This window comes from Serratia sp. HNCC26DJ206, assembly GCF_057180605.1.
This window is the reverse complement of the sequence record NZ_JBXUGP010000019.1, coordinates 1-57,671: the sequence shown is the minus strand read 5'-3', so window position 1 is coordinate 57,671 and position 57,671 is coordinate 1. Positions and strand designations below refer to the sequence as shown.

General features: G+C 53.3%; 45 protein-coding genes (1 of these 45 running past the window's edge). 13 read left to right on the top strand and 32 right to left on the bottom strand.

Annotated features, from left to right (window positions below; translation table 11 throughout):
• Positions 1-456 carry the 5' end (the start) of a secretion protein HlyD gene (gene hlyD / locus AC2A1E_RS14090; protein WP_484384285.1) on the bottom strand. Its footprint begins 525 nt before the window's first position, so the window shows 456 of its 981 coding nt (coding positions 1-456); the start codon lies at positions 454-456; the stop codon falls past the left edge of the window.
• A gap of 99 nt (positions 457-555) precedes the next feature.
• Positions 556-1,317 carry a transcriptional regulator gene (locus AC2A1E_RS14085; RefSeq protein WP_484384284.1) on the bottom strand — a complete coding sequence of 254 codons (762 nt, stop codon included), beginning with the start codon at positions 1,315-1,317 and terminating at the stop codon, positions 556-558.
• Positions 1,318-1,621: 304 nt separating this feature from the next.
• On the opposite strand from AC2A1E_RS14085, the gene rhlE reads away from it, so the two are divergent.
• The 3 genes from rhlE to dusC all read left to right on the top strand — a co-directional run bounded on the left by rhlE (position 1,622) and on the right by dusC (position 5,123).
• Positions 1,622-2,980, top strand: a complete 1,359-nt coding sequence (rhlE, locus tag AC2A1E_RS14080; protein ID WP_484384283.1) for an ATP-dependent RNA helicase RhlE — start codon at positions 1,622-1,624, stop codon at positions 2,978-2,980.
• A 351-nt stretch (positions 2,981-3,331) separates the two neighbouring features.
• On the top strand, positions 3,332-4,105 hold the full coding sequence (locus AC2A1E_RS14075) for a CDP-diacylglycerol diphosphatase (protein ID WP_484384282.1): 774 nt from the start codon (positions 3,332-3,334) through the stop codon (positions 4,103-4,105).
• Positions 4,106-4,187: 82 nt separating this feature from the next.
• Positions 4,188-5,123 carry a tRNA dihydrouridine(16) synthase DusC gene (dusC, locus tag AC2A1E_RS14070; protein WP_484384281.1) on the top strand — a complete coding sequence of 312 codons (936 nt, stop codon included), beginning with the start codon at positions 4,188-4,190 and terminating at the stop codon, positions 5,121-5,123.
• A gap of 11 nt (positions 5,124-5,134) precedes the next feature.
• Here dusC and AC2A1E_RS14065 read toward each other — a convergent pair whose 3' ends face one another.
• The 3 genes from AC2A1E_RS14065 to AC2A1E_RS14055 form a co-directional block, all read right to left on the bottom strand.
• Entirely contained in the window at positions 5,135-6,193 is a 1,059-nt protein-coding gene (locus AC2A1E_RS14065) for an AraC family transcriptional regulator (RefSeq protein WP_484384280.1), read from the bottom strand.
• Between the two features lie 84 nt (positions 6,194-6,277).
• Positions 6,278-8,953 (bottom strand): beta-glucosidase, encoded by a 2,676-nt coding sequence (locus tag AC2A1E_RS14060; protein ID WP_484384279.1) that lies wholly within the window; start codon positions 8,951-8,953, stop codon positions 6,278-6,280.
• A gap of 266 nt (positions 8,954-9,219) precedes the next feature.
• The gene (locus tag AC2A1E_RS14055) at positions 9,220-9,981 is read right to left on the bottom strand and encodes an arylamine N-acetyltransferase family protein (protein WP_484384278.1); all 762 of its coding nucleotides are present in this window, start codon (positions 9,979-9,981) and stop codon (positions 9,220-9,222) included.
• Positions 9,982-10,236: 255 nt separating this feature from the next.
• Here AC2A1E_RS14055 and AC2A1E_RS14050 point away from each other — a divergent pair, with 255 nt between their 5' ends.
• The 3 genes from AC2A1E_RS14050 to AC2A1E_RS14040 all read left to right on the top strand — a co-directional run bounded on the left by AC2A1E_RS14050 (position 10,237) and on the right by AC2A1E_RS14040 (position 15,135).
• Positions 10,237-11,325 (top strand): efflux RND transporter periplasmic adaptor subunit, encoded by a 1,089-nt coding sequence (locus AC2A1E_RS14050; protein ID WP_484384328.1) that lies wholly within the window; start codon positions 10,237-10,239, stop codon positions 11,323-11,325.
• A 10-nt stretch (positions 11,326-11,335) separates the two neighbouring features.
• Positions 11,336-14,440, top strand: a complete 3,105-nt coding sequence (locus AC2A1E_RS14045; protein WP_484384277.1) for an efflux RND transporter permease subunit — start codon at positions 11,336-11,338, stop codon at positions 14,438-14,440.
• A 71-nt stretch (positions 14,441-14,511) separates the two neighbouring features.
• Positions 14,512-15,135 carry a LysE family translocator gene (locus AC2A1E_RS14040; protein WP_484384327.1) on the top strand — a complete coding sequence of 208 codons (624 nt, stop codon included), beginning with the start codon at positions 14,512-14,514 and terminating at the stop codon, positions 15,133-15,135.
• A 1-nt stretch (position 15,136) separates the two neighbouring features.
• Here AC2A1E_RS14040 and AC2A1E_RS14035 read toward each other — a convergent pair whose 3' ends face one another.
• Complete coding sequence (locus tag AC2A1E_RS14035; RefSeq protein WP_484384276.1) at positions 15,137-15,700, bottom strand: DedA family protein; 564 nt, start codon at positions 15,698-15,700, stop codon at positions 15,137-15,139.
• 127 nt (positions 15,701-15,827) lie between these two features.
• Here AC2A1E_RS14035 and AC2A1E_RS14030 point away from each other — a divergent pair, with 127 nt between their 5' ends.
• The 3 genes from AC2A1E_RS14030 (at position 15,828) to AC2A1E_RS14020 (ending at position 18,598) form a co-directional block, all read left to right on the top strand.
• Complete coding sequence (locus tag AC2A1E_RS14030) at positions 15,828-17,147, top strand: sensor histidine kinase (RefSeq protein ID WP_484384275.1); 1,320 nt, start codon at positions 15,828-15,830, stop codon at positions 17,145-17,147.
• Entirely contained in the window at positions 17,147-17,767 is a 621-nt protein-coding gene (locus AC2A1E_RS14025) for a response regulator transcription factor (protein ID WP_484384274.1), read from the top strand. The genes AC2A1E_RS14030 and AC2A1E_RS14025 overlap by 1 nt, the downstream gene beginning before the upstream one ends.
• A 147-nt stretch (positions 17,768-17,914) precedes the next feature.
• The gene (locus AC2A1E_RS14020; RefSeq protein ID WP_484384273.1) at positions 17,915-18,598 is read left to right on the top strand and encodes an outer membrane protein; all 684 of its coding nucleotides are present in this window, start codon (positions 17,915-17,917) and stop codon (positions 18,596-18,598) included.
• Positions 18,599-18,720: 122 nt separating this feature from the next.
• Here the strand turns inward: AC2A1E_RS14020 and AC2A1E_RS14015 are convergent, their stop codons facing one another.
• Positions 18,721-19,410 carry a DJ-1/PfpI family protein gene (locus AC2A1E_RS14015; protein ID WP_484384272.1) on the bottom strand — a complete coding sequence of 230 codons (690 nt, stop codon included), beginning with the start codon at positions 19,408-19,410 and terminating at the stop codon, positions 18,721-18,723.
• Positions 19,411-19,488: 78 nt separating this feature from the next.
• On the opposite strand from AC2A1E_RS14015, the gene AC2A1E_RS14010 reads away from it, so the two are divergent.
• Together AC2A1E_RS14010 and pbpG are read left to right on the top strand one after the other, a co-directional pair.
• Positions 19,489-20,592: an adenosylhomocysteinase gene (locus tag AC2A1E_RS14010; protein ID WP_484384271.1), complete on the top strand. Its 1,104-nt coding sequence runs from the start codon at positions 19,489-19,491 to the stop codon at positions 20,590-20,592.
• 356 nt (positions 20,593-20,948) lie between these two features.
• Positions 20,949-21,878, top strand: a complete 930-nt coding sequence (pbpG, locus tag AC2A1E_RS14005) for a D-alanyl-D-alanine endopeptidase (protein WP_484384270.1) — start codon at positions 20,949-20,951, stop codon at positions 21,876-21,878.
• A 193-nt stretch (positions 21,879-22,071) separates the two neighbouring features.
• Here the strand turns inward: pbpG and AC2A1E_RS14000 are convergent, their stop codons facing one another.
• The 14 genes from AC2A1E_RS14000 to AC2A1E_RS13935 all read right to left on the bottom strand — a co-directional run bounded on the left by AC2A1E_RS14000 (position 22,072) and on the right by AC2A1E_RS13935 (position 39,775).
• Complete coding sequence (locus tag AC2A1E_RS14000; RefSeq protein WP_484384269.1) at positions 22,072-22,635, bottom strand: N-acetyltransferase family protein; 564 nt, start codon at positions 22,633-22,635, stop codon at positions 22,072-22,074.
• Between the two features lie 167 nt (positions 22,636-22,802).
• Complete coding sequence (locus AC2A1E_RS13995) at positions 22,803-24,512, bottom strand: ShlB/FhaC/HecB family hemolysin secretion/activation protein (RefSeq protein ID WP_484384268.1); 1,710 nt, start codon at positions 24,510-24,512, stop codon at positions 22,803-22,805.
• 81 nt (positions 24,513-24,593) lie between these two features.
• On the bottom strand, positions 24,594-27,365 hold the full coding sequence (locus AC2A1E_RS13990; protein ID WP_484384267.1) for a two-partner secretion domain-containing protein: 2,772 nt from the start codon (positions 27,363-27,365) through the stop codon (positions 24,594-24,596).
• A gap of 585 nt (positions 27,366-27,950) precedes the next feature.
• A complete protein-coding gene (locus tag AC2A1E_RS13985; protein ID WP_484384266.1) occupies positions 27,951-28,661 on the bottom strand; it encodes a LuxR C-terminal-related transcriptional regulator in 711 nt (236 codons plus the stop codon).
• 30 nt (positions 28,662-28,691) lie between these two features.
• A complete protein-coding gene (locus tag AC2A1E_RS13980; protein WP_484384265.1) occupies positions 28,692-29,777 on the bottom strand; it encodes a hypothetical protein in 1,086 nt (361 codons plus the stop codon).
• 159 nt (positions 29,778-29,936) lie between these two features.
• On the bottom strand, positions 29,937-30,458 hold the full coding sequence (locus tag AC2A1E_RS13975; protein ID WP_484384264.1) for a fimbrial protein: 522 nt from the start codon (positions 30,456-30,458) through the stop codon (positions 29,937-29,939).
• A 15-nt stretch (positions 30,459-30,473) separates the two neighbouring features.
• Complete coding sequence (locus AC2A1E_RS13970) at positions 30,474-31,148, bottom strand: fimbrial biogenesis chaperone (RefSeq protein WP_484384263.1); 675 nt, start codon at positions 31,146-31,148, stop codon at positions 30,474-30,476.
• Complete coding sequence (locus tag AC2A1E_RS13965) at positions 31,117-31,797, bottom strand: pilus assembly protein (protein WP_484384326.1); 681 nt, start codon at positions 31,795-31,797, stop codon at positions 31,117-31,119. Before AC2A1E_RS13965 ends, AC2A1E_RS13970 begins: the two co-directional genes overlap by 32 nt.
• 42 nt (positions 31,798-31,839) lie before the next feature.
• Positions 31,840-34,092, bottom strand: a complete 2,253-nt coding sequence (locus tag AC2A1E_RS13960) for a TcfC E-set like domain-containing protein (protein WP_484384262.1) — start codon at positions 34,090-34,092, stop codon at positions 31,840-31,842.
• 280 nt (positions 34,093-34,372) lie between these two features.
• Positions 34,373-34,870 carry a CS1 type fimbrial major subunit gene (locus tag AC2A1E_RS13955; RefSeq protein ID WP_484384261.1) on the bottom strand — a complete coding sequence of 166 codons (498 nt, stop codon included), beginning with the start codon at positions 34,868-34,870 and terminating at the stop codon, positions 34,373-34,375.
• Positions 34,871-35,393: 523 nt separating this feature from the next.
• On the bottom strand, positions 35,394-36,440 hold the full coding sequence (locus AC2A1E_RS13950) for a MerR family transcriptional regulator (protein ID WP_484384260.1): 1,047 nt from the start codon (positions 36,438-36,440) through the stop codon (positions 35,394-35,396).
• Between the two features lie 115 nt (positions 36,441-36,555).
• The gene (locus AC2A1E_RS13945; protein WP_484384259.1) at positions 36,556-37,368 is read right to left on the bottom strand and encodes a MetQ/NlpA family lipoprotein; all 813 of its coding nucleotides are present in this window, start codon (positions 37,366-37,368) and stop codon (positions 36,556-36,558) included.
• Positions 37,369-38,363: 995 nt separating this feature from the next.
• Positions 38,364-39,197 (bottom strand): DUF1460 domain-containing protein, encoded by an 834-nt coding sequence (locus tag AC2A1E_RS13940; protein ID WP_484384258.1) that lies wholly within the window; start codon positions 39,195-39,197, stop codon positions 38,364-38,366.
• A gap of 110 nt (positions 39,198-39,307) precedes the next feature.
• Complete coding sequence (locus tag AC2A1E_RS13935; RefSeq protein WP_484384257.1) at positions 39,308-39,775, bottom strand: acyltransferase; 468 nt, start codon at positions 39,773-39,775, stop codon at positions 39,308-39,310.
• Between the two features lie 240 nt (positions 39,776-40,015).
• Here AC2A1E_RS13935 and AC2A1E_RS13930 point away from each other — a divergent pair, with 240 nt between their 5' ends.
• Entirely contained in the window at positions 40,016-40,606 is a 591-nt protein-coding gene (locus tag AC2A1E_RS13930) for a Yip1 family protein (protein ID WP_484384256.1), read from the top strand.
• 77 nt (positions 40,607-40,683) lie between these two features.
• On the opposite strand, the gene dld is transcribed toward AC2A1E_RS13930, so the two are convergent.
• Entirely contained in the window at positions 40,684-42,390 is a 1,707-nt protein-coding gene (gene dld, locus AC2A1E_RS13925; RefSeq protein ID WP_484384255.1) for a D-lactate dehydrogenase, read from the bottom strand.
• 2 nt (positions 42,391-42,392) lie between these two features.
• On the bottom strand, positions 42,393-43,205 hold the full coding sequence (gene map / locus AC2A1E_RS13920; RefSeq protein WP_484384254.1) for a type I methionyl aminopeptidase: 813 nt from the start codon (positions 43,203-43,205) through the stop codon (positions 42,393-42,395).
• Between the two features lie 184 nt (positions 43,206-43,389).
• On the opposite strand from map, the gene ddlA reads away from it, so the two are divergent.
• The gene (gene ddlA, locus AC2A1E_RS13915) at positions 43,390-44,496 is read left to right on the top strand and encodes a D-alanine--D-alanine ligase (protein ID WP_484384253.1); all 1,107 of its coding nucleotides are present in this window, start codon (positions 43,390-43,392) and stop codon (positions 44,494-44,496) included.
• A 206-nt stretch (positions 44,497-44,702) separates the two neighbouring features.
• Here ddlA and AC2A1E_RS13910 read toward each other — a convergent pair whose 3' ends face one another.
• The 9 genes from AC2A1E_RS13910 to vgrG form a co-directional block, all read right to left on the bottom strand.
• A complete protein-coding gene (locus AC2A1E_RS13910; RefSeq protein WP_484384252.1) occupies positions 44,703-45,056 on the bottom strand; it encodes a DUF6277 family protein in 354 nt (117 codons plus the stop codon).
• A 21-nt stretch (positions 45,057-45,077) separates the two neighbouring features.
• Positions 45,078-48,539, bottom strand: coding sequence for a type VI secretion system membrane subunit TssM (gene tssM / locus AC2A1E_RS13905; protein WP_484384251.1), 3,462 nt, complete (start codon positions 48,537-48,539; stop codon positions 45,078-45,080).
• 8 nt (positions 48,540-48,547) lie between these two features.
• A complete protein-coding gene (gene icmH, locus AC2A1E_RS13900) occupies positions 48,548-50,065 on the bottom strand; it encodes a type IVB secretion system protein IcmH/DotU (RefSeq protein WP_484384250.1) in 1,518 nt (505 codons plus the stop codon).
• Positions 50,062-51,417 (bottom strand): type VI secretion system baseplate subunit TssK, encoded by a 1,356-nt coding sequence (gene tssK / locus AC2A1E_RS13895; RefSeq protein WP_484384249.1) that lies wholly within the window; start codon positions 51,415-51,417, stop codon positions 50,062-50,064. Before tssK ends, icmH begins: the two co-directional genes overlap by 4 nt.
• A 1-nt stretch (position 51,418) precedes the next feature.
• Positions 51,419-52,021: a type VI secretion lipoprotein TssJ gene (locus AC2A1E_RS13890; protein ID WP_484384248.1), complete on the bottom strand. Its 603-nt coding sequence runs from the start codon at positions 52,019-52,021 to the stop codon at positions 51,419-51,421.
• Positions 52,022-52,294: 273 nt separating this feature from the next.
• Entirely contained in the window at positions 52,295-52,912 is a 618-nt protein-coding gene (locus AC2A1E_RS13885) for a DUF3540 domain-containing protein (RefSeq protein ID WP_484384247.1), read from the bottom strand.
• Positions 52,905-54,005, bottom strand: coding sequence for a pentapeptide repeat-containing protein (locus tag AC2A1E_RS13880; RefSeq protein WP_484384246.1), 1,101 nt, complete (start codon positions 54,003-54,005; stop codon positions 52,905-52,907). The genes AC2A1E_RS13885 and AC2A1E_RS13880 overlap by 8 nt, the downstream gene beginning before the upstream one ends.
• Positions 54,006-54,030: 25 nt before the next feature.
• A complete protein-coding gene (locus tag AC2A1E_RS13875) occupies positions 54,031-56,244 on the bottom strand; it encodes a DUF2169 family type VI secretion system accessory protein (RefSeq protein ID WP_484384245.1) in 2,214 nt (737 codons plus the stop codon).
• Positions 56,245-56,257: 13 nt separating this feature from the next.
• Positions 56,258-57,671: type VI secretion system tip protein VgrG (gene vgrG, locus AC2A1E_RS13870; protein ID WP_484384244.1), on the bottom strand; the 1,414-nt coding region annotated here is incomplete at its 5' end.

The following is a 57,671-nucleotide window of genomic DNA, read 5'->3' as shown; positions in this document are numbered from 1 at the left end:
TAGGGTACGGGCGTCTTCCAACGCATCGGCGGAAGTGGCCTTTTTCGCCCATAAACCCTGCTGCCGTTGCAGGAAGCTATCGGCATAGTTGAAGGCCGAGAGGCGCTGCGCTACTTCCGAGCGCACCTGGGCGATCTCTTCATCACGATAACCGGCCTGCAACAGCGCCAGCTTGGCGGTAGCGCTGGCGACGTTGGCCTGTGCCTGCTGCAACGCATTAAGGTTAGGGGCATCATCCAGTTTGCCGAGCAACTGCCCCGGTTGCACGCTGTCCCCTTCGTCAACCGCCAGCGTGGCGAGCCGCCCGTCGACGCGGAAGCCCAGATTCACCGTGCGAATATCCACGTTACCGTACAGCGTCAGCGGTTTTTCCTGCTGTTGTTGGTAATGCCAGATGCCGTAGGCGGCAATTAACACGATAACGATGCCAATAATGCCAATTTTTTTCTTGTTCATAATGCTTCCTGTCGGTTGCAGTGTGAAAGAAGGGGGGCCATACCCTAAATAATTCGAGTTGCAAGAAGGCGGCAACGCAGCGAGTCCCCAGGAGCTTACTCAAGTAAGTGACTGGGGTGAGCGAGGAAAGCCAACGCACATGCAACTTGAAGTATGACGGGTATATGCGCCGTAACGCTGGCGCAGCCCATTAACCAGAATCTCGATATGTTCAGCCAGCACGGCGCTGATCTGCGCGGCCTCATCGCTGCCGATCTGCTGCCAACCCGCCTGACGGCGCACGGTTTCACGCGCGACGCGGAATGACAGCACCTCGCCAATCAGCGCGTGGGTATGCAGCACAATCTTGGTCGATTGCGCATCGAGGCCGGTATAGCCCGCCAGCAAGCGGCACAGCATCTGGTGCAAGGGCGCAATCACCTGCTGGTGGATTAGCGGATAAGCGTCGGTAGGGGAGAGCTGTTCGCGCGACATGATTTTGCTCAGGTTGAGCGTTTGCGGCTGGGTCATTAATTCACTGAAGTCCAGCAAGCCACGTTTGAGGTGGTACAGATACCGCTCCGGCGGGCGCTGTGGCGCTGGCAGCAGCCAGAAATCTTCGACTTCCTGGCTTTGCGTACGGAAAGTTTGCTGAATAAAATCGGCGATCCACTGTGCCACTGCCAGATACAAGCCCTCTTTCGAGTTGAAATAATAGGTGATGGCAGCGATGTTCTGCCCGGCGCGCTGGGCGATCTCCCGCGTTGTGGCTCCCTGAAGTCCGTATTCGCCGAACACTTCAATGGCGGCCGCGAGCAGTTGTTGGCGCGCCTGTTCACCGCGTGCCCGGCTGGGAGTATGTTGATTGTCCGTTGATGGCATGACTGACTCACAAAAGTTAATCATATGATTGATTAACTTTAGGCCCGGTAGTACGGAATGTAAACAGCAGTTTGGCTTTATTGCTGGATAGCTGACTCTTATTACGCAAAATTGCTTCTTTTTGTTCGATTTCTGTTACAATCAGCCGCTTGGTGCACTGCAGTTTGTGCCAATCCCTCGTGGTATGCCGAGGTTGTGCCGCAAACAAAAACGCGAGCACCGCCTTATGCCCCGTCTGATCATCCTCCCAGGAAACTGCACCGAACATTGTTAGGTTAGGGGGGATCTGGAGTTTTTCTCTACTATGTCATTTGAAAACCTCGGCTTAAGTGCCGAAATTCTGCGCGCTGTTGAAGAACAGGGCTATCGCGAACCTACGCCAATTCAACGTCAGGCAATCCCTGTCGTCTTGGAAGGTCGTGACCTGATGGCCAGCGCCCAGACCGGTACCGGTAAAACCGCTGGTTTTACCCTGCCGCTGTTGCAGTTGCTGAGCAAGCATGATCATCCGATCAAAGGCCGCCGCCCGGTGCGTGCGCTGATCCTGACGCCAACCCGCGAGTTGGCTGCACAGATCGGCGAAAACGTCGAGTCTTACAGTAAACACCTGCGCTTGCGTTCGCTGGTGGTGTTTGGTGGCGTGAGCATCAACCCGCAGATGATGAAGCTGCGCGGCGGCGTCGATATTCTGGTGGCAACACCGGGCCGCCTGCTGGATCTGGAACATCAGAACGCGGTCGATCTGTCCAAGATTGAAATTCTGGTGCTGGATGAAGCAGACCGCATGCTGGATATGGGCTTTATCCATGATATCCGCCGCGTGCTGTCCAAGCTGCCAGCGAAGCGCCAGAACCTGCTGTTTTCTGCCACCTTCTCCGATGAGATCAAAGGGCTGGCCAGCAAACTGCTGCACAACCCGGCGTCGGTGGAAGTGGCTCGCCGCAACACCGCTTCCGAGCAGATCGAGCAGAGCGTTCACTTTGTGGATAAAAAGCGCAAGCGTGAACTGCTTTCCCAGATGATTGGCGAAGGTGATTGGAAGCAGGTGCTGGTATTTAACCGTACCAAGCACGGCGCGAACCATCTGGCTGAACAGCTGAATAAAGATGGCATTACCGCCGCGGCTATTCATGGCAACAAAAGCCAAGGGGCACGTACGCGTGCGCTGGCCGACTTTAAAGACGGCAAAATCCGTGTGCTGGTGGCGACCGATATCGCTGCACGCGGTCTGGATATCGATCAGTTGCCACACGTGGTGAACTACGAGTTGCCAAACGTGCCGGAAGATTACGTGCACCGCATTGGCCGTACCGGCCGTGCCGAATGCACCGGTGAAGCGATTTCGCTGGTGTGCGTGGATGAACACAAACTGCTGCGTGATATCGAACGCCTGCTGAAGCGTGAAATCCCGCGTATTGCCCTGCCGGGTTATGAGCCGGATCCGTCGATTAAGGCGGAGCCGATCATCAACGGGCGTCAGGGCGGTGGCCGTGGTGCGTCAAATAGCGGCGGTCAGCGTGCGAGTCACGGTGGTCAACGCACGGGTAACGCCGGTGGTCAACGCGAAAATCGCGGTGGCGGCAGCGCCCGCCCACAGGGTGATGGCAAGCCGCGTTCTGGAGCGCCTGCGCGCCGTCCGCGTAGCCGCAAACCGGGCGAGTAAGCCTAAAAAAGCCGCTATTTATTGGCGGCTAATAAGAGAGCACCTACACCCTGTGAGCGCTATGCTGACAGGGTGTTTTTCTTTCTGCCTCCGTCAGCAATGTGGTGGGTCGTATTGGGGTATTTTCAGGTATTTTGATGGGCCGAATTGTACTATACCCAAAATAATTCGAGTGGCTTGTAGGCGGCAACAGAGCGAATCCCCAGGAGCTTACACCAGTAAGTGACTGGGGTGAGTGAGGGCAGCCAATACCCAAGCAACTTGAAGTATGAAGGGGATATAGGTATCAATAATACGCTTTTGCTTGGTTTCCGGCGGCTCTCACGTGCAGGTTATAAGACAGAGAAACAGATGATAAAACTCACTCATTTATACATCCGGCACGGGCTACTGTTGTTGGGGGTTTTATTGCTGGCAGGATGTGCGCGTTCAGACGCTTTGTGGGGCGTGGTGGATAAGCTCTGCATGGTGAATTATCAGCAAAAGCACAGTCCCGCTCCTTGCCAGCAGATTTATCTGCCCCCAGGCCAAGGCAAAGAGCAGGGGTTCAGCGTTATCCAAAACCCGCGTTATCCCTTTCATTTTATTCTTGTTCCTACCACACCGTTATCGGGTATTGAAAGCCCTCAGCTTTTGATGGATGGGCGCACGGATTACTTTGGCTACGCTTGGCTGATGCGCCACCTGTTAGCGTCCGAATATGGCCAGCCAGTGCCCGAGGATAGGTTGGGAATGGCGATCAATTCGGCTTATGGCCGCAGTCAGAATCAGTTGCATATTCACCTGACCTGCCTGCGTGAAGATGTGTACCGCCAGCTTCAGGCAGAACGTCCTTATATACAGGATAACTGGTCGCCATTGCCTGATAAGTTATTGCAGCACACCTATTACGCGCGTCGGGTGGTACAACCGGCGGCGATGGGGATTTACCCGATCCAATCCGTCGCCAGTTATTTTCATCTGTCGCCGCAGCAGTTAGCAGAGTACGGCGTAGCCTTGGTGCCAACCCAGTTCTCTGGGCAAAAAGGCTTTATCCTGCTGACAACAAAACGCGGTTGGGATAGCGGCAACCGTGCGTCGGTAGAGTCACTGCTGGATAAAAAGTGCGCGATTTTACCGCGTTAACACTATTTAATCGCCGCCAGAAGGCTTGTCTGACGCCGCCTTTCGCCCGTATCATGGCGCGTCTTTTTTTGCTGGGGTAGTCATGCGCGTATTTTTAGCTCCGATGGAGGGGGTTCTCGACTCTCTGGTGAGGGAATTGCTCACCGAGGTGAACGATTACGATCTCTGCATCACCGAATTTCTGCGCGTGGTCGATCAACTGTTGCCCGCAAAATCCTTCTATCGCCTCTGCCCCGAGCTTGAACATGCCAGCCGCACCCCTTCGGGTACGCTGGTTCGTGTGCAACTGCTCGGCCAATACCCACAATGGCTGGCGGAAAATGCTGCCCGCGCGGTGGAACTGGGATCGTATGGCGTCGATCTGAACTGTGGTTGCCCTTCAAAACACGTCAACGGCAGCGGCGGTGGTGCCACCTTGCTGAAAGATCCTGAACTGATTTATCAAGGGGCCAAAGCGATGCGCGCTGCGGTGCCCGCCCATTTACCGGTTTCGGTTAAAGTGCGCTTGGGGTGGGATTCGAACAGCCGTAGCTTTGAAATCGCTGACGCGGTGCAACAGGCCGGAGCCACCGAGCTGGCGGTGCATGGGCGTACCAAAGAGGATGGTTATCAGGCCGATCGCATCAACTGGCCCGCTATCGGTGAGATCCGCCAGCGGTTGTCTATTCCGGTGATCGCCAACGGTGAAATCTGGGATTACCAGAGCGCGCAGGATTGTATGCAGATAACCGGCTGTGATGCGGTCATGCTGGGGCGCGGTGCGCTGAACTTGCCTAACCTGAGCCGGATGGTGAAATACAACGAGCCGCGCATGCCGTGGCCGCAGGTGGTGCAGTTGCTGCAAAAATATGTTCATCTGGAAAAGCAGGGCGATACCGGTTTGTATCACGTGGCGCGTATCAAACAGTGGCTTGGCTATTTACGTAAAGAGTATCAGGAGGCCAACGCGCTGTTTACCGAGGTCCGCACGTTGAAAACCTCAGGCGATATTGCGCGGGCAATTAACCGGGCGAACTGATCGGTTTACCCTTAATCATAAACGGCGCACCCATTGCGGTAGCGCAGCGGCGAAACGTTCATCTTGTTACGGAAGAAGCGGCTGAAGGCGGCCTGAGAGGAAAAGCCGAGCCGTTCGCTGATATCGCTGAGGGTCAGGTTACGCTGTTGCAGCAGGCGGCAAGCCTCTTCCATTTTGGTCTGCTGTGCCAACTCGGTAAAGTTCTGGCCTTCATGCTGTAACTTGCGTTGCAGCGTCCAGCGTGGCATCGACATCTTTTGGCAAATCAGCGTGATTTCATTGGCCGGATTGGGCTGGTGTGATCTTGAGTTTTGGTAATGTGCTCTGAGACAGTTTTTCACCTGCATAGTGAGTGGGGCAGCGTTGCTGGTAAGGGTGTTGATCTCGCTATCGGCGGCTTTCTGGATAGTTTCGAACAGTTTGCGGTTATAAAAATCATAAGGCCTGTCGATATTTTGCTTGCTGAAGGTGAGGGTGTTGCGTGCGGCATTCATCTGGCAACTGAAACCCAACAGCGCTGACAGGTGCTGAGATTGCCTTGCGCTGGAGCAGGCACCTTTCAGCGTAACCTGAATCGAAGCGTAAGTTTGCCGATCGTAGTGGCCGATGAGTTCCGCCAGAATAATAAAATTACCCAATGGCGATGCCAGCGAGGCGCTCAGTATTTCGGGGCCGCTGTTGAGGTATTCCAGCATCAGTTGCTCATCATTTTCATAGACTTGAATATGGTCGGTCTGCCCAATGATATCGCGGTATTTCAGGTAATTTGCCACACCTTGGCGTAGGCTGCGGCTGTTGGTCAACAGCGAAGACAGGGTGCCCCAGGAGCGGAAAATATCCGTTAGGGCGAAATCCGGCTGATAGTCGTTAAACAGGAACTCACGCTTTTCTTCCACCAGAATCATCAGGCGATAGTGCTGTGCCGCAGAAATCCGGCTATCTGACTGGGTGAGCTCATAGGGGGAGATCCCGGTGCGGTGGTGGATCAACGCTGCGGGTACGTCTAGCTGTTGCAGAAAGGAAAACAGAAATCGGGAAACAATATTGGAAACCGTTTTGCTGTTACTCATGCTGTTATTCCGCTATCCATGGCAAAGAGTGAAATACCCAAGGGTATTTCACTCTTATCATCAAGTTATGTGCTGAGCAAGCGCCTATTTCACAACCTGGATTTGTGTAATCTCCTCCACGCTGCTGGCAGATGAACCCAGATACACGGCGCGCTGGCCGCTAGCAACCTGCCATTGTGCGGTGTTGACATCCCAATAAGACAGCGCGCGTTTTGCGATCGGTATCGTGACTTTGGTGGATTCCCCGGCGGCCAATTTCACCTTACTGAACCCGGCCAACGCTTTTTTCGCCATCGGCACGGCTGGGGTGGCTGGGGCACCTAAATAAACCTGTGGAACATCCACACCGGCGGCTGCTCCGGTATTGGTGACCGAGAAGCTGACGCTATAACCGTCTGCGGTAGCGGTCACGGTCGGTTCGCTATAAGAGAATTGGGTGTAAGACAAGCCATGGCCAAACGCGAAGCGCGGGGTGACGCTGTGTTGATCGTACCAGCGATAGCCAACAAATATTCCCTCTTCGTAAGTCACCGTACCGTCTACGCCTGGGAAACTTTGCGGCTCGTTGGCTGGGGTATAGTCTGCCAGTTTGAACGGTATCGAGATCGGCAAACGTCCGCCCGGCGATGCCTGACCAAACAGGATCTCCGCCGTAGCATCGGCCCCTTCCTGGCCGGGATACCACATGTTCAGCAGCGCGGCAGGTTTGTGCGCACCATCCAGCCAAGGCATCTCAATGGATGAACCGACGTTCAATACCACCACGGTATTCGGGTTGGCTTCGACCACCGCCTGGATCAGCGCATCCTGATCTTCGGGGAGGTTGAGCGATTCAATCAGGTCTTTCCCTTCGTTGCCTTCGGTATAGGCAAATAGCACCACGTTTGAGGCACTTTTGGCCGCGTTGACGGCATCGTCAAACCGCTGTTGTTTCAGCTCCGGGGTCATCCAGGCCAGCCTGAAGCTGGTGGGTTTTAGCGGATCGGCCAGATCGGTGGCAAAGTCACTGCCAACGCCTGGGATGGCGGTGATGGTAATCGGCTGTGGCACGCCCGCCTCAAGGTGGATTTTATAACCCGCCCATTGCAACCCATCGCGGGTGGAGATCAGCGAGATATCGGCAAAAGAAATCGAGCTGCTGTTGGCAATACCGATCTGCGGGTTGCCATTCTGATCGCCGGTACCGATTTTCAGGCTGGCACCGCCATTTTTCACCTGAATCTTCAGCTCATAATCGCCGGTGGTCGGTGCCGTCAGGTTACCGGACCAGGTGATCACTTGCTTGCCGTTGGGGGCCAATGGGTTGAGATTGGCGGTGGTGAAATCAAGCGCGTTGTCGACTGTGCCATCATCCCTCAACAGCCCTGGTTGCCCCTGATCGTGGCTCAGTGCGGATGCCGGAATGGCGATGCCGTCGAGATCAACACCAGGCTGATAGCTGACTTGCCCGCTGGAAAGCCGTTCCTCAATCGAGGCGAGCGGTGCTTTCATATTCAGCGGCTTAACGCGCGAACTACCGCCGCCGCCATAGTTAAGGCTGGCGGCCGTTTGGCCAATCACCGCCAGCGACGTGATGTTTTTTGCCTGTAGCGGCAGCGCGTTGTTGTCGTTGACCAACAACACGGCGCCATCAATGGCGGTTTCTTTGGCGATAACGCTGTTCTGATCTTTCAACTGATCGATGGTTTTCTTGGTCGGTGGCGTGCCATCCAGCAAATGGAATTTATCCATCTGGGTCAGGATGCGGTATACCGCTTTATCGACGGTAGCGACCGGCATCTCCTTATTCTGTACGGCATCAATCAGCAGAGTGCCGAACATATTGCCCCCCGGCATTTCCATATCCAGACCGGCGCTCAGCGGGGCTGGCGTCAGCGCTTCCAGGCCTTGTAACCCCGGCAGCACGGCGGCGTACCAATCCGTCATCACAAAGCCATCGTATTTCCACTGGGTGCGCAGAATATCCGTCAGCAGCGTCTTGTTGGCGCAGGCGTAATCGCTGTTTTTGCCGTCGATGGCCAGGCGGTTATAGGAGCACATAAACGAAGCCACACCGGCGTTAACCCCCTGTTCAAAGGCTGGCAGATAAATTTCGCGCATCGTGCGTTCATCAACGATGGTGTTGATGGTCATACGATCGGTTTCCTGATTGTTGGCCGCAAAGTGCTTGATAGTGGCCATCACCCCTTGATCCTGAATACCGGTAATCTCTGCACTGGCCATTTCTCCGGCCAGCAGCGGGTCTTCACCGAAGGTTTCAAAGTTACGCCCGCCTCCCGGAATTCTGACGATATTGACCATCGGGGCCAGCAGCACATCCTGATCGATCGCGCGGGCTTCTGCGCCGATAGCGGCACCGTATTGCTTGGCAAGCTCTGGGTTAAAACTGGCGGCAAGCGAGACGGGAGCAGGCATCGCGGTGGTCAAGCCTTTGGTGTAGCGCGCCCCTGCGGGGCCATCGGTGAGCCGTAATGGCGGGATATTGAGCCGGGGCACGCCAGGAATAAAGCCGACGTTGGCTTTGTTTTCCGGGTCACCAAAGTCCGACATATCAAAGCCTTTAACCAATCCGTGCAGGAAAGAGGTTTTTTCTTCCAGCGTCATTTGCGCCAGCAAGCGCTCAATTTTATCGCCGTTTTGCGAAGTACTGGAGCTGTTGTCGCACCCAGCGAGGGTTAATGCAGAGAAACAGAGTAGCCCAGACAGGAGTTTCAGCGTTTTTTTATCCGGGTGATTCATGCAGTTAATTGATTTTTTCATATTTCTTTCCATGAATTCAGGTGGGAGGTTTGTTTAAAGCCAGGGTATTCACGACCTAATCTATATTTTTCGGGCATCAAAATATTACCCACGAAGAACGTTTTTTTACCTTGATAATACAGTTTGGCTTAAATTTGACTGCGGTCACACCAGAGGTGAAACAGGCGGGATCCTGGAATGGATGAGGGTAAAAGTGTTGTATAGCAGAGTATTACAGCGGCGTGACGCGGTTATCTACGGCTTGCTGGGTTCAACAACGCTTATGCTTACCTTGCCCATTCAATAGCAAAATACTGTCTCAATGTTTCCCGGCGTTCTTCTTCGGAATGCAGCGTGAATTCCTTTCGGCGATGATTTTCCGTAATGATCAATTTTGAATCGCTGAGGGTGATGCGTCCTTGTTCCGTTGGGCGTGAGCAGACCAGTTTCTGGGTAAAGTGTGACTGCGGCGAAGTGTAGTGGTAGTGACACATGGCGTTAAAATCTTCCGCTGCCCGTGGTTGCAACGTGAAGCGATAAAGTGTTTTGGCGCGTGAGCGCTGGTCACCATGGCGGCGTTCCAGACAGTAATAATCCCCTGTCAACTCAAGGCTGAAGGTGCCGCTGATTTGGGGTTGTTGCTCGGTGGTGGTGATTTTCAGTGGGGTGAGGAAAGAATCGCCAAACCCGACATCCACCAGATAGGGCTGATCCAGTTCCACAATCAGCGCCATATGGTCAAACGCTGGGCCGAAAGAGCCATCTCTGGCACGGACTTCACCGGAAATAAACTGCACCTTGAAACCGATCTGCTCCAGCAACAGGGCAAATATCCGGTTCAACTCGTAACAGAATCCCCCGCGATGATATTCAACGATTTTGCTGAACAAGGCGTTTTCTTCCAGATGAATTCCCTGACGATAAATGATACTCAGATTCTCAAACGGAACGGCCAGCATATGGCAGCGGTGTAAGGCTTGCAGCGTTGGGAGATCGACCTGCGGAACCCCGGTGAAGTGAAGATGTTGCAGGTAACGTTGTATATCCACAGGAGTTCTCGCTGAACGGGAAATTTTGCATAACTTAGCGGGAATTAAGGCGAAAATGGGAGCAATACGTGCTGCATCGGCAAGCAAAGGGGAGCCACTCATTTACCCAGCGGCGCGTAGTGGTCATCAAAAGCCGCATCAGTAACTGCTTGAGAATGATATGAGTTTCAAGGGATGAACTATAATTTTAAGCAATTCAGGTTCGTCACTCATTGATAAGTGGCCCGTATGATTAAACTTTCTGCCCGTCGTTTTATGCTGTTATTGCTGCTGCCCGCCGCTGCGTCGGTGCTGGCGGCTCCCCTTCCTGCTGTGACCGTCGCTGTGATCGAACAACGCCAGCCCGAGCGGGCGCTGCATTATCTGGGGCGGATTGAGGCGATCCAGGCAGTGGACGTGATGACCCGTACCGAAGGGTTTATCGCCAAACGGCTGTTTACCGAAGGGCAGATGGTGAAGGCGGGAGAATTACTGTATGAGATCGAGCCTTCATTGCACCACTCTGCCGTGGCCCAGGCCCAGGCGCAACTGGACAGCGCCACCGCCACCGCTCGCCTGGCGCAGGTGAACCTGAACCGTTTGCAGCAGTTAGGTAATAACCGCGCGGTGAGCAAAGCCGATGTTGATGCTGCCGTGGCGCAGCGTGATACCTCCCAAGCCGCCGTCGCACAGGCGCGGGCGATGCTCAATGCGCAGCAGTTACAGCTCAGCTATACCCGTATCGAAGCGCCGATCGCCGGGCGTATCGGTCACAGCCGTTTTCACGTTGGCAGCCTGATCAACGCCAGCAGTGGCTCGTTGGTGAGTATCGTTCAGCTTGATCCGATCCGTGTGGCGATCGCCGTGAATGAGCGCGACTACATCACCGCCATCTACCAGCGCAAGAGCGGAGAGGGCAAGTTTGCCGAGGGCAATATCGCCATACGTCTTACACTGGCTAATGGCAAATCTTACCCGGAGTTGGGCAGTTTTGAGTCGGTGGATAATCAGATTGATGCCCATACCGGCACCGTGACGCTGCGCACCCGTTTTGCCAATCCTAATCATCTGTTGCTGCCAGGCGGGGTGGCAAATGTGATCCTGACGGCCACGCAGTCACAGCCGATCACGCTGGTGCCGATTGCGGCACTTCAGCAGAACAAGCAGGGCCACTTTGTGCTGGTGGTGACGCCCGATAATCTTGTTGAAGTTCGCCCGATTACTCTGGGTGAACAGCATCAGCAACAATATCAGGTGACTTCCGGGCTGCACCCCGGGGAACGGGTGATTATCGCCGGTGTGCAGCATGTCCGGCCAGGTATGCAGGTGAACGCCGTGCCCGCCAGCGCTGATGCGCCACAATAAGGGGATGGTGATGCTGCATTTCTTTATTCGTCGCCCGAAATTCGCCATCGTGATTGCGTTGGTGATCACCCTAGTGGGGATGGTCTCGCTGCGGGTGATCCCGGTGGAGCAATACCCTGATATCACGCCGCCGGTGGTTTCTGTCAGCGCGCTCTATCCCGGTGCCAGCGCGCGCGACGTGGCGCAGGCGGTGGCTTCACCGATCGAGGCGCAGGTCAATGGCGTCAGCAATATGCTGTACATGGAGTCCAACAGTTCGAATAACGGCGGTTATCAACTCAGCATCACCTTTGCCAGCGGCACCGATCCGGATATGGCGGCGGTTGAAGTGCAGAACCGCATTTCGCAGGTGAGCGCTCAATTACCAGCGGAAGTGAATAACAACGGGGTTTCGGTGCGTAAACGCGCCTCGAACCTGTTGCTGGGCGTCAGCGTGTTTTCCCCCAAAGGCAGCCTCGACACGCTGTTTCTGAGCAATTACACCAGTATCCAACTGCGCGATGCGCTGGCACGCATCAGCGGCGTAGGGGATGTGCAGGTATTTGGCGCACGTGATTACAGCATGCGGGTATGGCTCGATCCTCAACGGATGGAAGCGCGCAATATCAGCGTGCAGGAGATTGTGCAGGCGTTGCAGGAACAAAACGTGCAGGCCGCCGCGGGCCAGATCGGTGCAGCCCCGTCGCCCGCGCAACAGCAGCAAACCCTGACCATCAGCGGGCAGGGGCGTTTGGCCGATCCGCAAGAGTTTGCCAGGGTGATTATCCGCAGCGGTGCCCACGGCGGTACGGTGCGGATAGGGGATGTGGCGCGTGTTGATCTCGGGGCGCAAAACTATCAGGTGAATGCCGCGACCAACCAGTTGGAATCGGCGTTTCTGGTGGTTTACCCCACGCCGGGGGCCAACGCGCTTAACGTCGCCAATGCGGTGCGGCAGGAAATGGCGCGGCTGTCGCATGCTTTCCCTGACGATATGAGCTACGAGATTAAATATGACTCCACCCGCCCGGTAACGGCGACGCTGCATGAAATTGCCATTTCGCTGGCGTTGACGCTGACCGTGGTGTTGCTGGTGGTCTACCTGTTCCTGCAAAGCCTGCGCGCTACGTTTATCGTGGCGTTGACGATCCCGGTTTCGCTGCTCGGTACGTTTGCCGTGCTGTACGCTTTCGGCTATTCCGCCAACACCCTGAGTTTGTTCGCCATTATTCTGGCGCTGACCATTGTGGTGGATGATGCCATCGTGGTGGTGGAAAACGTCGAGCGTCTACTGGCGCAAGATGCGTCCCTCAGCCCGGCGGAGGCCACCCGCAAGGCGATCGTCCAGATTGCCGGGCCGATCGTGGCTACCACGCTGGTATTGATGGCGGTGTTTGTACCGATTGCCGTTCTGCCGGGGATTACCGGCGAGCTGTATCGCCAGTTTGCCGTTACGCTGTCGGCGGCGGTGATCCTTTCCAGCATCAATGCGCTGACGCTCTCACCGGCGCTGTGCGCCACGCTGCTACGGCGGCGGGAACTGGCACAAAGCGGTCTGTTCGGCGGCTTTAACCGGGGCATGGATCGTCTACGCGACGGCTATGTGCGGCTGGCCGCGTTAGCCAGCAAGCGAGCGCTCACCAGCATCGCGGCGTTACTGGTGATCGGCTTGAGCACCTGGTATGGCTACAGCCGCTTGCCGACCTCGTTCCTGCCGGAGGAAGATCAGGGCTACTTCTTCGTTAACGTACAGTTGCCGGATGGTGCTTCCCTTGAGCGCACGCAGGCGGTGATGGATCAGATGCATCAGCAGGTGGCGCAGAACCCGGCGGTGGAAGATGTGATCAAGATCACCGGTTTCAGCCTGCTGAGCGGCGGCAACTCACCGAACGCCGGTTTTGCCATTGTGATGCTGAAGCCTTGGGGCCAGCGGGAGCACGCCGATCGGGTGTTGGCGGAGTTGCAGGGCAGGCTGGCGGCGATCCCATCGGCGATGATCATGGTGGTTAATCCACCGGCGATCGCCGGGTTGGGCAATGCGGCCGGTTTTGACCTGCGTATTTTGGCGCAGAGTGGGCAAACGCCGCAGCAGATGGCGCAGGTCAGCCAGGGGATTATTTTTGCCGCTAACCAGCGGCCGGAGCTGACGCGGGTATTTACCACCTACAGCGCCGTGGTGCCAGAAATCAGCCTGGAGGTGGATCGCGAACGTGCGGCTTTGATGCAGGTGCCGGTCAGCCGTATCTTCCATACGCTGCAAATTTCGCTCGGTAGCCTGAACGTGGGGGATTTCGCCCTGAATAACCGTATGTTCAGGGTGCAACTGCAACAGGAGATGGATTTCCGCCAGCGCAGTGAGCAGATCAACCGTATCAACGTGCGCAGCGATTCCGGGGCGTTGGTCAGCCTGGGCAATCTGGTGCGGCTTACGCCCTCCGTTGGTGCGCCTTTTATTAACCAGTTCAACCAGTTCCCGTCGGTGGCGATCAATGGTTCAGCCGCAGCGGGCGTCAGCTCCGGGCAGGCGATGAAAGTGATGGAATCCCTGTTGGCAGAACAGTTGCCGCAAGGTTATGGCTACAGTTGGAGCGGCCTGTCCTGGCAGGAACAGCAGAGCGGTAATCAGGCTCTGTTGATCTATCTGGCGGCGCTGGTGTTCGCCTATCTGTTCCTGGTGGCGCAGTATGAAAGCTGGAGTATTCCGCTGGTAGTGATGCTGTCGGTGATTTTTGCCGTGGCGGGGGCGGTCGCCGGTTTACGGCTGATGGGGTTCGCCAACGACGTTTACGCGCAGATTGGCCTGGTATTGCTGATTGGGTTGGCGGCCAAAAACGCTATTTTGATCGTCGAATTTGCCAAAGCACGGCGTGAAGAGGGGGCGAGTATTGCTGAAGCCGCGCAGGACGGTGCGCGGCAGCGCTTTCGTGCGGTGATGATGACCGCGATCTCCTTTATCCTCGGGGTCATGCCGCTGGTGTTCGCCTCCGGTGCCGGGGCCATGAGCCGCCGGATCATCGGTACCACGGTGTTTGGTGGCATGCTGTTGGCGACGCTGGTGGGGATCTTCTTTATCCCCGCGCTGTACCTGCATATTCAGCGGTTACGCGAATGGGTGAAATCACGCTTCGCCCAGTGATGTTTTTCGTTGCTTTTGCTTTTACTGACGCGCAAATTTGAACCCTGGATGCCGTGGAGAACAGGGACATGATGAGCGAAACGATGTTGTCAGTATTGAGCATTACCGGCGCGATTACGCTGGGGGCGATGAGCCCAGGGCAAAGTTTTATTCTGGTGGCGCGCACCGCCGTGGCCTCGTCGCGCCGTGATGGGATGGCAGTAGCATTAGGCATGGGGATGGGGTGTTTTGTCTTCGCACTGATCGCCCTGCTGGGCTTACAGTCGCTGTTGCTGGCGCTGCCTTGGCTTTACACCACGCTGAAAATGCTGGGTGGCGCTTATCTGATCTATCTGGCGTTCAGGATGCTGCGCGGCGCCAGTCAGCCATTAACGGTGGAGACGGCTGGCGGGCCGCAGTTGGGCTTTCGCCGGGCATTTACCACCGGGTTGCTGACCCAGTTGGGCAACCCGAACACCGCCATTGTGTTCGGCAGCGTGTTTGCCGCGCTGCTCAGCCATAAAATTCCACCGGTGCTGTACATCGTGCTGCCGCTGATTGCCCTGGCGGTCGATCTGCTATGGTATGCCTTTGTGGCATTTGTGCTGTCATCGCCGCGCCCGCGCCGTATTTATCTGCGTTTCAAAGCCTGGTTCGATCGAATAGGCGGCAGCGTTCTGGCGTTGCTGGGCCTGAAGTTGATGTTCAACAAATAGCTTATGCCTTACGTTTGCGCCGCCACCAATAGCGTAGCAGCAGGATGGCGGCGATCACCAGCGCACAGAACAGCAGGCTGTAGAACTTTTTGTCGTAACCGCTGACGAAGCTGCCGATAGCCTGACCACCAAAATAGCCCAGCAGCACAAAGAGGGTAGCCCACAGGAGCGCGCCGAGGATATTCAGCGGGACGAACAGTGAAGGTGGCAACTTGCTGGCCCCGATCAGCACCGGGCCGATAATGCGAAAGCCATACATAAAACGTACGCCGATCACGAACAGTATCGGGTGGCGTGCGATCAGCTGTTGCGCACGCTCGATACGTTGCTGTTGATTCTTCAGGCGTGAAATGACCCGGCCACCAAAGTAGCGCCCGGCAAAATAGAGCACCTGATCGCCCAGCGTGCCGCCGAGCGCCACCACCGCAATCACCAGCGGCAGCCGCAGAAATCCGTTATGTGCGGCAATACCACCCAGTAAAGTGATGGTTTCCCCTTCCAGCAGGCAGCCGATGAACAGCGCCCAGTAGCCATATTGCGTGATATAGTGGGCCAGATCCGTCATTTTATTCCTTATTGATTGCCATCAGGGGCTGATATTAAGCGTTAGCTGTGGGCCTGGTTGGGTAATAGGGTATTAAATCTCTTGGCTCGATATTAATAAATAAATTTAAGAATAACATGGAATTATTATGCTCAAGGTCTGTATCTGGTTGATTTTATCTTTACTCTCAGGCAGTGGGCTGGTTATTTATGCCTTGCAGCAGCAATATGAAGAGCAATCAATAGATTTTCGTATTTTACATCGCGATATCACGGTAAAGCTCTCTCAGCATGAAACGATTCTGTCATTACTGTCCGTGACCAGCAATCCTTCGGTGATCCAGGAAAAGTTTCCCCAGATCCTGGCCTGGAAACCGCTGCTGCCCACCGCTTCAAGCAATACTCTGTTGCCCGCCGGTAATGGCACTTATTGGCTCAATGCGCAGCATTTTGCATTGCTGATCGATCTCAACGAGTTATTGGCGGAACTGCCACAAAGCCACTATTTTCGACACGTTCGCCTAAGCTGGCAGAATGCGCCGCTGGTCGAATTAGGCGGCACCTGGCAACCCGCTTATTGGCAGTGGGATAAAGAGGTGGCCAGCGCTTTGCAGCCTTTCGAACTCTCCGCCAGCAGCGATCCTGATTGGGCGCGGTTACCTTGGCTACTGCTGCTGTTATCGTCACTTGGCTGGGCGGCGATCGTTTATTTTATCAGTCAGTATCGTGTGCAAAAACGCCAGCGCAATATTGCCGTTTTGCGTGAGCATTTCTCGGAACTGACCCGGCTTAATGCGATGGGGGAAATCACCACCGGCATTGTGCATGAACTGAACCAACCGTTAACGGCGATTCTGAGCTATAACCAGGCTGCGCTGCGCTTGCTGGATCAACAGCAGGCACACCAGGTACCGCCGCTGCTGGATGCGGCCGTGATACAAATAAAACGTATCAGTGCGCTGTTGATGCAGTTTCGGCAAAAACTGACTCATGATCAGGTGGCTTTGCAAGCGGTCAATCTGGGTAAGATCTGGTTGCGTGTCACTATGTTGCTAGAAAACGAGATCCAAACCGGGAAGGTCAAAATTATCAATCAGATACCCGAAAATTTACCCAACCTGCAGGCGGAGCCGCTGTGGATTGAGCAAATCCTCCATAACATCCTCACTAATGCCATTCAGGCGCAGCAGCACCAGGCGGCCGGGGCTTCCTGGGTGGCGATCGGCGCAACAGCTTCAGAGCAAGGCATTACGCTGGTGATTACGGACGGCGGGCCAGGGCTCTCCGAGCAGGCGCTGCAACAGGTGTTTATGCCTTTTTTCACCACGCGGCCAGAGGGCTTAGGGCTAGGCATGGCGCTGGCCGAAACGTTAATTCAGCGCCTTCACGGCAGTATTAAAGCGGAGAATATTGCCGGGCAGGGTGCCTGTTTCACCCTGTGGTTCCCTTTTAACGCTCAGGAGGCGTGATGGAGCAGTTTATCTACCTGATTGATGACGATCAGGCCATCCGTTGTTCGCTCAGTTCATTATTGGCCACCATGGGTTGGCAAACCCTTGCGTATGAAAATGTGCTGGATTTTCAGCAACAGATGCAGGAGCCACAGGCCTTGTCGGGCTGTTTGCTGCTGGATATCCGCATGCCGGGTAAAAGCGGGCTGATACTGTTGGAAGAGTGGCAACGGCAGGGGCTGGATATCCCGGTGATCATTATGACCGGCCACGGTAATATTGAACTGTGCCGCCGTGCTTTTAAAAATGGCGCTTTTGAGTTCCTGACCAAGCCTATTGATGCGGATTTACTGATCGAAACGGTGAGCGCAGCTTTGGAACATCAGCGCCTATTGCAGAACCAACGCGCAGAAAATGCCGAATTAACAGAAAAGCTCAGCACGCTTTCTGCGCGTGAATATGAAATAACCCTGCTTATTATGGCGGGTAAATCCAGCAAAGAAATTGCCAATGATTTAGCCCTTTCACCGCGTACCGTAGAAGCGCATCGTGCCAATCTGTTTGCTAAATTGGAGATTAACTCCTTGGTTAAATTGATTACCATTTATGGCGGGCTGCTGACTAAAAATATGGACTAGGTAAAAACACCTAGAAAGTTAGGTAATCGACCGAATTGTTTCCTCGCTCCAGGCTGGCTATTTTAACCGAATCGATTGCGATGATGTTAAATAAGCCAGGCTGTGCTGTTTAATATCATCATTAATTTTCTTTAAAGCGAGAAACGTATGAATATTAAACCTCTTGTACTGGCTATTTCTTTAGCGGCTGTTTCCGGCCAGGTTTTTGCTGATGATACTTTGCAAGGTTATTACGGCTCATTGAAGTTACTGCATGTTGAGCAATCGGCAAAAAATATGGATACCAGTAGCCGTCCGGGCGTTGGGAGTTTTGTCAGCGGTAATGAAAGAGAAAGTTTCTTTAATGGTGCTGTTGCCGCAGGCTATCAGTTTGGTAACGGCTGGCGCACCGAAGGTGAATACGTTTTCAAGAAAAAGAGCGAATACACCAGCGGCTCTACCACTTTTGCCAGCAGCTTTAATCACCATAAAGTGGATGTGCAACGTTTGATGCTCAACGCTTACCGTGACTATGCGCTGGGTTATGACTTCTATATTTATGGCACCCTTGGCTTGGGTATCGCTAAAGTCGAATCTGATGGCTGGCAGGGCAATACCTCTCGTCAATATGGTTCAAATACCCAAACCAATCTGGCTTACTCTCTTGGCGCAGGGATCAGCTATGCGCCTATTGAACGCCTGAACTTCGATCTGGGCTATCGTTACGTCGATATGGGCAACGTTGAAAGTGGTTACAATAACTTCAATAACGTTAGAGGGTTAAAAGACGAGCAAATGAAAGCCCGTCTGGTTTCCAGCGAAGTGGTGCTGGGCGCTCGTTATCTGTTCTAATCTCTGCTGAGCTTTATTTATTACCGCTGTGTCTATTATTACCTCGTGTCTATAATAATTTCCCGCTTACCAACTTGGCTAAGCGGGAAATTATCTCTTCCTTATCGATACCCTGTGTTTTTCTAACCGTGATTTATATCGGCCGCAATTTGTGCCACCAAAGCGTGCCGTTTCAGCAGGTTTTCTGCCATCGCGGCCTGTACCTGTTGAACAATCGCAGCAGGAGCCAATTCGGGGGTACCGCCTTTAAACGGTGGGGCTGGGGCATATTCCAACCCGACCTGGATCGCCTGGGCAGTTTCTGCGCCGCGTAGCTCGGCAATCAGCGCTAAGGCAAAATCGATACCGGCAGTGACACCGCCACCGGTGATGATATGTCCGTCACGCACTACACGCTCATTGCTGGGGATGGCACCGAACAGTGCCAGGCTTTCACGCATCGACCAATGGCTGGTGGCGCGCTTGCCATTGAGCAACCCTGCGGCGGCCAGGATCAGCGAACCGGTGCAAACCGAGGTGAGATAACGCGTTCCAGCCGCCAGGCGGTGAATCTGCGCCATATAGCGCTCATCCTGCATGGCTTGAGTGCAACCTCCACCACCGGGAACGCACAATACATCGCAACGCTCAATCTGTTCGAGTGGTTGCAGTGCAGAAAAATGCAAACCATCGGCGCTCACCGTCTCTCCACCCAATGAAGCCACTATCACTTCAGTATCCGGCAAGCGGGACAAAAACTGGTATGGACCGGCGAAGTCCAACAGAGTCACGCCCTGATAGATTGGAAAAACAATCACTAACGCTTCTGCCATAATAGTCACCTCGGTTTTTTTGTTTGAGTGATAATAGCTGCCATGCCCCATCGGTGTAACGCAGTGGAGGAGTAGCAAATGTATCAGGATTTTGACAGTGAGTTGAGTTGGGCGATGCGCCATATGCCACGCACCCGTGCGGCGGTTGCGGCATTGCCGGATCTGCACGGTGTGCGTCTGGCCTGCAATATGCACCTGGATTTGAAAATGGCGCCGCTGGTGGCAGGGTTATTGGGCAAAGGAGCGGCAATTTATCTCACCACCTGCAACCCGACAACGGTTCAGGACGATGTGGTGGCCTGGCTGGAGCGCCACGGTGCCGAAGCCTATGCTTGGCGTGATATGAGCGATGCCGACTGGTCGGCGTCTTTTGATCGCGCGCTGGCCTGGAGCCCAACTCATCTGTGTGAAATGGGGGCCGATCTGACCACGCGTTTGCACCAGTTGGAAAGTGGCCCGCAGATCAAGGCCGGGCTGGAAGCCACCGGTTCAGGCATCAACCGTTTGGGCGGTATTGCGCCGCGCTACCCAATTTTCAACTGGGACGATCTGCCGGTAAAAGAGGGGCTGCATAACCGCCATATGGTTGGCCTTACCGCTTGGCATACCTTTTTCCAGACGACCCATTTAACACTGCACGAAAAATGCGTGCTGGTGATCGGCTACGGCCTGGTGGGCCAGGGCGTGGCTGCCGCCGCGAAGGCCTATGGTGGGCAGGTGATTGTGGCAGAAATCGATCCGGCGCGGGCTTTGCAGGCGCGTTACGATGGCTGGGCGGTGGTCGATCTGGCTGCTGCCATGGCACAAGCTGACGTGATTGCCACGGCAACCGGGGCGAAGAATGTGCTGTCTGCCAAACATCTTGAACAGGCGAAAGAGGGGGTATTTATCCTCAACGTGGGCCACGTGGCGGAAGAGATTGATGTCGGTTTCCTCCAAGCCTTGCCGTGCAGCGAACCGTTGCCATTTGTTAACGCTTACCAATTGGCAGGAAAAACGCTGTATTTGTTGGCGAACGGTTCAATGTTCAACCTGACGGCGGGTTATGGCGATAGCCTGAATGCCTTTGATGTCACGCTGGCGGTGATGGCGGCGGGGATTGGCCATATTGTAGGAGCGGGTGCGCAACAGCCCGCTGGGGTGTATCTGTTGCCGCAAGCAGCTTGGCAACCCGCACTGTAACTTTTGCTCTGCGGGCGTACAGGCCAGTGCGCTCGCGGTTGGCACAATTTTCCCTTCGACAGAATTTGTCACAAATAGCCACTAACAATCACAGTGCTAATTCCATATCCCTCACTTATAATTCAACGCATTATACTCGTCATACTTCAAGTGCATGTGCGTTGGCTGCGTTCCCTCACCCCAGTCACATAGTTGGCTATGCTCCTGGGGACTCGCGAACTTGCCGCGTGACTCGGCCCATGTTGGGCCTCGCCCCTTCGGGGCTAGCACAAGTGCTGTTCAAAAGCGCGTTGCGTTTTTGTCCTGCAACTCGAATTATTTAGAGTATAGGTTTCCCTGTTTTTCCGTTAAGAGACATGCATGTGAAAATCCGAGTTTTGGTTCTAACTCTGCTCGCTTTGCAAGTGGGTACAGGCTTGGTGCCGCGCGCGCTGGCCAGTGAAAAAACTGCTGCATTGCATGCCACCCAGCCTGAGCTGGCTTCTGGCAGTGCAATGGTGCTGGATATGCAAACTCATAAAGTGATTTATGCACGCAACCCTGATGAAGTGGTGCCGATTGCGTCGATCACCAAGCTGATGACGGCCATGGTGACGCTGGATGCTCATTTGCCGCTGGATGAAGTGTTGGCGGTGGATATCAGCCAGACGCCGGAAATGAAAGGGGTGTATTCACGTGTGCGTCTGAACAGTGAGATCAGCCGCAAGGACATGCTGCTGTTGGCGCTGATGTCATCGGAAAACCGCGCTGCCGCTAGCCTGGCGCATCATTATCCTGGTGGTTATAACGCTTTTATCAAGGCGATGAACGCCAAGGCCAAATCTCTGGGCATGACTAAGACCCATTATGTAGAACCGACCGGGCTTTCGATTCACAACGTGTCTACCGCGCGCGATCTTACCAAGCTGCTGCTGGCGACCAAGCAGTATCCGCTGATCGGCCAGTTGAGCACCACCACCGAACGCATGGCGACGTTTAAAGATCCTAACTACACCTTGCCGTTCCGCAATACCAACCACTTGGTCTATAACCAGAAGTGGAATATTCAGCTGACCAAAACCGGCTTTACCAATCAGGCCGGGCATTGCCTGGCGATGCGCACGGTGATTGGCAACCGTTCGGTGTCGCTGGTGGTGTTGGATGCTTTTGGCAAATATACCCACTTTGCGGATGCATCCCGCCTGCGTACCTGGATTGAAACCGGTAAGGTAACGCCGATCCCGGCGGCGGCGCGCGACTATCGCCGCCAGAAAGACGGGCGTTTGGCAAAAAACGAAACGGAATAACCTAAATGATTACACCTAATAGTGCTACAGGTGGGAGCGATGCAGGTTAGCCGACCGTTGAGCGCATGGATGCGCGATACGAGCCAGGGATGGGTTCACGGCGTGTCGGCGTTCCGCATCACTCCCACCTGTCTATAAGTAAGTGGAGCGGTATTAAGCTATTACCTGCCGGGCTGCGGCAGGTGATTTTCCATTAAGGCCGATCGCCAGTGGTCGGAAGCGTGTGATTCCCTTCACCCAGCGCGCGTTGCATGATGTGGGTATCCAGCCAGCCGCCGAATTTAAAGCCTACGCCACTCAGCGTGCCAACGCTGGTAAACCCCAGTTTACTGTGCAGCGCCAGCGAGCCAGCATTGCCTTGCGCATTACCAATGACTGCCAGCATCTGCCGCCACGGGCCCCGTTCACAGCGGGCAATCAGCGTACTGAGCAGGGCTTTGCCAATGCCGTGCCCTTGCATGCCTTCGGCGATATAGACCGAATCTTCAACCGTATAGCGGTAAGCAGGGCGTGGGCGGTAGGGTGTAGCATAGCAATAGCCCACCACCTGCCCGTCCAGTTTGGCCACCAGCCATGGCAACCCAGCCGCTAACACTTTGCCGCGTCGCTCCAGCATTTCATCCTGCGAAGGTGGGGTTTCTTCGAACGAGGCTGGTCCATGCAGCACGTGATGGGCGTAAATCTGTTGAATGGCGGCCATATCCTCAGTGCTGGCATCATCGATAACCAGTACAGCCTGCGGGGTTGCAAGTGACATAGTGATCCTTGTCTAAGGGGGGAGTTCGAACATTATGCGCTGCGCCCGGCAACCAGGTAAATTGGCTTTTTATAGACACCGTCACAGGGTTGGTGAGTAAGATTACCCCTTCCACCCCGCAGCCAATAAGGTCGCAGGGTGAAAGAGGGGCATAATCGTTGCCGATGCTAAAACCCCTGCGAAGCCTGCATCCACACCTGCGGTTGACCATCCTGCTTGCTGTCACTGTCGTTGGGGTGATTTACCCGCCACGCCAGTTGCAGTGACATCTGGCGCTTGTCGCCAAACCAGGTGGCCCCGGTTCCTAGCGCGCCGCGCTGCTGATGGTTTTTATCCGTTGTCCACGGCGATTTATTGGTTTTCACCCCACCGTAATCAAAGAAGGTTTTCCACTGCCAGGCTGGAGCGATTGCATAGCGCAGCTCCAGATTGGTCATCCAACCCAGATCGCCACTGGCAGAACCCGAGGCATAAGCGCGTACGCCGTTGACGCCCCCCAACGAGAACTGCTCTGAGGAATCGAGGTTTTTCGACGCCAACTGACCACTGAACTGGCCATAGACACTCCAGCGTTCGCTGAGCGCCTGCAAGCGTAGCGCGGTCAGGCTAAGTTTGCTGAAGTTACCCGCAGTGTGCGCGGTTTTGCTGTCGCTTTGCGCGGTGCTCGGATCGGTAATCTCCAGATTGCCGTTGCTCAGGCTGGCAAAAACAAAGTTCAACCCACCGCCGCCAACACCGTCCTGGCCGTTGGCGTTGAGGCTGGCTGTCCACAACTGGCTGTTTTTGTGGCTTTTACTGTCGAATAAATCGATGTCATCCCGTAACCGCTTGTCGTCAAACTGCAACTGGCTGCTGACGGTCAGGGTTCGGCTTCTGAATAACGGTTGGGAAATATAGGCGCTAGAGGTACGTGCATTACCGTGCGCGTCCAGATCGGCAAAGTCTTTGCCCAAGGAGTAATCCATATTGGAATAGGCAACCCCCACGCGGGTAAACCAGCGGTTTACCGGGACGTCGTACGACAGGAAGTAATAATGTTGCCGCGCATCACTGGCTAAACCACGCAGGCGCAGGCGATCCCCCAGCCCTAACGGGCTATTGATCGAGACATCGGCATTCAGGCGGTTTTTACCGGTATATTTACCGCCATAGTTATCCAGATCCAGATTACCGCTGAAGAGTGGTGCAGGTTGCGCTTCCACCAGCAAATCGGCGGCCCCGGCTTTTTTGCTGGTGAGCAGGGTTGATCGGGCCTGGATGCCAGGGGTATCGTTCAGCAGCAGCAGGGTCTGTTGCAGTTGACCGGCGTTGATCGCGGTATCCGGGGCGATCCGGCCAATCAGGCGGTTCAAGGTGGCATCGGAAAGGAGCGAACTGTTCGCGGTATTGATCTCACCATAGTGCGCTTCCAGTATGGCGATCTTGACTACGCCGTTTTCAATCTCCTGTCCTGGCAAATAGGCGCGGTTGAGCACATAGCCGTGTTGCTGGTAATAGGTGGTGATACGCTGCGCCGCTTCATACAGTTGTGGCAACGTCAGTGCCCGCCCGGTGTATTCCTGCAACAGTGATTGCAATATCGCATTGGAAAACAGGGTATTGCCACTCAGGGTAAAGGTGTTCACCTTGACTGTCGTTTGTTCACCGCTGGTGGGCTGCGCCGGAGCGGGTGTGGGGGGCGTAGGTAATCCCAGGTCTGGGGCCGTTGAAGGTGCCAGCACAGGACGGCGGGTATCGAGTTCGCGCAGGCTTTGGCCAGCATCCGGTCTGTTTGGCGTTGCCGCCTGCACGCTGCTGAACCCCAGCAGCAGGGGGAGTAAAGGCCAGGTAGTACGGGGCCGAGGATGGAGCAGGGGGACTGTTTTAGTGTTTTTCATGGCGTCGTTAAATGGAGATGAGAATAGATGGGTCGCTATAGGCAATAAAAAGCCTGGCTTGCGCCAGGCTGAATTTGAGTGTTATAGACCGCAGTATAACTGACCGGTACATGGGCTACCGTTTACAGTGCCATAGCCGTAGGAATTGGTGATAACGTTTGGATACCAATTATACCCAATTAGTGTACCCACGTTACTCACACCTGTGACAGTGCCTTTGGCCGTTGAGTTAGTGATTATGCTTTCCGAAATACTCCCCACTAGACCACCGGCTCCATCATTACTCGTCACATTACCTGTAGCATAGGAATCATTGATCTCCGAAAACTCTAGCGACCCAACGAGCCCACCAACACTGTAGGACTCTCCGGTGACCAGTCCGCTGCTATAAGAGTTATTAATGATGGAGTGACTCACACTGCCGACCAGTCCACCGGTATAGGTTATTCCCGTGGTTTCCCCAACAGCGTAAGAGTTATTAATAATTGCCTGTCCAGCGTAACCGACCAACCCGCCGATATCATAACCACCGTACCATTCAGGTAAACCACTAACTTTACCAGTGGCATAGCTGTCTGTGAGCAAGACTTTGTGAGGTTGTACGCCAAAGTATTCAGCTAAGAACAAATCATCCCCTCTCAGAGAGCCAATTAACCCACCAACAACACCAACTCCACTTACATTACCGGTAGCATAAAGATTGCTGTACGTATCAGAATCAAAGTTAAAGTGACTATGTGCGTCACCAATTAACCCACCAACACCGTAGCCATCTGAAGAAACATTGCCTGTAGCGTATGAATTGGTAACAATGCCAGCAGCCTGCCCGATTAACCCACCGGCATAACCGGAATTACCGAAGCTACCAGTGGCGATAACATCAACATTCGCGTGTGCATTATTGAGCTGCCCACCAAATGATCCGATCAAGCCCCCAGCATACTCACCATTTGCCCTTACTATTCCTGTGGCATATACATTGTTGACATTATTACTGTGATTAATCCCTATTAGCCCGCCGGTAGTAGTGAAGCGATAAGCGTTAACTACGTTATTGACGTTGACGTTCTCCGCATAAACATCATGAATACTTCCCCCTAATTGCGAAGCTACAAGACTGCCTACAAAATCGCTTGGAACTGGATTATTGTTGTATTCCTCCGAGTAATAAGCGTCAAGATTTATGCGAGTTGTACCTTCAAGCATACCGGGTATGATGCCACCGGCACTCACGTTCGCATCCACCAGCCCGACGTTACGGATTTCCCCTGTAGAAAAACCAAATAAGCCACTATATCGATTAGGACGGTCGAAAATATTGTAAAAGACGCGCCCCTGTTTAATGGTCAGTTGATTAATGGTGTTTCCTAAGCCGGAAAAAACGCCGCTAAAAGCATCTTCTTCGTTGGTACCCATAATCGGCCTAAACCCCGCCCCCTGTGCGGTTGAACTGGCATCAATGGTATTACCCAGCACGTAGTAGCCTGCCAGACTGTTTTCCATCGCCTGTAGCTGGGCCACATTCTGGATCACGGTATAGCTCTGGCCGTTGTTGTTAAAGCTGGCCCCCTGGCCGGAAAGGGTGACGCTTTTACCCTGGCCCAACACATAGTCGCCGCCTGTAATAAACGCCACCCCCGCATTCTTGCCGGTGGCTTTCAGGTTGGCATTCAGCACGATGTTATCCTGTGCGACCAGCAGCAGCTGATTGGCATTATTCCAACTGATATCGTTCGAAATTGTAAGATCGCTGCTACTACTGATCAGTTCAACATTGCTGGTACGCAGGTTATTGGTGACGGCACGGGCCGAGACTTTATTACTGCTGGTGCTGTCGTTCACGTCGAGCTTATCAGCAGTGACATTCCAGGTGCTGGTTTGGCCGCCGAAGCCACGGGTATCAACGCTGGCACTGGCGCTGACGTTGACCAATTGGCCACTGGTTTCCACGCTGCCGCCGTTACCTTGATCGGCGACGCTGGCGTCCAGAATACCGTCGACATTAACGCGGCCCTGCTGCCCACCGCTCAGGACGATTTTGCCTGCTTTATTACTCAGCGTTTGCGCCTGGATGGTGCCAGTATTATTCACCACAGTTTGCAACACGTTGCTGTTGGCATAGGCGGCGCTCATCACCACCTGGCCGCCGTCGGCCTGGATCAGACCACTGTTTTCCGCCAGGGCATTGGCTGCCGCCGCCGTTACCTGAATATTCACCAGCCCGTCGCCACCAAAGTCGAGCGTAGTGGCTTTACCCGCAGCCAGTTTCACGCTGCCGAGATTGGCCTGAATCTCTCCTTGGTTACTGACCTGGCCGCCCAGCAACACCACCGCACCGCCGTCTTTGGCAGTGATGGTACCCTGGTTGACCACGCTGGCCGGGTTATTACCGCCGCTGAAATTGTACTTGCCAGTAGCGAAGCTGGTGGTCGTGAGATCCTGAGTAGAGGCCACTAAGCCGCCGACGTTCACCTGAGCATTGCTGCCAAACAGCACGCCGTTAGGGTTAACCAGGAACACGCGCCCGTTGGCGTTCAGTTGCCCCATCACTTTGGAGCCTTCAGTTCCCACCACCCGGTTGAGTGCAATCGAATTGCTGGTTGGTTGCTGGAAATTGACCTTATTGCCTTCGGCAATGTTAAAACTCTGCCACTCGATCGCCAACTTGTCGCTGCTTTGGTTGATCTGCATCTGCTGGTTATTAGGCTGGCTGATGGTGCCGCTACCAAATTTGATTGCGCCACTGGCAGGTAAATCAGCGGCATAGCTGGAACTGAAGGCTAAGCTGCCCATAATGGCTAACGCGAGGCTGTGTAATGAGGTATTACCTATAACACGAGTGATTTGACTCATGAATAACATCTCCGTCATGGAAAATGAAATAATTAGTTTTTAGTTTGAATATATAAAATAAGGCTGGTTATCTGCTCAGTGAATTGGCAAATTAATAAAAATTAACTGTGTATTGCAGAAAGCAGATTGCAATAATTTAGTTTAAATTTTTACCAATGTCGATATCTTTATCTTTACTTTTTGTATAAATGGTTTAAATTTAATTTTATAATTATTTTTAATTAAAACAATGAGTTATGTTTATTTTGGTGAATTAAAAAATAAGAAATTCCTGATAAAGTAATTTAGATAAATATAATAAAAATAGGTATATATAAAACTAATAACTCATCAAGTACTCAAGAAATAAAATGGCTACTAGCATCTCAATGTACAACTCCAGTTTTCATTCTGCGGTGATGGTTTTTTGAGCAGGAAATAAGAAAGTAGCTCATTAGCCTCAGTTTACGGTGGGGTTAATGAGCTATTAATACATTGTCATAAGGGGGGGATAATTCTGATTTATCAATTAAAAATAAAAAGGATTCTATTTGTTATTTGAAGTAAGTCACTCGTTTTTTGCTCAAATTTATCCACGATGATGAGTTAAATATAATTAGCCGTAATAAAAGAGGAGTCTGGATTCTGATCCCTATCACCGTATTCTGTGATGGATGCACCTGAGATGCAACTCACTATTTCCTTACGATAGTTATTTATCATAAGCGGCTGTAACGAACGAATGCCTAATTTGACGAGTGCAGAACGTTTATAATGGCTGACGGTCTTGTGACTGAGCAGGAGATCGGTCGCAATGCCCATTATTTTTTGCCCTTCTAATAAACGGCGTAATACGGTCATTTCTCGTAAAGAAAGTGAGGGGGCTGCTATCTGCCCTAATCGGTATAACCCAGTCAATGGGTGAAATACATTCAATAACTGATTTTTTAATATTTCCAACGATTTTGAGGTATCCAGCACGGCTAAAACATTGCGGAGCCCGCAAAGATAGCGGGCCATTACCTTGGTAGATACCATATCGGTAATAAGCACGATCTTGGTATTAGGATGCGACAACAGTAAACATTCACCGAGTAGGTGCAGAGTGGCAACTGGATTATCAACCATGCTACTCAACGTGAGTAGCATGATATCGATAGTAGGCAACTCTGTTAAATGTTTCTCACATTGTTCAAGCTCACTGATGCTGACTATAACGTTGCAATTATTTGATAAATGCGTATTACGCAGCACGCCATCAATGCCTATACGGGTATAATGGCATGGGCATTGAATGATTATATTCTTCTTAACCATATCAATCGTTCTCTTGGATATTAACCTTATTTATGCCTTTGGTGTGATAACAAAGGTCACATTATCAGAGTGCAGACCTGCGGTGGTTGAGGCATTTTTAAACAGGTTTACCTGCGGCGTCCAACACATCTCGCTGCGATTAGCGGTGCTGCTGGCGGTTTGTGACAGATTAATATATTTAGCCGTTGCCGCTGGGAAGCTAAAGTTATTGCCAGTAACGCCGTCGTTGCTCGTTAGCTGGAGATTATAAAATAACTGGCTGCCAGGGCCTTGTAGAGTAAACAGACTGCGCCCGCCTTGCGTACTGGCGGTATTGCTCACGCTTAACGCATAAGTTTTGTTCTTTACCCCTGCGGTGACATAATTTACGCATAACTGGTTGCTGGCGGCATTTTTAATTGAAGCTGGATAGCCGGTGCCTGCGGCTGATACATCAGGTAAATCGCCGACATCTGCCGTATTAAGTTCCCACACGGCGGAGGTCATTTTAAAATCGGGATCGACCGGTATTAATTCAGTCACCGGAGGAACAACCACATTAGGAGGAGTAGCGCCACCGCGTAAACAGGAACTGGTTGTTACCGTAGGGATAAACCAGTAGTAACTAACTGTAGTACGATCAGCGCCGTTCGTACTAAAAAAATAGAACATTGCTGCCGGGTAGGCATTATTTTCTGTTGTTGTCGTAAAGGTAAATGAAACTGTTCCATTTTTTCTTATCATTAGCGACCCATCATCAGCACCAACGAAGAGAGCAGGATTGCTAGCGGTCGGTCTGTTACTAGGAGAAAGCATCATACCCGTAGGGAGTGAATAACTCGTGACTGGTGTAGGATAGACAAATGCGTCACTGTTATTCGTACGATTCATGCCTCCATTTGAAATAGATGGGATTTTTATTGAAAAATAGTTCTGTATCCCATCCGCAGTACCATCACCGATTCCGGCAGGAATCGTATCAGCATAAAAACTGGCTTGCCACTGATTATTACCAATGTTATCAATGGAGCAATTGGATATGTCCATTCTATAGTATGTTCCGGCAATCACTGGGTGGATACCACAACACAGCAATAGCCCAACAAAAAACGGGAGCCATAAAAAATGTTTTTTCATCTTAATTCCTTGATGAGTTAAGCCCTTACTCCTTGAAGTTACTGACTGGTTGTGACTTCAAGTATGTTGGATATAAACCTGTTTCAAACTATAAAATACCTAACCTATGTGGTAATAACGTTCGCGACGCAGGTATTATTCGTATTTCAGAAGTTCGAGTTACACCTTCACTTCAAACATCAGCACCAGTTGGCCGGTATAACTCCCGGCGATCGTACCGAGTACCCCCACCGGTTGACGGGCCAGCACCGACAGCAGATAACTGCCCGTTGAGGTGTCCCCCACCAGCGCCGGGTTGCTGAAGTCTACCGGCGTGGCGCTCAGCGCCTGTAGCGTGGTGGCGCTGCTGCCAAACCCGACTTGTTCGGTGGTGAAGGTCAGTGATGCATCGGTTTCGTGGGTCAGCACCAATGGGTTAACCAGCGAAACCATAAAGTTGCGCTCATTACGAATGCTCACCTGTACCGGTACTTGCGCCTGATAGCGGGTGATATCGCTGCCTGCGCTGTTGCTCAGCGTCAAGGTGTCGTACCAGCCGCCGCCCGGTTTCTCAACCGTGATTTTCGGCAGGTCGGTCAGGGTAATATTGACTGGTACACTGCCGAGCGCTATGTCGGCGGCATTCACGCTGCTTCCCGACAGCAATAAGATCGCTGCGATGACCTGTTGCCATAACTTCATGGTATTGATCCTTTTTTATCTGTCACATTGCAGGGTGAACGAGGTGTCCTGTGCCTTGCCGCGCAAAGTCTTGCCTGCCAGTAGGCGTGGCGTTCCCGGGTAGACATTAAAGTCATCCACGGTTTTGCCATCCTGCATCAATTCACGAAACTCCACCCGCACCGTACCAGTAGCCTCCAGGTGCAGGCCGTCTTCTCGGCAGTCATGGCGCCAGGTCGTGGTCTGGGTTAACGGCAACTGGCGTACCAGCCCCATATAACCCAGGCCTACCAGCATCACGTTGTTGTGGGTTCCGCTGATGGTGGCCTGCTGCTGCGGCATAACCGCCAGCCGGTACACTTTCTCTTTGTCTGGACGGGTCAGCGCCTTTAGTTGCACCTGCTTCTCCTGTCGTGGCCCCAGCGTCAGCTTGAACGGGGCGGCATACAGTGATGGTGCTTTGACCAAGCCCAGCGGGATCCGCTGCTCCTCTTCCGGCGGCACTCCGGGGTTGGTTACCTCGAATAGGGTGATGTTGACAAATTCCGGTTTGTCGCCGGTATTTTTCACCCATACCGTCGTCTGATCGTCTTTCATTTCTACAATCTTCGGGCTGATATTAATCAGCGCCTGCACCGAGCCCCATGGCAGGGCACACAGCAGCATCCCGACAGGTGCCTTACGGGCAGCGCACATCAAACGGCTGACCATCGGCATTTCCTTGTAAACGGGTTACCGAGAACACGCGTGGCGTACCGGGGAATATTTTCTGCTCTGCTGGCAGGCTGCCTGCCGGAGTGGCCTGCAACTGGTTGAACAGCGTATGCACATTGCCAGTGGCCGTCAGTTGCAGCCCGCCCGCTGTACACTGGTGGTTCCAGCCGTGATTCTGAGCCTGGGCTGGTGGCAGATGGTGAACCACCACCCCATAGGCCACCCCGAAGGTCAGGGGAGCAGTGATTTTGTCCTTGCTCTCACCGCCAACCACTTTGATGCTGGAGACTGGCACGATATACAGCCGGTACAGCGTTTCTTTGGCCGGTGATTTCAGCGCCACCAGGCTGATATCCCGTTTCTGGCCTGGCCCCAGCGTCAGCTTGGCCGGGTTGGCCATCATCTCCGGTACGGTGATATCGCCGATCGCCGTTTTGCGCTCCGGGGTTTCACCTGGATTCTCGATTCGCATCAGGTTAACCTTGAGGTAGAGCGGTTTGTCGCCCAGATTGCTGACCTGCACGGTACGGGTCAGTTGCCCTTCCACGGTGCTACGTGCTGGCATCACCATTAATTGCCCATCGGCCTGGGCGAATCCGCTCAGTGCCAGCAAGCTGGTCGCCAGCAGGGCACGGCATGTCTTGATCATTGGTTTCATAAGTTACTCACATCAATTCAGTGGGTTCAATTACCCCGCCACGCAGAGGTAGCGGCTGTCGCGTGGTTTAGTCAGATCACAGCGGTAGCGTCCCAGCTTGCCAGTCACGGTGATTTCTTTAATCAACGTCGTGGATGCCACTGAGAACAGGCCGTTCGGGTAGACCATATCCCCCGTCTCGCTCACCGTGCCGCTCACGGGTATACCGCGGCTGTCCACCAGGAAGCCGTTGTACAGCAGGTTCATTGCCACCTCTGCTTTCACTGGATACACCTGCCCCGGATGGGCGCGCACCACGTTGGCTGGCAAGCGGATATTCATGTCCATGCTGGCATCCACCGCCTGGGCGCGGGCAAAGGTCACGTCTTGGTAGCTGGCCAGCGGCACCGCGTAGGTGCTGCCTCCACCAACCGGGTTGCCTTCCACCTTGAAGCCGTATGGGGTGTCGCCCAGTTTAGGAGTAGTCACCAACATCGCCGCACCGCTCGGGCTGGTACGCCCCAGCGCAATGCCGTCTTTGCTTGCCGCCAGCATGCCGTTGTAGTTGAAGCTGCTGCTGGCGATATGGTCATCCACCCCGAGCCGCAGGGACGCATCGCCACGGGTGCCGCTACGGCGGGCGTTCAGGCCGATCGCATTGGTGCGGCCGACTTCGCTGAAGTCCACGCCTGCATAGGTGGTGCCGGTGCTGTCTTCAAACTCACGGGTATAACTGCCGCCGGTGTGCAGCTTGCCGTTGTTGTAAGCAGCGTTCAGCGTGCCGGTATTGCGGTCCAGCATGATGGTGGTGTTCAGATACAGCCCGTAGTTGTTGCTGCTGTTGTTATAGCCACCTTTTTGCACCCCGGTGGAAATCACCGCCCAGACCCCGTTGCCACGCCAGTTCCAACTGCTTTGCAACTGATGGCGTTCGCTGTTGGCAAAGCGGCTGTAGTTGTAACCCAAGCGAGTCGGGCCAAACTGGCGGCTGTAGCCCAGCGAAGTGCTGTTGCTGCCCTGATAGAATTCAGACACCGAGGTATTCTGGTACTGTGAAACTGTCAGATTACCCAGTTGCTGGTTACCGGCGCTCAGGCTGGCGTAGCCACCCGCGCGTTTTTCCCCGGCCATAACGCCCACGGTTGGCGTCACTTCTACATCCGCGATCTGCATTGGCCGGGTGAGGTTGTGCTCCATCGCCCAGCTATTGCCGGTGCCCTTGAGCAGGGTACTGCTGGCGGCAAACCAGTTGGTCTGGAAGCTGACGCCCGCATTGACGATGCTCTTCTGAGTGTTCAGTTCTTTGCCCAGCGTCAGATACCAGCCAGAGCCGCCACCATAGTTGATGTTGGCAATCTGCTGGTTCTCGGTACTGACCACCTGGCCGCTGCGGTTAACCAGCCGAACTTCAACGCTGTAGAAGCCGCCGGGCAACTGGTTGTAATCAATCTCATTGCGGCCCACCACGGCCGGCAAGCGGCGGATAAGGCGTCCGTCGCGGTAGAACTCGTAGTCGCCATCGGTGGTGGCGAACAACACTATTTTGCCTGCGGACTGGTTGTCGCGCTTCAGGTTGTCCTGGCTGCCCAGGGTGACGAACTGGTCAAAGCTTGGGTTGAGCGAGGTGCTGATGCTGCCTGAGGCACTGTCGCGGCTGTCCTGCCGCCCACTGCGCAAGTAGGTTGAGGCAAAGTTTTTTTGCAGATACCAGGTACTGACGCCTTGATCCGTGGTCCGGACATCGAAATTTTTGCTTTCGTTGTAGTACCAGTTCAGATACGCATAGCTCTGCGCGGGCAGGCCGAGGTAGCCCTGGCCGTAGGCTGAAACCGCGCGGTATTCATTGGAGGCGGTGCGTACATCCAGTGACTGGTTATGAATAAAGCCCATCATGGTCTGGGGTTGCACATAACGCTGGTTGCCGTCGGTGATGGTCAGCGACTGTTTGACTTTATCCAGCGATACCGTCTGGCCGCTGACGGTATAGTCGCAACCGTTCGGGCAGACTGCGTAGGGGATCTGGGTGAGAACCTTGTTGAGTAATACTATCTGTTCAACTGACACTCCATTCTGGCGATACAGTGCCTCATCAAAGGTGAGACGATTTTTTTGTGCAGACCAGTTGATGGGCCCTGGCAACGGTTTGCCGTCCAGAGTGGCCAGAAACTGCATGGATTTATCCTGCTCGGCCTCGGAAAAGCCCGCAGGCACCTGATATTCAATCTGGGCACTGTCTGCATAGGTTGCGGCTGACGGTGCCAGCAGCAATAAACCGGTTGCCCATCCTGGGATAACGTTGGCCATGGAGAGTCCGTTCAATAAGTAGAGTAAATAGCTCTGTCAGTTATTAACGTATTAATAATCAGGCAGCATGACGTACTTAATGACTAGTCATTAATCATTAACCCGCTTTGAATAAAATATTTATATTTTTTACAGCGTGGTAGCTAACAAAAAGCTTTGATTACTGTCCTAAAAAACATTTTCACTAATAATCATTAAATTCAGGTAAATAATAGGGCTATAGATATAACCCTATTATTGTATCAATACCAGAAATCAAAGATATTGTGGTAATACCAGTTTAGATTTTTGGTTCGAACAGCATGACCAGGTCACCCTGGTATGAACCGTTAGTCGTGCCAGTCACGTTAGTTGGCGCTTTGGCAGTGATTTTCAGGGTGTAGGTGTTGTCATAGCCACCTGGTGCAACAGTGGTCTGAGTCACTTTAACGGGAGCACCCACAACCACTGGCTTGCCAGCGAAAGTGACGGCCACGGTTGATAACTGAGCGCCATCAAGACGGTTCACGGTCAATGGCTGAACCAGAGATACGTTCACGTCAGTGTCGGTGGTGTAAACACGAACCGGCAGATCGTTGGAAGCGAAAGATGTCTGGGTATAATCCTTGGCGAAAAGCTCTTCTTTATCGTACCAGGTGCTGCCATCTGGCTTGGAAACGAAGATGGCATCGTTAATATTAGCCACGATGGTGATCTCTTTATTCACGCCAGTAGCAGCATGTGCCAGACCGGTAGACAGAATAGCAGCGGCGACAACAGACAGAAGAATCTTTTTCATTATTACTTTCCTTTTTTAATTAAAGCGACGTCCTTATCATTAAGAAACGTCCTTAATGTTTCCGTTCAGTACTGAACATGATACAAATAGCCATTGATTAAAAGGCTATTTGGAGTTGATTCAGTAGAGATGAAAATCATCAACATTGAGTGCGTTAAGTACAATATGGTTTTAATTGAAAGCTCAATATCAACCAGCGGGACGCAATGTAAGATTTTTCTTTGATTTAAGGGAGATGCTTTTTTACTATACGCAATGCAGATTTGTTATTTTCTTGCAATGAAAAATAGAGTTTTTTTATTATCCTGTTGAATTTATGTTGTTTTATTTTTGTGGTAATAATTTCATACCGAGCTGATTTTTTTTAAAAAACGATTTAAATCAGTTTTTCAATTAACCCTGTGCTTTATAGAATCCCAAAAAGCGTCGTCAGATCAGAATATGCTGATTCATTTTTGCCAACTTTCAAACCTGATAACGCCGAATTTTTTAGAATAATCTTATAGTTGGAGGCTGGCGACATTCATGAGGCAGGCCGTGATCCCACCTGTTGCATCAGTTGTGCAATACACTCACGCAAGTAGGCCAGCAAAGGTGGCGTGAGCCAGGTACCTTCAGTCAGAGCCGGTTCCTGTTCCATCGCCTGACGGATTTTCATCTGGGTCGCCGGGTTGTCGCCTGCATAGGAATGGAACAGTTCCAGCCAGTGAGCGGCCAACTGCCGCGCTTGTTCTGATTCTGCGGGGACTCCCTCTCTCATTGCCTGCTGGAAGCGGGCGATCAACCCCGGCCATTCCTGCATGCGATCAAAATAGTGAGCACGTACATAGGCATACTCCTGCTCATTGAGATATTTGCGGTAAATCTCCAGTTTGGTTTCGGCAAAGGCCCGCGTCACGTAATCGGTCATGGCCGGGGTGATACCGGTTTGCTCGCGCATCAAGGGTTCATCGGCATGCATGGCATTCAAGCGGGTTAGAAATGCGGGATTGCCAGCGGTATCGCGCTCCAACGTGCGCATCCAGCGGCGTGCAATGGCCTGAGCGCGTGGGTCTTCAGCGTTGATGCCGCTTTCCATCAGCATATGCACACTGCTGACCATTTCTTTCCATTCCTGGTTGCGCGCTTCATCGGCCTGATAAAAGGGTAACTGTGCCAGTTCATCCGCGGTAAAATATTTATCGTACATTGTCATTGACTCCAAAGTCGTCAGCCAGTCGTTTAATTCGGGTTCATTGCCCATGGTCAGTTGCGTATGCATATGCTGCAACCGGCCACGCAACGCGGTGATCTGCACCAATTGCCGATCGAGCATGGCAATCTGCTGCTCGATAACGGCGGGTAGCGCCAGCCCCGAACGTGCCAGAAGCGCTCCGACTTCTGCCAGCGTGACGCCCATACGGCGCAAGGCCTGAATATGGTGCAAGCGGGTAATATCAGCCCGGTTATACAAACGATACCCGGCGTCGGAACGTGCAGAGGGGATCAATAAACCAATACTGTCGTAGTAATGCAGCGTTCTGACGGTAATTCCCGAACGGCGCGCCAGTTCGCCCACTTTTAATAGCATTTGGTTACCTCCTGCGGCTTCAGGTAATAAGGTATAAGGCCTGACGTAGCGTAAGGGTCAAGAAGAAAGACGGGGGAGATTGCTGCAGGCTCACGTACGGAGCCTGCACTAGGCACTACCAACCTTTTACGGCACCGCCGTTGAAGATTTTTTCTGCGGCTTTGGCTACTTCATCGGATTCATAGGCTTTGACGAAGCTCTGCACGTTCTGCGCATCTTTATTGTCTGTGCGGGCCACCACGATATTGGTATACGGCGACTCTTTATCTTCGATAAAAATGCCGTCTTTGGTGGGGGTCAGACCGATCTGATTGATATAAGTGGTGCTGATGACCGCGACGGCGACTTTTGGATCGTCCAGCACATGCGGAAGCTGTGCGCCTTCCAACTCCATAATCTGGTAATTGTGCGGGTTGGCGCTGATATCCAATGAGGTCGGCAGCAGGCCTTTACCTTCTTTAAGATCGATCAGCCCGACTTTTTTCAACAGCAGCAGCGCGCGGCCCAAATTGGTAGGATCGTTGGGGATAGCAATCACCGCACCATCCTGTAACTCTTTCACTGAAGTGATTTTTTTCGAGTAACCCGCCATCGGGAATACAAAGGTATTGCCAACCGCCACCAGCTTGTAGCCGTGATCTTTATTTTGCTGGGCCAGGAACGGGCGGTGCTGGAATACGTTGGCATCCAGTTCGCCTTTATCGGTGGCATCGTTGGGCAGCAGTGAGCCGCTGAAACCGACCAGTTCTACCTCCAGGCCATATTTCTCTTTGGCCACCTGTTTGGCGATCTCCGCCACATCCTGTTCGGCACCGTTAATCACACCGACTTTGATATGGTTTTGATCGGTTTTTTGATCGCAGCCCTGTAACAGCAGGGTTACTGACAGTGCTGCCGCCAAGGCGGTAAAACGCCAGGTTATGGTCATAGGAATCTCCCTGAAAAAACAATGAAATCAGTAGGTTTGGTGCTGATAGATAACCCCGGCTTTAGGGTGAAGTCAAACGATTACTCAGTATAAAGAGGCATAGCTAATAACCACCGAATCCGGCATGGGTCTATTTTCTCTGTGCAAAGGGGCATTGTGTCGTGCGGCATCTTTGCTTGAGTTTCTGGCGTAATCCGTCCGTGGACATAGGGTGGACTACACTGGCCCGCTATTGAATAAGTTGCGTGTGCCATTGCTGTTCTTTGAGAACTATGATCTTTTCCGGAATATTAATTTTGCTGTTATCAACAGTTAACTGCCCAAGGTGCAAAGTCCACCGCGAACCTCGAACGGGTGGCGCTGTTTCAAATCGAAGGACTATTCCACCCTGTTCACCATTCAGGTCCATGGTTTTTGCCGACAATGCTGAGTAGGTTACGGGGCCCCTGCTACCTGCGGAGGAGGTTGTGCCACTGCACCGTTTAGATGGTATGCCTCCCGTTTTTGAGCTGAGATTATCGTAAAATTCCGAATCGGAGATGATGCGTTCTCCGTTTTCCTTTTCTATATAAGCTCTTTGATGCGAGTACATTATTGGAATTCGAGCGTTGTGATTTGCCCGGCTGTAGTTGTGTGCGTATAGATATATCCACAAAGCAGATTCGTCGGCACAGGTTATGTTTATTATGATTTCGATACTTTCTTGCTTGCCATTTCTTTCAACTTTGACCTGATAGGCGCTGGGCCAATCTGTGTCCCCCTCAAACCAGGGCCTAGATGGAACGCTGACTACACACCCACCAAGCGTTAAGGAAAGGAAGCAGGCCATCATGGCGAACGTCAATTTTCTATACATGGATAGATTCCGAGATTATTGACTTAACAGAGATTGATTGGACGCTAACACCTGCCCAGGTGCGGAATTTTTGCCGAGCATGTATGCGTTCCATCCCAGCCAACCTCGCTGTTAAACTGACTCAGATGGCCCCCTGGGCTTAACGCGGGCGCAAGACCACAATGCCTGGCGTATTCATTACGTAAGCGCTAAACGGCGAGTCCACCACTTGCATATTCTCTTTACGCGAAGAGGCATTGCGCAGCACCGGGCCATCCTGCGTCATAATAAAGAAACCAGTGTGGGTAACGTCCAGCCCGGCCAGTTTGGTGTAGATGCCGATGTAGTCACCAGTCTGCAACTGACTCATCACCCGATCGTTAACAAATTCACTGGGGATATAGGTAATGCTGCGTTCTACCACCGGCAGGCCGGGAAGATAAGCCTCGCCATCGGCTTTACGATTGAGGTGTTTCACGACGGTGACGGCATTCGGGCTAAGCTGTGCGGTAATATCGTCGGCGAGTATCTGCTCTTTTTGCGCCCAATCGCTGAAGAAATGTTTGCGATGCAGGAAATCGATCTCACCCTTCACGTAGCGGGTTTGAATCAGGTTCTCGATAAACTGCTCGTCGGTAGTGGCTTCTCTGAGCGCTTCAACGTAATCCAGGTAGGTGAAGCAGTCCAACCCACGAAAATCGATCACCAGCTGTTCTGGGGTGCTGGCCGAGCCGATCAGCATATTGGCAACATAAGGCGTACCGAGGAACGTCTGCGAGAGCAGATCGATCGTCTGGCCTTTATCGGCTTTAGGAACCGCCGCGTGCAGCGCCAGTATGGCGTGCAGTTTGTTAACTGTGTCGTCGTCCATTTTCATCGCTATCTTCTGCTGGTTAGCCATTTCCGGCGTTAATTTTACCGGGTTCTCGACAGGTTTTTTAGCGCTGCATCCCACTATTAGTGGGATCAACGTGATTAAAAACAATCGGCGCATCTTTTTTCCTATCCTGGCATTAAATGATAACGGTTATCATTATTGCCGGAGGGAAGTAAACTTAGCGTAAACATAACGGCAATCAACGTGATGCCAACCACCTGATTCAACTAATCAAGCTCCCTCAACAGTTTGGCCGGATTACCGGCATAAATGCCTTTACGGCTGATATTTTTGCTGACCACTGCACCGGCACCGATCACCACATCATCGCAGATCTCAACGGACAGCACGGTAGCGCCGGAACCGATGGAAACCCGGTTGCCGATCCTGGTACGGCCCCAACTGGCCGGATCGGCGTTGGGCGCGCCGTTTTTGAACAGATCGTTGGCGAACATCACGCCATGGCCGATAAAGCAGTCTTCACCAATAGTGACGTATTCGCAGATAAAGCTGTGGGATTGCACTTTACTGCGTGCCCCTACGCTGACGTTTTTCTGGATTTCGACAAATGGCCCGACGAACACATCGTCACCCAATTGGCAACCGTACAGATTGCTGGGTTCAATCACCATCACGTTCTGCCCGGCCTGAACTTGATTAATCCCGCTTTGGCGGGTGCGGATTTTAGCTGACATAGAGTCCCTCCAGTAAAGTGGTGCAACATATTGACTATACACTTATTACTTAACATTGCAGGGGGGTAACTGTATCGCGTTATTTGGCTCTTCGCCGCTGCTGCGTACGTTTTTTCAATCAAAGACTATACTGGATACAGGGGAGGTGCCCCGTGGCCGCCATCCTCACGCGGTATGTTATCCGTTAAAGATGTTAATGATTCGCCGCTTGCGCTTTGCGGTGAAATGAGGAGGTGTTTCATGGCCAATCATGTTTGGGGACTGCTGGCGCATCCCCGCACCGAGTTCAAAAACATTCAAAGCGAGAATGAAAGCATCTCGCACCTGTACACCCACCACGTTCTGTTAATGGCGTTGATACCGGTGATCTGTGCCTATATCGGTACCACGCGGCTAGGCTGGCTCTCGGGCAGCGGACACGCAATCCGCTTGGATATGCTTACCGCTTTCTATACCGCCATTGCTTTTTACCTGCTGATGCTGGCCGGTGTGGCGATCATGGGGAAAGCGATCCACTGGATGGCCCGACGCTATGAGACTCGCCCCAGCCTGCACCGCTGCATGGTGTTTGCCGGTTATGTGGCGACACCGATGTTCCTGAGTGGGGTAGTGGCGCTGTATCCGGTGCTCTGGCTGTGTCTGTTGGCCGGTATTATCGGCCTCAGCTATTCGGCCTATCTGCTGTACATCGGCATTCCGAATTTCCTGGGGATCGATCGCAAAGAAGGGTTTATCTTTTCCAGTTCGACGTTGGCTATGGGCATCCTGTTACTTGAGCTTCTGCTTGGGTTAACGGTGGTGCTGTGGGGGTATGGTTCCTGGTTCTTCTGAAGTCTGCATTTTGTTCTGTTATTGCCCCTTATGCTATTGCGGCATAAGGGGTTTTTGCATTTAACGCTCGCGAATTATCAGCTACGATCGCCCCAGAACTTCTGCTTACTGGTCTTGCCAAGGCCGGGGTTAAAACTGTTGGTGGGATCGGCCTCTTTATAGAAGGCCTGCAAGTCCGGTTTGGCATGATACAGATGGCCGACGTTATGTTCGGCCGGGTATTCCGCACCACGCCGATCGAGGATCGCCAGCATCTGTTCTTTTAACGCATGGCAATCGACGCCTTTTTTCACTACGTAATCCTGATGGAACACGTGGCACATAAAGTGGCCGTAATACAGTTTGTGCACCAGCTGGCCGTCGATTTCCGGCGGCAGGGTTTCGAACCATTCGTTATCGTTGCGGCGCAGAGCGATATCCAACGCCAGAATGTCTTCCACTTCTTTGCTGTGAACGGCGTGATAGCGTATGGCGGCACCCGCAGCGGCGAAGCGGTGCAGGAAGGCTTTTTTGCCTTCTTCCGGTGTGCAAACGAAGAAATCTCCGTTGGCCTGCGCGAAGTAGCTTTGCAGATACTGCTGTGCTTCTGCCACCCCAGGGCCCGACATTTTCAGCAGCAGATGGTGCTCAAAACGGATGCGATACTCTTTCATCCGCTTTGGCAGATGGCTGGGCGCCAGCTTGCTGAGCTTTTGCATTACGCAGTCGGTGAGATTGTGCGGTAACAAAGGCAGCTTGTTGAGGCGGGCATCCACAAAGCCTTTCAGGGTGAAGAAACGGGGTAGCTGGTCGGTACCGAGTTTGTCGATCATCATAAAGGTGTCTTTGCCATACACTTCGGCAATATCGAAGATATCGCGGTGCATGTACTCGCCAGCCACCGGCAGGTTTTCGAACTTGCTCAGCATATGGCGGCGCAGTTCGGTCAACACCGCCGTGTCGTTGGTGCCGATGTAGAACACCTGCTCTTTATCTTCTTTGGCAAAGGTATCCAGACGTACGGCAAACACCGCCAGCTTGCCCGCGCAGCCGGAGGCTTCGTATAAACGGCGTTTATCGGCGTTGAAGCGCGAAGGGGTGTCGGCATCGACGTCGCGCACCCGGCTGGCGTATTCGTTGTCGGAGGCGCGCAGTTCGCCGTATTCAACATCTTCTGGCCGGTAATCCCCTTTCTCTAAACGGTTGAGGATCTCTTCTGGCGTATCACCGAGCTTAATCCCCAGATGATTGACCAGCCGCAACTGCCCATCGGCATCCAGCTTGGCGTACAGCGCCATTTCGGTATAGGCCGGGCCGCGTTTGACCAGTGAGCCGCCGGAGTTATTGCACACGCCGCCGATGACCGAAGCACCGATGCATGAAGAACCGATCACCGAATGCGGTTCACGGCCATAGGGTTTGAGCAACTTTTCCAGTTTGTTCAGCGTGCTGCCAGGGAAACCGATCACCTGTTTACCCTGATCCAGCACCTGGATATGGTCGAGCCGCAGGGTGCTGACGATCACGATCTCGCGATCGTAATCATTGCCGCTGGGCGTGGAACCTTCGGTTAAACCGGTGTTGGCGGCCTGCATGATGACAATTTTATCGGCATCAACGCAGGCTTGCAGGATCTGCCACAGTTGCAGCAGGCGGGTAGGGAACACCACGGCTAATGCTTTACCCTCGCCGGACCGGAAGCCCTTGCGGTAACGTTCGGTGTTGCGCTCGCCGGTCAGCACTTGCATGTTGCCAACGATATTCTTGAGCCGATCAATAAATGCTTGGTTTGTGGACTGTGTCATGGCTAGCTCCCTGTTATTATCTCGTAGCGCTCTGCATACCCGGCCTGACGCTCTTCGTCACGTAGCGTCAGGATTTCTACCCCGCTTGCGGTAACCGCCACGGTGTGCTCCCATTGGGCAGACAGTTTTTTGTCGCGGGTGACCACCGTCCAGCCATCTTTCTTCTGCTTGATGCGGTGATCGCCTTGGTTAATCATCGGTTCGATGGTAAACACCATCCCTTCCTGCAAGACCGTGCCGGTTCCCGGCTGGCCATAATGCAGCACCGCCGGGCCTTCATGCATGGCGCGGCCAATGCCGTGGCCGCAATATTCCCGCACGATGCTGTACCCGGCCTGTTCGGCGTGGTACTGGATCGCGTGGCCGATATCCCCCAGAGTTGCCCCCGGTTTCACCGCGCGAATGCCTTGCCACATTGCCTCGTACACGTTGTTTACCAGCCGCTTGGCGACCGGAGTGATTTGGCCGATAGCGTACATTTTGCTGGAGTCGGCAATAAAACCGCTGTTTTCCAGCGTGATATCCACGTTGACGATCATGCCGGAACGCAGAATTTTACTGGCCGAAGGCATGCCGTGGCAGATCACATCGTCGATCGAGGTATTCAGCACGTAAGGGAAATCATACTGGCCCTTGCTGGCAGGGCGTGATTTCAATTCATCGACGATAAACGCCTCGGTGCGATCGTTAATCTCCATGGTGGTGATGCCTTCGCGGATTGCCCCATCGAGCATAGCAAACACCTTGGCCAACAGCGCACCAGAGTGGCGCATTTTGGCAATCTCTTCCGGCGTTTTGATGACAATCTCTTTCACCCGATCATTTCCTTTAGTGTCAATCCATAAGCGATTTGTCGGTGAATTATATACGCTTTGCAGGGGAGGAGTTTGCTATTCCTCGACACAGGAATTTTCCTGACCGCAGGATTGCTGGCACCAGCCAATACGTTTATTGTAATTAGCGGCTTTTTTGCCATGACTTTTCAGAAGGATTTTCGGCGTGACTAAACTACGTGTTGGGGTGATCTTTGGCGGTAAATCGGCGGAACATGAGGTTTCGCTCCAGTCGGCAAAAAATATTCTGGATGCAATCGACAAAGAGAAGTTTGACGTCACGCCGTTGGGGATTGATAAAACAGGGCAATGGCACATTAACGATGCCTCTAATTTCCTGCTGAATGCGGAAAACCCGGCGCTGATTGCGCTCAATCATTCCAATAAAAATGTCGCGCTGATACCGGGGCAGGAGAAACAACAGCTGATTGCCGCCGATGGTGCCGGTGCGCTGGGCCAGCTCGATGTGGTGTTCCCGATTGTTCACGGCACGCTGGGGGAAGACGGTTCTCTGCAAGGGTTGCTGCGCATGGCCAATATTCCTTTTGTGGGTGCGGGGGTGCTGGGCTCGGCGGTCAGCATGGATAAAGACGTCACCAAACGCCTGTTGCGCGATGCCGGGCTGGCGATCGCCCCTTTTGTGACGCTGACGCGTGCCAACCGCCACCAATACGGTTTTGCGCAATTGACGGAGGCGCTGGGGTTGCCGCTGTTTGTTAAACCGGCCAACCAGGGCTCTTCCGTTGGCGTCAGCAAAGTGCACGACTTGGCCGAATTTGAACAGGCGATCGCGCTGGCATTCAGCTTTGATCACAAAGTGTTGGTGGAATCGGCGATTGTTGGCCGTGAGATCGAATGTGCGGTGTTGGGTAACGATCGGCCGCAGGCCAGCGTTTGCGGTGAAATCGTGTTAAGCGATGAGTTCTACTCTTACGACACCAAATACATTAACGAGCAGGGCGCTCAGGTGGTGGTGCCTGCGGCACTCGATCAGGCGATCAGCGACAAAATCCGCGATGTGGCTTTGCAGGCGTTCAACGCCTTGGATTGCCTGGGCATGGCACGCGTCGACGTATTCCTGACGCCAGATAATCAGGTGATTATCAACGAGATCAATACGCTGCCAGGGTTCACCAATATCAGCATGTACCCGAAACTGTGGGGAGCCAGCGGGGTAAGTTATACCCAGTTGATTACGATATTGATCGAGTTGGCGTTGGAGCGCCATCAGCAGGATCGCGGCTTGAACAGCTCGGTGTTTGATCGACCTTGATATTTTTAGAAGCAGAGAGGCCTACCCTCTCTGCTCAGAGTGCTGACAAAGCCCGTTATTAGGGAGAGCGTGCCGGAGGGGTCGTAGCGGCGTAAGCCGCCGGAGCGCCCCTCGGTGCGCTAGGCCCGGGTATCTCGGGCTAAAAAAACACTTTGTCATCAACTTCAGCAGAGAGGTCACCCTCTCTGCCTTATCGGTTGATCCAATTAGATTTTAGGCACCTTATCAAACATGTTTTTCATCTCCTCAGGAAAACCATTGGATAGGGTGGCCCGTAAGTCATTCATGGCGGTTTCGAAGTCCTTCGGCCGTTCTTCGCTTTGCATTTTCTGATGAGCATCGACATTATCCTGCACCCCACTCAGGATTTTGTTCATATCATCCATCATGGTCTGGCATGACTGGTTTACCGATTGCATGATACTGCGCGCAGCATCTGCTCCTGACATCTCCATATTTTGCATGCCTTTCACAAAAGGCTGCTGTAGCTCAGACTGGGCTTGCTGGCCAAGGCCTGAACTTGACTGCATAACATCTTTTATCGTTTTCGGATCAAGCATTTGATATCTCCTTTATTATGGTTACAGGTTTTTGGGGCACGAAAATTGACTCAGCGCCTGCGACCATAGCGGGTAGTCCTTCATGGTTGAGCTGAGTTCTACTTTGAAAAATCCACCGATCGCGTTCATGGCTATGGTGAGTTCGCGGCTATTGCTGCTGAGCCTCACAGGGTTACTGGCGTCATACATGCGGAAAATCGCCCAAGGTCCGTCAAAGCTGACCGTTTCGACTTTTCCGCCCTGTGTTTTGAACGTCAGGCGGATATAAACCCCGCCCTTTGGTCCTGGCCAGTCAACGCGCATTGGTTGGCTGTAGCCGTGGCTGTAGGTGAGCACCTGCCCATCCACATCCAGCACGGCTTCCAGAATAGTGGGGGACAAGGATATCGGTCTAATAATCATAGACATAGCCATATTGCCAGAAGCGTCAAAGAAAGAGTCACGAATCTGAGAGGCGTGTTCGAATGCGCCAAGGGTTTTTGATGTCACCACACCGGCACTCTCTGGCTTAACCTTCCAACTACTGCCACTAGTATCGACATAAGGTGCCAGATTCTGGTCGAAGAAGTTTTGCATGGCACCCGCTTGGCTGAACATCCTGCTGAAATCGGCGATGCCGATCTCCTCTCTGGCGGAACGGTTGAAAGGATAGCGTCCACTGACGGTCTTATTGCATAAGTCCGAGGCGATAGAGGAAACGCCTTTACCCAGGTTTTCCTTGCTCTGCTGCAAGCTCTGGTTTTGGCCGGTTGACAGCAGATCCATCATCACGCTGCGCACCGGTTCTGGCTGGCGGGCCATGTCGATCTGCAACCGGTTAAAATCACTGTTTTTGGGCAGGATTTGGCCCGCTCGCAGCGATACTGACAGCGTAATCAGTTGGTTGTAGATCTGCTCGAAGGCACTGGCGAGAGGATCGCTGTTACTGGTTGAGGCCTGTTGTAACTGGTTGCCCAGCCGCCGCAGTAGCTCGAAGCGGTCTTCCACACTTTTCTCTGGCGTCAACCGGAAGCGTGAACGTTCGCCGGACATCTGGTCAATCACGTTACGGCGCGTCTGGTTCAGCTTGTTGCGCTGGGTATCGAACCAACCGGCCACATCTCCCTTACTGTCGGCGTTAAGCGTGGTTTCTCGCGTGGCGAAGCGCACCAGATTGGCGAGTGGGGAGGAAGGATCGGAGAATTGTCGTGCTAACAGCGCCGCATCATCCAGATTATTGATTGGGCGGACGCGGATATCATTCAGGAATGTATCCCATTGGTTGGCGTACTCCAGCAGGTAATACTTCCGCGCTTCATCGGATAGCTTCTGTGCTGCTGCCAGCAGGTTGACCTGGCTGACGGAGTCTTTGCCATCACTGAGCACCCAGCTTTGTTCCTGGATCATGGCCTCTGCGTCATCTTGCAGTTGGGCGAGGAACACGTCGTGATAGCCGGCTCGGGTATAAAAACCTGGGATTGCCTGATCGGTCACGGTGCTTGGGCTTTTACGGCGGAGCATCAGGGCGACGCTTGGGCCTGCCATATCCGCCAGCGTAATATTTTCAATGCGCGGCGGCAGCGGTTTGTCCTGAATGCCTTGGACGACCCGAATATGGATTGGGATCCTCATGGCTTTGATACGCGCCGTGCGGATCAACTCATCGTCCATTTTGGCTTTTGGCGCGCTGGCAGAAGTGTCGTCAAACAGTTCCCGCAGATGGTAACTGAACAATTTCTGCTCGCTGAGGGTATAACCCTGCGGGGCAAAATCATTCCAACGGTTCATGAACCAGTTTTCCAACGCTTCCGGCGAGCGGCGCTCCGGGTGGCCGAGCATCAGATAGATTTTCAGGGTGTCGTATCCGTCGTCGTTGCCAGACAGCATCTCTTTACGCAATTCGTTGGTGACGTAATTCTCTACCGCAGGCCAGAAGATCTTGTTCAGATGGCGATGATAGGTTTGCAACATTACCCGGTTGAGCAGGCGGTGTTCAAAGTAGGGGGTCAGCAGCGGAGGGGTACTTTCCAGGAACTGCGTACCGATATAGCCCAATTGCTCAAAGGCGGCAACCAGATCGTCATTAATTTGGCTGGTTAAAGGAATATCTCGCACGATACGTTTGGTCTCTTCAAACCGCGCCGAGGCATAAGCGATATAGTCGTACTCCCAGAAGTAGCGGGCTCCCAGCATCAGCAATGTCATACACAACAGCAGGAGAACCAGCAGATAGCGGCCGATCAGCATCAGGCGATTACGCAACGGCAGCGGCCCTGAAGAATGTAGGATCCCACGTTCGGTGATGGCATGGCTTAGTGCGGGGTGGTAGATCGGCCCGATTGGACGCGTTTCTAAGGTGTCTTCCCAAGAAGACAGCGTCAGGGTACTACCAAACCAAAATTGCCGCAGACAACCGGAATAACCCAGCGGTGTGGCTGGGAATACCTGTTCGAGTAGATGAAACAGTGGCTTTTGCAGTGCGCCCAGGCTTTCTGTAAACAACAGCAGTTGCTGGCGCACTTCAATGTCTGGCGCATCATGAAGGATTTCCAGGACGTAGCGGCTGACTTTAGCCTGTAACTCTCGGTAGCGGGCTTCATCGGCTGCAAAGTCATTATGATTCTGTTCGTTGCAGGTCAGGCTGATACCGAACCCTTCGGCCAGAATGTCTTCACTCATCAGGGAAAGGAATGCCTCACTGCCTGGCAGGTTATCGATATTGTTCAGCAGAAGATAAACGGCGATATCCGTATGGAAACTGGCCGCCACTTCTTGAATGCGAACACGTAGCGTATCCGCCAACGACTTGCGCTCGGTCAGGGAAGCATGCAGCAGCATTTCGGCATCCAGGCACAGAATGATCCCGTCGATACCGGGATAACGCCGATGCTTGCGGATCATCGAGAACAGTTTTTGCTTTGCGAGACCTGCTTCTTCACTTTGGCCGTGTAACAGGATCCATTCGCCAGCCGTATCGATATAAACCGCACGGTCTGTCAGCCACCAGTTACAGTCTTGAGTGGGCCCAACGTCGCTCGTTTGTGCCAGGCCATATTGTTCTGACAGCAAAAAGTGTTCGCCGCTTTCATAGATCAGCGAGGTTTTCCCGCATCCTGGTGGGCCCATGACCAAGAACCAGGGTTTTTCATCAATATAGTGGCGCTTCCTGCGTTCGCGCCAGCGTTGCCAGCGTGTTTTCTGGCCTGCCAGGCTGACATGTTGCAGTGTGCGCAGAGCATCATAAAAACGCGTGGAAACGCGATCCAACTGCACCGTTTTTTTCTTGCGCTGTGGCAGCGGCGCTCGGACATGGCGGAAAACCCAGCCCAGGCAAACCGCGACGAAAGGCCACAGTGCCCAACACAGGATAAGTATGATAATGATTTTACGAACCCAAACTCCGCCCAGCGGGAAATAAGGGCCAATAGCAATCAGTGGGCCCACCCACCAAACGACATAGCAGAGCACCAGGGCGATCATCAAAATCAGAAGTCGGCGTATCATAACGATCCCTATTGTTGTCTATTGGTATCCAAGAGTACGGGGGTACTGCCATCGATGAATTCCTTCATCGCCTGTTCGGCATCGCGTTGGCCGATTTTCCACAGGATGTCGACACGCCGGTTGCGGCGGCGGCCCTCTTCCGTGGCGTTGTCGGCAAGTGGCTCACTTTCACCACGCCCGATAGCGCTAATCTCACGTTGATGTGTCTGATTGATATTGGTGGACTCCCGCAGCTTGTCAGCCACCACGATGGCCCTGGCTTCAGAAAGTTTGATATTTGAGTTACCTGAGTTATTGCGGAAAGGCTTGTTATCCGTATGACCGATAACCTCCAGATCGCCAGGCCATGGCGCCAAGGCTTCACCCAGACGTTCGATATTGCGTTTGTTCAGGAATTCTTCTGAAAGCTGTGCCTGGCCAGTGCGGAATGCGCCGTCCGACGTAAAGATCAGCAGCCAGCCGCGGGGATCTTTACGTACTTCCAGCCAGCCTTCATTCAGGATTTTTGACAGAGGATTGGGGAGTGTTTCCATAATATTGATCTTGCGGGGTTCCGGTGGCACCCACGCCAGGATATCGCTGCGGATCTTGCTCGATTGCTCGTGCAGATACCAGGCGCTGATACCGTAAGCGCACAGACACACCATCAGCCCATAGCAGAGAATTTTTAACGCTTTGACGTAGGTTCGCCGTGGCGAACCTACGTCGGCCTGGGCGATAGCCAGTGACTCGGTGGCATTCTGTGCATAGAGTAGGATATGCAGGCGGTTACGCAGATCCATCAACAGCATTGCACCGTGTTCGATCATGCGGAATTTACCCTCAAATCCCATTGATAGGATCAGATCGTAAAACTCCAGTACTTGCCGGTTCTGTTTCGGTGATGCCAGATACCCTTGCAGATGTTCAAAGCAGTCCTCTCCGCCCCAAGCATCACGATGGAACTCCACCAGCAAACTTTGGTTGAACGATTCAGAGCTTTGCAGGCCCGAGAAAATACCGTCGATGTAGGTACAACACAGATAAGAGAGGTGGTGAATATCGTCCACCGGGCAGTTTTTTTTCTGCAAATGCTGCTGAAAATACTGAATTTCCCTGACGATAGGTGGCCTGATTTCGGCCACTCTGGCTTCGGAATGTGAACGGAAGCGTTCCACTAGCAATAGCAGCGGCATCGCAGCGGCGATATAGGGGTTATCCCAGGTCCCAGATACCACGCCAGGGCGATCGGGGATTACCCGGTAGTTTTTAGCCTGCGATGGCGGCATTCTGGCGATGCCGCCGGTGGCGGCAACATCGTTATCGGCTGAATAACCGGCCATCGTCGGTTCCACGGCTTCGCTATCTTCTTCCCCTGCGTCAGGTTGTGAACGTGAGGACTTGCTACTTTTCGGGATAATGCCGCTCAGCGATGACACGCTGCTTTTGGCTTGCCAGATCGGGTTGGTTAACGATTGTTCCGCATGCCGTGCGCCATTGCGCGCGGCTGAAATCGCCTCACGGATCTGGCGTTCAAAATCATTCATCCGATTCTCCCTTGCCTTAATCCCCAGGCTTCAAAACGCAATTCAGGGAAGTCACCAACGATACTGAGTGCGATGGCGGTGCCCGACATCATCTCCTGATAGATCGGGTCGGAATGGTCAACCTCAAAATAGACACTGTTGGGGTAATAAGGGATATGCCTTGGCGGCGAAGCCATTGGCATCATCCTGGCACCCGGGAGTTGCAGGTCGATCAACTGAACGATTTTCTCGACGGGGCCCAGTTTGGTTTGCGCCGGGAAGTAGGCACGTATGGTGTCTGCGGGCAGTTTTGCGCTGACGGTAAAGACCAGTTTCTCCAGCCGCAGTTGGGTATCGTTCTGGCACAGATAGATGTTATCGCCGCGTTCAACAAAGGGCAGAGCGACCGCCGGGGCTTCGATCACCAGCGACAGCGCGCGGCGCAGGGCGGCGAAGAGAGAGAAGTAGCCATTGTGAGGTTCGTGATGAGCGTAGAGCAAATCTGGCCGCGCCCAGGGTTTCTCTCCCCCCGGAATGGTACTCAACCGGCCAAGCAGCCCCAACAGTAGCTGGAATAGCCATTCTGGATGAATCTGGCGCTGCGTCAGAATATGCGAGAGTTTTAGATTGTATTCACTGAGGGTTTGCAGCAATAACAACTCCAGCAGTTCGGATAAACCGCCCATGGAGAGCGGGACATCCGGGCGGTAGACCGCTTCCAATCGTTGTACTATCAGGCCAAGGAGTTCGGTGGTGGCATTTTCCAGCCAGCCTGTCGCCCGGAAATCCAGCATCGGTGGCAGAAACTTGTCGTCCAGAATCAAGCGGCCATCCCGGGTACGTTCCTTGATAAAGGCAACCGGCAGCATGGACTCCGCATCACTGACCGCGCCGCGCAGATTCAGCCGGGTCTGGAGCTGCCCGAGCTGTAGGGTAGCGATCAGCGGTGTCCCCTCTGCGGCAATGCCATGGTTACGATCCTGGACTTCCGCATCCAATGCGGTAAATCGGCTGCCCTGTTTGCCCCCGGTCAGATCGATGTAGGTGTTGCCAGGGATATCCATCAGAACGGAAAGACAGATCACGTTGCCCTGGCAGTTCTCTCCGGGCTCAAAAGGCAGCGGTAGCGGCTCGCTGTCCCCCATATGGAAGGGGGTGCCGTCAGGGAACACACCACTGGCCTGGTTCAAGGCGAATTTGCCCTGATCCAGCAATCCTTGATTAATACTCAGCGCCTGGAACCCCCAGGCTAGCGCACCCATACTGCGTGCGCGCATATCGATGAGATGTTCCAGGTAACGTTCCTGCTGCTGGAAGTGCTGGGGTTCCATCAGCATCCCTTCTACCCAGGCAACACGTTGTTTAGGCAACATATTATTCTTCCTTTGAAACGTCTGTGGCCAGGTTCGGAAGCAGCGTCAAGTTACTGCCATCCACGCGGACCACGGGCTTGAAATCAGTACGGGCAACGGACTTCAATTGCATGAGGTTTTTCCCTTCGTTCATGTTTTGAAATTCAGCGGCAATCACCAGCCAGCGATCCTGATCGAAAGGGACTTCTCGCAGATATTGGCGCGTCTCCAAGGGCGCCAGGATGTATTGACTCACGCTGACAACCTCACCGCCGGTATTGATCGCGGTGCAGGGGGTCCCTTGGTACAGGTCTGGTGGAGACCAGCCATCGAGGTTGGTTTCGATGATGCAGATTTTTACCGGCTGTGCCCGGCCGTTTGGCCCGGGGTTAATGATGGGGGCGGCATTCAGTTGCATCACGATTTGCCGCTGCTGCGGCGGAATTTCCGGTGCGGAGGAAAACCAACTGCAACCGCTGAGTAGTGCCCATCCGGCCAGGGTGAATAAATGAAGAGGTCGTAATAGGTTATGCATTGATAAAGCACTTGGTTTGGCTGGGTACCATTTGAGTCGCCACAGCGTTGCCGTTGTTGGTGGTACCTGAGTCTCCCAGACGTGTGGCATAACTCCCTCCGTAAGTGACTTTTGCCGATCCATTAAGCGGTGTGTAAGTGCTATCTCTTGTCCCACTAGCGGCACCCTGGCCTGCGCCATAGTCCACGGTGGACGGGCGATTCGAAGTTCCAGTCAACGGATGTCCACCTGATTGGTAATATTTTGTAGCACTGGAGACAGCCGTAGCATTAGGGGCATCGTTTGGCCCCGGTGCTATGGTCATGGGAGAAACGGCGTTATGGCTCACCCCAGCTTTATCGTTATCGCTCGCAGTCATTTGGCTTACCCCATATGGATCTGCCCGCCGTCAATTCTCAGCACGGCAGAGGCATTTAATGAACCGATTCGGCTATTGATGATTAAGCTTTGCTCCGCCTGCTGGTTGATATGACGGGCCTGGATTTCATCGGTATTTTCCACCTGTCGATGGGCATGTTTCGCCTTAACGAACAGGGTATCGACCACCTGATGCAGGGTTTTGGCTACCCATTGGCTGGTGTGCGCCAGCAAGGAGAAGTGGCCGGTATGGATTTCGACGCGCTCAGGGCTGTGGATCTCCAAGGCCGGCACCAGCAGGTGCAACGGCACGTTGCCACTGTTCAGCATCAAGGGGGCTTCCGGCTGTTGGCGTTGCAGAACGGCGGTGACAAACGCTTGGCGCTGACATAAAACGGCGCTCACCAGATCGCCGGCCTGCGGTTGCACCAGGCAACTGGCTGCCGTCACCAACGTTAACGCCGTATGATGCTGAAGACAGAGCTGGCCGCGATCGTCCAGCGTGACATGGTCTGTGATGATGGTGGGCACCAGGTGTACTCTGCCGATTCTTGTTCGTATGCGCGAAGGGCGGTGCGCGCTGGTGGTGTGGCGAGTGGTGACAATGGGAATGAGTTCAGACATAGCGGCTAGCTCCTGAAGGAATAGAAGATGATTGGGTTTGCGGCCCTGGTTGGTGTAGGTCATACCAACTGTCGATCTGCACCAGTAACGGATCCGGCAAGGCTAATGGCGTATCCAGCGTTTGTAGCTGTGCGCCGTGCAGCCGGGTTGAGTATATTTTGCAGGCTTGCAACGATGAGGTGCGCAGGTTGCAGCTGCGCAGATCGGCCCGGCTTAGATTGACCTGGGTTAAATCACACCGTTCCAACTGGGCACGCAGCAGTGAAGCCTGTTGCAAATTGGCGGCATTCAGGTTGCAAGCGCTCAGTTTGGCATCGACAAAGCGGGCTCCTTGCAGTTGTGCCAACGTAAAGTCACAGTGTTCGAGGGTGGCCTCACTGAACCGTGCCGAGTTAAGGTTGCTCTCGCTCAGTTGGCACTTCATCAACAGGGTCTTGTGGAAACTGGCATTTTGCAGGGGTAACTTGCGCAGATCGGTTTGCGTCAGTTGGCAATCGCTCCAGACCAGGGTCTCACCGCTGATCTCCTGATAGCGGCACTGGTTCAGCGTGCAACATCCCATCACCTGGCGGAGAATATTCACCCGCTGCCAATCGGCCTGCGACAGCGCACTGCCATACCAACTGGCGTCTTGCAGGCTGCCATCGAGCATCTTCAGATCGGTGATAAGCGTATTGGCAACGGTCAGATAAGAAAGCTGAAGATCCTGCCAGTGGATCTGCTCCATCTGGCAATTGGCCAACAGCCAGCTTTCAATCTGGCAGCGGTGCAGCGCACACTGCCGCCATTGGCTTTCTACACAGCTCAGTTGATAGGCAGACAAATCACTGGCATCAATCTGGTGCAGATGGCTGTAGCGGAATGTGCAGCGCTCCAGGCTGCCGCCAGCCTGCAGTTTAACCTGGGTAAAACTGCAGTTTTCGAAATGACAATCGCGGATTGTGCCGCCGTTGATGACGAGATCCGAGAAGCTGCAATCAGTAAAATAGACCTTTGAAAGCAACACGTGATTCAGCGTGCGGCCCTTGAAATGCTTGCCAACGATCTGTCGTGGCTCTTTCGGCGGGATCGCCGTGTTTACTAACTCGCTCATTCTGTTCTCCTGTCAGAAGGCCAATTTATGCGGGCACTTTGTAGCGCCGAGGAAGCCAATGGGTTTTCTCAAGCAGGCATTGTTCAAAGCGGGTGGCCAGGTTCTGGCTGGTCATAGCCAGGCTGGCACCAATCAGGTTGCAATGCTGAAAGCAGGTATCACGCAGATCGGCGTTATACAGCATGCTCTGTTGCAGACTGGTGGCTTGCCAGAGGCTGCGCGTCAGACAGGCATCCTTCAGGCGCAGCAGTGCCATATCACAAGAGGTAATGGTGGCCTGATCCAGGTTGGCTTTATCGCAGCATCCTTCCAGCAGTGAGCAGTGGCTGAAGGTGCTGGCCTGTAGGTTGGCTTTAGTGAATCCCACCTTTTCCATACTGCATTGCTCAAAGTGGCTTTCTGATAAGTCGACCCCAAGGCCGGTGGTGAAGCTGTAGATTTGGCAGCGGGTAAAGCTTATGCCTCGCCAGTTACTGTCGATGAACGAGCTTTTCTCCAGCGTGCTGTCGACGAATTTGGCCTCTAAGCCGCTACATTGCTCGAAAATGCACGAGGTCAATAAACACCCGTTATGTTGGGATTGGTTGAACAGGGTCTCAGAGAAAAAGCTGCCGTCCAGCGTGCATTGCTCGAACTGGCTGTGGGTGAAATCCCCGTGTTTGACAGTGCAGTGCTGCCAGCGAAAATCGGTGAAACGGCACTGGAGGAACTGGGCGGATTCCATGGTGACCTTCTCATACAGGCAATGGTCGAGGTGGGTATTTTTGAAGACGGTGTGGTTGATAAAACACCCGCTCAGATGCACGTTACGCCACTGTGCCTCTTCGATCTGACAGTGTATGAACTGACAAGACTCAAAGGTGCAATCGGCCAGTGTGGTACCCAGTAAGCGGCAATGGTTAAAGGTGCAATAGCGAAAATGCCGGTTTTGCAGCGTCAACGCCGAGAAGTCGGTGCCGCTGAAGGTGAGATTTTTTGCGCTGTCCTCATTGCGCTGTAGCCACAAGGTTCCTGCCTCTCCGTCTGTTGCAGGCGGTGCCTGGACGCTTTGAGGGAGTTCTGGTTGCTGTTGCTGCTGATTTTGTTCGATGGCTTCGCGTATCTCCTGATAAAAGCGTTGACTCACTTCTGCGGGTTGTGGGGTGGCTTGGTAACGTTTGGAATAGGGATGATCGGCCAAATCGCGAATTACGTTCAGCGGCATGTCAACGGGCATCAGTTCCTGATCGTTCAGGAAGGCAAAACTCTGCGCGCCTGTTACGCTACGGCGGGTGTAAACCTGTTGATAATGTTCAGCTTCACGTAACGACTGGACGCCATCCAACCCGACTAGCAGGGTTTGCACCGGTTCATCAAACAGGTGGGTGAGTGGCACATTGCCGGTAAAGACCAACAGGCCGACGTCCTGGTCCGGCAGTAACCACAGGGTTTTGCGCTGTAGCGGCAGCTCTTGTGACAGAGATTCGTTTTGCGGCCAGATAAAAGCCCGTGCCCGCACGGCAGGGAAGTTGCCAGCCAATACCGCGCCGTTGGGACGAAAACCCTGAAGCTCATAAGGAACGCTATCGGGCCATTCGGCGGTGTTCAGCCACTGTGATGGTGGTGCCATCTGGAAATAACGGTGATCGATACCCGGTGGCAACCCAGGGAAATAGGTTTCCAGATAATGCTTATCCTTCATGGAAGAGGAGACGTTATCCAAATAGGTTTTACGCAGTTGAAAATCATGGGGGATTGGGGTCGGTGCCGCCAGCGGAGAACGGACGATCGCTGCCCCGTCAAAGCCTATCGACATCAGCGTAGGGTTGCTGCTGTCGCTGTAGCCGCGGCCCAATGGGTTTTCTTTACAGCCTTTTCCACCCCAGCTCTGCGTATGATCCATCGGCATACGGCTAAATGGTTTGGTCTGTATGCCTGCTTTATGACTTTCGCCTTCAATACGCCAGCGACGCGACAGTGACCCCACCTTAACCTGAACATCTAGCGTGCGAACCTTTTCGCCGATACCAGCGTGCCCGGCCAATAAATATTCGGCAAACGGCTTGGGTTCCGCGCAGTCCAACATCTGGAATGAACGGGGGGCGGTCTGCAAAGCATGCCAGATCTGAGGGGAGGTCACGAAGTGGCCGGGTTTTGATAAATAAAAACCGGCGACAACGCTGATACCCATATGGCTTTCCCGCCCGATCTGGTAGCTGTTTTTCAGTATCACCAACTGTTGTGGATAAATGGTGCGCATCTTTTTCCCTTGTTTAATTCTTCATCTGCATGCCGACGGTCTTCAGATCGACACCCTTGTCCGAGTACTGCATGCCGGTATAACTGATGCCCAACCCGGTATTGCTGATGCTGCAACCGGTGTTGCTGATGCTGTTACCGGTGTTGCTGATACTGCAACCGACCGCGCTCACGACGCTTCCGGTAGTACTGATGCTGCTACCGACAGTATTTACGCTACAACCCGTGGTGTTGATGCTACTGCCAGTGGTCGTGATGCTGCTGCCAGTCATACCGACGCTGCAGCCGGTAACGCTGGTAACAGATCCTGTAGTATTCATGCTGATACCGGTCTGGCTGGTGCTGCTTCCTACGCAGCTGAAAGCGACGCCGGTAAAGGAGGCGCTTTCACCGGTCATGCTGGTACTCTCGCCGGTCTGACTGGTATTTTTACCGGTGATGCTGCTGTTCATGCCGGTGATGCTGTGGTTGCTGCCGGTGATGCTGTTACTGCAACCGGTAAAGGAATTGCTATTGCCGGTCAGTGAGGTGTTCATGCCGGTCATGCTGGTACTCATTCCGGTGAAGGAGGTACTCAGGCCCGTGAACGACGTATTCACTCCGGTAAATGAGGTATTAACGCCGGTAAAAGAGGTATTAATCAGGGTTAGACTGGTACCTAGGCCGGTTAACGAAAAATTGACGCCAGTGGCGGAAATACCCATCCCTTTGGCAGACACATCAAAGCCGGTTACCGAAAAGTTGACGTCTTTATACGAGACATGATTGCTGAACCAATCGGTTTTGGTACGCTCTACCGTTTCATATTGATCCTGGCCAACGGCGGTGGCGCAGTTGCGCTCGATGGTTTTCTGTAAATCGCGCTCGGCATGCAGCATGACCCGCTCGCTACCGCGTTTATCATCGAAGGTCAGTTGGCTGGCATGCTGTGGTTGGCCAAAGCGCAGTGAACGGGAAACAAAGCCCGAGTAATTGATCTGTTCAGGTAGGCGGTAAGGCGGTGGGTTTTCCCCGTTGTAAACGATCCCTGTGACCATTGGTCGATCCAGATCGCCATCGACGTAGTTGACCAGCACCTCCTGGCCGACGCGTGGCATGGCCAGGACGCCCCAGCCTTTACCTGCCCAGGCCTGGACCACGCGGATCCAGCAGGAACTGTCTTCTTCGGTGGTTTTATAGCGATCCCAATGGAAGTGAACGCGGATTCGCGCAAACTTGTCGGTATGAACCTCCGATTCACGTGCGCCAACCACGGTAGCGCTCTGAACGCCGGGCACCTGTGGCCGAGGGGTAACACACAACGGGCGATAGACGATATCGTCATTAAGCGCCATAAAGCGGCAGACAACATTGCGCCCATGGCTGCCGCTGTCAGGCCCGTCCTGTAGAAAACTGTAGTCACAGGCCAGTAACTTGAAGGCGCGGTTG

Bases quoted from the DNA above. Each gene is read 5' to 3' on its own strand.
- AC2A1E_RS14085 (WP_484384284.1), bottom strand. From the start codon at position 1,317: ATGCCATCAACGGACAATCAACATACTCCCAGCCGGGCACGCGGTGAA.
- rhlE (WP_484384283.1), top strand. From the start codon at position 1,622: ATGTCATTTGAAAACCTCGGCTTAAGTGCCGAAATTCTGCGCGCTGTT.
- AC2A1E_RS14075 (WP_484384282.1), top strand. From the start codon at position 3,332: ATGATAAAACTCACTCATTTATACATCCGGCACGGGCTACTGTTGTTG.
- dusC (WP_484384281.1), top strand. From the start codon at position 4,188: ATGCGCGTATTTTTAGCTCCGATGGAGGGGGTTCTCGACTCTCTGGTG.
- AC2A1E_RS14065 (WP_484384280.1), bottom strand. From the start codon at position 6,193: ATGAGTAACAGCAAAACGGTTTCCAATATTGTTTCCCGATTTCTGTTT.
- AC2A1E_RS14060 (WP_484384279.1), bottom strand. From the start codon at position 8,953: ATGAAAAAATCAATTAACTGCATGAATCACCCGGATAAAAAAACGCTG.
- AC2A1E_RS14050 (WP_484384328.1), top strand. From the start codon at position 10,237: ATGCTGTTATTGCTGCTGCCCGCCGCTGCGTCGGTGCTGGCGGCTCCC.
- AC2A1E_RS14045 (WP_484384277.1), top strand. From the start codon at position 11,336: ATGCTGCATTTCTTTATTCGTCGCCCGAAATTCGCCATCGTGATTGCG.
- AC2A1E_RS14040 (WP_484384327.1), top strand. From the start codon at position 14,512: ATGAGCGAAACGATGTTGTCAGTATTGAGCATTACCGGCGCGATTACG.
- AC2A1E_RS14035 (WP_484384276.1), bottom strand. From the start codon at position 15,700: ATGACGGATCTGGCCCACTATATCACGCAATATGGCTACTGGGCGCTG.
- AC2A1E_RS14030 (WP_484384275.1), top strand. From the start codon at position 15,828: ATGCTCAAGGTCTGTATCTGGTTGATTTTATCTTTACTCTCAGGCAGT.
- AC2A1E_RS14025 (WP_484384274.1), top strand. From the start codon at position 17,147: ATGGAGCAGTTTATCTACCTGATTGATGACGATCAGGCCATCCGTTGT.
- AC2A1E_RS14020 (WP_484384273.1), top strand. From the start codon at position 17,915: ATGAATATTAAACCTCTTGTACTGGCTATTTCTTTAGCGGCTGTTTCC.
- AC2A1E_RS14015 (WP_484384272.1), bottom strand. From the start codon at position 19,410: ATGGCAGAAGCGTTAGTGATTGTTTTTCCAATCTATCAGGGCGTGACT.
- AC2A1E_RS14010 (WP_484384271.1), top strand. From the start codon at position 19,489: ATGTATCAGGATTTTGACAGTGAGTTGAGTTGGGCGATGCGCCATATG.
- pbpG (WP_484384270.1), top strand. From the start codon at position 20,949: ATGCATGTGAAAATCCGAGTTTTGGTTCTAACTCTGCTCGCTTTGCAA.
- AC2A1E_RS14000 (WP_484384269.1), bottom strand. From the start codon at position 22,635: ATGTCACTTGCAACCCCGCAGGCTGTACTGGTTATCGATGATGCCAGC.
- AC2A1E_RS13995 (WP_484384268.1), bottom strand. From the start codon at position 24,512: ATGAAAAACACTAAAACAGTCCCCCTGCTCCATCCTCGGCCCCGTACT.
- AC2A1E_RS13990 (WP_484384267.1), bottom strand. From the start codon at position 27,365: ATGAGTCAAATCACTCGTGTTATAGGTAATACCTCATTACACAGCCTC.
- AC2A1E_RS13985 (WP_484384266.1), bottom strand. From the start codon at position 28,661: ATGGTTAAGAAGAATATAATCATTCAATGCCCATGCCATTATACCCGT.
- AC2A1E_RS13980 (WP_484384265.1), bottom strand. From the start codon at position 29,777: ATGAAAAAACATTTTTTATGGCTCCCGTTTTTTGTTGGGCTATTGCTG.
- AC2A1E_RS13975 (WP_484384264.1), bottom strand. From the start codon at position 30,458: ATGAAGTTATGGCAACAGGTCATCGCAGCGATCTTATTGCTGTCGGGA.
- AC2A1E_RS13970 (WP_484384263.1), bottom strand. From the start codon at position 31,148: ATGGTCAGCCGTTTGATGTGCGCTGCCCGTAAGGCACCTGTCGGGATG.
- AC2A1E_RS13960 (WP_484384262.1), bottom strand. From the start codon at position 34,092: ATGGCCAACGTTATCCCAGGATGGGCAACCGGTTTATTGCTGCTGGCA.
- AC2A1E_RS13955 (WP_484384261.1), bottom strand. From the start codon at position 34,870: ATGAAAAAGATTCTTCTGTCTGTTGTCGCCGCTGCTATTCTGTCTACC.
- AC2A1E_RS13950 (WP_484384260.1), bottom strand. From the start codon at position 36,440: ATGCTATTAAAAGTGGGCGAACTGGCGCGCCGTTCGGGAATTACCGTC.
- AC2A1E_RS13945 (WP_484384259.1), bottom strand. From the start codon at position 37,368: ATGACCATAACCTGGCGTTTTACCGCCTTGGCGGCAGCACTGTCAGTA.
- AC2A1E_RS13940 (WP_484384258.1), bottom strand. From the start codon at position 39,197: ATGCGCCGATTGTTTTTAATCACGTTGATCCCACTAATAGTGGGATGC.
- AC2A1E_RS13935 (WP_484384257.1), bottom strand. From the start codon at position 39,775: ATGTCAGCTAAAATCCGCACCCGCCAAAGCGGGATTAATCAAGTTCAG.
- AC2A1E_RS13930 (WP_484384256.1), top strand. From the start codon at position 40,016: ATGGCCAATCATGTTTGGGGACTGCTGGCGCATCCCCGCACCGAGTTC.
- dld (WP_484384255.1), bottom strand. From the start codon at position 42,390: ATGACACAGTCCACAAACCAAGCATTTATTGATCGGCTCAAGAATATC.
- AC2A1E_RS13910 (WP_484384252.1), bottom strand. From the start codon at position 45,056: ATGCTTGATCCGAAAACGATAAAAGATGTTATGCAGTCAAGTTCAGGC.
- tssM (WP_484384251.1), bottom strand. From the start codon at position 48,539: ATGATACGCCGACTTCTGATTTTGATGATCGCCCTGGTGCTCTGCTAT.
- icmH (WP_484384250.1), bottom strand. From the start codon at position 50,065: ATGAATGATTTTGAACGCCAGATCCGTGAGGCGATTTCAGCCGCGCGC.
- tssK (WP_484384249.1), bottom strand. From the start codon at position 51,417: ATGTTGCCTAAACAACGTGTTGCCTGGGTAGAAGGGATGCTGATGGAA.
- AC2A1E_RS13890 (WP_484384248.1), bottom strand. From the start codon at position 52,021: ATGCCACACGTCTGGGAGACTCAGGTACCACCAACAACGGCAACGCTG.
- AC2A1E_RS13885 (WP_484384247.1), bottom strand. From the start codon at position 52,912: ATGTCTGAACTCATTCCCATTGTCACCACTCGCCACACCACCAGCGCG.
- AC2A1E_RS13880 (WP_484384246.1), bottom strand. From the start codon at position 54,005: ATGAGCGAGTTAGTAAACACGGCGATCCCGCCGAAAGAGCCACGACAG.
- AC2A1E_RS13875 (WP_484384245.1), bottom strand. From the start codon at position 56,244: ATGCGCACCATTTATCCACAACAGTTGGTGATACTGAAAAACAGCTAC.